General features: G+C 58.2%; 58 protein-coding genes, 6 tRNA genes and 1 pseudogene (2 of these 65 running past the window's edge). 7 read left to right on the top strand and 58 right to left on the bottom strand.

Annotated elements, in window-relative coordinates:
• A protein-coding gene (locus tag LNV06_RS15135; RefSeq protein ID WP_263539105.1) for an Ig-like domain-containing protein crosses the window boundary here: on the bottom strand, positions 1–3,247 show its 5' portion. Its footprint begins 17,033 nt before the window's first position; the window shows 3,247 of its 20,280 coding nt (coding positions 1–3,247); the start codon lies at positions 3,245–3,247; its stop codon lies off the left edge, out of view.
• A gap of 816 nt (positions 3,248–4,063) precedes the next feature.
• On the opposite strand from LNV06_RS15135, the gene LNV06_RS15130 reads away from it, so the two are divergent.
• The gene (locus tag LNV06_RS15130) at positions 4,064–4,285 is read left to right on the top strand and encodes a hypothetical protein (protein ID WP_263539104.1); all 222 of its coding nucleotides are present in this window, start codon (positions 4,064–4,066) and stop codon (positions 4,283–4,285) included.
• A 780-nt stretch (positions 4,286–5,065) separates the two neighbouring features.
• On the opposite strand, the pseudogene LNV06_RS22670 reads toward LNV06_RS15130, so the two are convergent.
• The 6 genes and pseudogenes from LNV06_RS22670 to LNV06_RS15105 form a co-directional block, all read right to left on the bottom strand.
• Positions 5,066–5,134: pseudogene (locus tag LNV06_RS22670) on the bottom strand (LEPR-XLL domain-containing protein); the annotation flags it as partial.
• Between the two features lie 968 nt (positions 5,135–6,102).
• On the bottom strand, positions 6,103–6,549 hold the full coding sequence (locus tag LNV06_RS15125; RefSeq protein WP_263539103.1) for a hypothetical protein: 447 nt from the start codon (positions 6,547–6,549) through the stop codon (positions 6,103–6,105).
• Entirely contained in the window at positions 6,542–7,042 is a 501-nt protein-coding gene (locus tag LNV06_RS15120; RefSeq protein ID WP_263539102.1) for a hypothetical protein, read from the bottom strand. Before LNV06_RS15120 ends, LNV06_RS15125 begins: the two co-directional genes overlap by 8 nt.
• 177 nt (positions 7,043–7,219) lie before the next feature.
• Entirely contained in the window at positions 7,220–7,648 is a 429-nt protein-coding gene (locus LNV06_RS15115) for a hypothetical protein (RefSeq protein WP_263539101.1), read from the bottom strand.
• Between the two features lie 153 nt (positions 7,649–7,801).
• On the bottom strand, positions 7,802–9,241 hold the full coding sequence (locus LNV06_RS15110; protein WP_505190986.1) for an Arm DNA-binding domain-containing protein: 1,440 nt from the start codon (positions 9,239–9,241) through the stop codon (positions 7,802–7,804).
• Positions 9,234–9,470 carry a hypothetical protein gene (locus LNV06_RS15105; protein ID WP_263539099.1) on the bottom strand — a complete coding sequence of 79 codons (237 nt, stop codon included), beginning with the start codon at positions 9,468–9,470 and terminating at the stop codon, positions 9,234–9,236. Before LNV06_RS15105 ends, LNV06_RS15110 begins: the two co-directional genes overlap by 8 nt.
• Before the next feature lie 110 nt (positions 9,471–9,580).
• Here LNV06_RS15105 and LNV06_RS15100 point away from each other — a divergent pair, with 110 nt between their 5' ends.
• Complete coding sequence (locus tag LNV06_RS15100; protein ID WP_263539098.1) at positions 9,581–9,832, top strand: helix-turn-helix domain-containing protein; 252 nt, start codon at positions 9,581–9,583, stop codon at positions 9,830–9,832.
• A gap of 148 nt (positions 9,833–9,980) precedes the next feature.
• Here the strand turns inward: LNV06_RS15100 and LNV06_RS15095 are convergent, their stop codons facing one another.
• Positions 9,981–13,073 (bottom strand): TrlF family AAA-like ATPase, encoded by a 3,093-nt coding sequence (locus LNV06_RS15095; protein WP_263539097.1) that lies wholly within the window; start codon positions 13,071–13,073, stop codon positions 9,981–9,983.
• Positions 13,074–13,541: 468 nt separating this feature from the next.
• On the opposite strand from LNV06_RS15095, the gene LNV06_RS15090 reads away from it, so the two are divergent.
• From LNV06_RS15090 to LNV06_RS15080, 3 genes are all read left to right on the top strand, one after another.
• Complete coding sequence (locus LNV06_RS15090; RefSeq protein ID WP_263539096.1) at positions 13,542–13,841, top strand: hypothetical protein; 300 nt, start codon at positions 13,542–13,544, stop codon at positions 13,839–13,841.
• 91 nt (positions 13,842–13,932) lie between these two features.
• Positions 13,933–15,372 (top strand): ribonuclease HepT family protein, encoded by a 1,440-nt coding sequence (locus tag LNV06_RS15085; protein ID WP_263539095.1) that lies wholly within the window; start codon positions 13,933–13,935, stop codon positions 15,370–15,372.
• 715 nt (positions 15,373–16,087) lie between these two features.
• Entirely contained in the window at positions 16,088–16,282 is a 195-nt protein-coding gene (locus tag LNV06_RS15080) for a hypothetical protein (RefSeq protein WP_263539094.1), read from the top strand.
• Between the two features lie 476 nt (positions 16,283–16,758).
• Here LNV06_RS15080 and LNV06_RS15075 read toward each other — a convergent pair.
• The 37 genes from LNV06_RS15075 to rpsL all read right to left on the bottom strand — a co-directional run bounded on the left by LNV06_RS15075 (position 16,759) and on the right by rpsL (position 39,335).
• Positions 16,759–16,835: transfer RNA gene (locus tag LNV06_RS15075), tRNA-Met, on the bottom strand.
• Between the two features lie 89 nt (positions 16,836–16,924).
• Positions 16,925–17,001: transfer RNA gene (locus tag LNV06_RS15070), tRNA-Met, on the bottom strand.
• Positions 17,002–17,039: 38 nt separating this feature from the next.
• Complete coding sequence (dsbD, locus tag LNV06_RS15065; protein WP_263539093.1) at positions 17,040–18,923, bottom strand: protein-disulfide reductase DsbD; 1,884 nt, start codon at positions 18,921–18,923, stop codon at positions 17,040–17,042.
• Between the two features lie 218 nt (positions 18,924–19,141).
• Entirely contained in the window at positions 19,142–19,531 is a 390-nt protein-coding gene (gene rplQ / locus LNV06_RS15060; RefSeq protein ID WP_263539092.1) for a 50S ribosomal protein L17, read from the bottom strand.
• Between the two features lie 102 nt (positions 19,532–19,633).
• The gene (locus tag LNV06_RS15055) at positions 19,634–20,626 is read right to left on the bottom strand and encodes a DNA-directed RNA polymerase subunit alpha (RefSeq protein ID WP_263539091.1); all 993 of its coding nucleotides are present in this window, start codon (positions 20,624–20,626) and stop codon (positions 19,634–19,636) included.
• Positions 20,627–20,764: 138 nt separating this feature from the next.
• Positions 20,765–21,388 (bottom strand): 30S ribosomal protein S4, encoded by a 624-nt coding sequence (gene rpsD / locus LNV06_RS15050; protein ID WP_263539090.1) that lies wholly within the window; start codon positions 21,386–21,388, stop codon positions 20,765–20,767.
• Positions 21,389–21,600: 212 nt separating this feature from the next.
• The gene (gene rpsK, locus LNV06_RS15045; RefSeq protein WP_263539089.1) at positions 21,601–22,005 is read right to left on the bottom strand and encodes a 30S ribosomal protein S11; all 405 of its coding nucleotides are present in this window, start codon (positions 22,003–22,005) and stop codon (positions 21,601–21,603) included.
• Positions 22,006–22,034: 29 nt separating this feature from the next.
• Positions 22,035–22,400: a 30S ribosomal protein S13 gene (gene rpsM / locus LNV06_RS15040; protein WP_263539088.1), complete on the bottom strand. Its 366-nt coding sequence runs from the start codon at positions 22,398–22,400 to the stop codon at positions 22,035–22,037.
• Between the two features lie 34 nt (positions 22,401–22,434).
• Positions 22,435–22,548, bottom strand: a complete 114-nt coding sequence (rpmJ, locus tag LNV06_RS15035) for a 50S ribosomal protein L36 (protein WP_263539087.1) — start codon at positions 22,546–22,548, stop codon at positions 22,435–22,437.
• 60 nt (positions 22,549–22,608) lie between these two features.
• Positions 22,609–22,827 carry a translation initiation factor IF-1 gene (gene infA / locus LNV06_RS15030; RefSeq protein WP_009855680.1) on the bottom strand — a complete coding sequence of 73 codons (219 nt, stop codon included), beginning with the start codon at positions 22,825–22,827 and terminating at the stop codon, positions 22,609–22,611.
• A 50-nt stretch (positions 22,828–22,877) separates the two neighbouring features.
• Entirely contained in the window at positions 22,878–24,188 is a 1,311-nt protein-coding gene (gene secY, locus LNV06_RS15025; protein ID WP_263539086.1) for a preprotein translocase subunit SecY, read from the bottom strand.
• Between the two features lie 20 nt (positions 24,189–24,208).
• A complete protein-coding gene (rplO, locus tag LNV06_RS15020) occupies positions 24,209–24,640 on the bottom strand; it encodes a 50S ribosomal protein L15 (RefSeq protein ID WP_263539085.1) in 432 nt (143 codons plus the stop codon).
• 27 nt (positions 24,641–24,667) lie between these two features.
• Positions 24,668–24,850 carry a 50S ribosomal protein L30 gene (rpmD, locus tag LNV06_RS15015; protein ID WP_263539084.1) on the bottom strand — a complete coding sequence of 61 codons (183 nt, stop codon included), beginning with the start codon at positions 24,848–24,850 and terminating at the stop codon, positions 24,668–24,670.
• Between the two features lie 22 nt (positions 24,851–24,872).
• Positions 24,873–25,391 carry a 30S ribosomal protein S5 gene (gene rpsE / locus LNV06_RS15010; RefSeq protein ID WP_263539083.1) on the bottom strand — a complete coding sequence of 173 codons (519 nt, stop codon included), beginning with the start codon at positions 25,389–25,391 and terminating at the stop codon, positions 24,873–24,875.
• 18 nt (positions 25,392–25,409) lie between these two features.
• Positions 25,410–25,775 (bottom strand): 50S ribosomal protein L18, encoded by a 366-nt coding sequence (gene rplR, locus LNV06_RS15005; RefSeq protein ID WP_263539082.1) that lies wholly within the window; start codon positions 25,773–25,775, stop codon positions 25,410–25,412.
• Positions 25,776–25,786: 11 nt separating this feature from the next.
• Positions 25,787–26,320, bottom strand: coding sequence for a 50S ribosomal protein L6 (rplF, locus tag LNV06_RS15000; protein WP_263539081.1), 534 nt, complete (start codon positions 26,318–26,320; stop codon positions 25,787–25,789).
• Positions 26,321–26,339: 19 nt separating this feature from the next.
• Entirely contained in the window at positions 26,340–26,735 is a 396-nt protein-coding gene (rpsH, locus tag LNV06_RS14995) for a 30S ribosomal protein S8 (RefSeq protein ID WP_263539080.1), read from the bottom strand.
• Positions 26,736–26,760: 25 nt separating this feature from the next.
• On the bottom strand, positions 26,761–27,066 hold the full coding sequence (rpsN, locus tag LNV06_RS14990; RefSeq protein ID WP_263539079.1) for a 30S ribosomal protein S14: 306 nt from the start codon (positions 27,064–27,066) through the stop codon (positions 26,761–26,763).
• Between the two features lie 8 nt (positions 27,067–27,074).
• Positions 27,075–27,614: a 50S ribosomal protein L5 gene (gene rplE, locus LNV06_RS14985; RefSeq protein WP_263539078.1), complete on the bottom strand. Its 540-nt coding sequence runs from the start codon at positions 27,612–27,614 to the stop codon at positions 27,075–27,077.
• Positions 27,615–27,624: 10 nt separating this feature from the next.
• Positions 27,625–27,942 carry a 50S ribosomal protein L24 gene (gene rplX / locus LNV06_RS14980; RefSeq protein ID WP_263539077.1) on the bottom strand — a complete coding sequence of 106 codons (318 nt, stop codon included), beginning with the start codon at positions 27,940–27,942 and terminating at the stop codon, positions 27,625–27,627.
• A 26-nt stretch (positions 27,943–27,968) separates the two neighbouring features.
• Entirely contained in the window at positions 27,969–28,337 is a 369-nt protein-coding gene (rplN, locus tag LNV06_RS14975) for a 50S ribosomal protein L14 (protein WP_058721914.1), read from the bottom strand.
• Positions 28,338–28,625: 288 nt separating this feature from the next.
• Entirely contained in the window at positions 28,626–29,135 is a 510-nt protein-coding gene (locus LNV06_RS14970) for a peroxiredoxin (RefSeq protein ID WP_263539076.1), read from the bottom strand.
• Positions 29,136–29,268: 133 nt separating this feature from the next.
• Complete coding sequence (gene rpsQ, locus LNV06_RS14965; protein WP_263539075.1) at positions 29,269–29,538, bottom strand: 30S ribosomal protein S17; 270 nt, start codon at positions 29,536–29,538, stop codon at positions 29,269–29,271.
• Complete coding sequence (gene rpmC, locus LNV06_RS14960) at positions 29,535–29,735, bottom strand: 50S ribosomal protein L29 (protein ID WP_102766023.1); 201 nt, start codon at positions 29,733–29,735, stop codon at positions 29,535–29,537. Before rpmC ends, rpsQ begins: the two co-directional genes overlap by 4 nt.
• A gap of 13 nt (positions 29,736–29,748) precedes the next feature.
• Positions 29,749–30,165, bottom strand: a complete 417-nt coding sequence (rplP, locus tag LNV06_RS14955; RefSeq protein WP_058721910.1) for a 50S ribosomal protein L16 — start codon at positions 30,163–30,165, stop codon at positions 29,749–29,751.
• 2 nt (positions 30,166–30,167) lie between these two features.
• A complete protein-coding gene (gene rpsC, locus LNV06_RS14950; RefSeq protein ID WP_263539074.1) occupies positions 30,168–31,022 on the bottom strand; it encodes a 30S ribosomal protein S3 in 855 nt (284 codons plus the stop codon).
• Between the two features lie 16 nt (positions 31,023–31,038).
• Positions 31,039–31,368 carry a 50S ribosomal protein L22 gene (gene rplV, locus LNV06_RS14945; RefSeq protein ID WP_058721908.1) on the bottom strand — a complete coding sequence of 110 codons (330 nt, stop codon included), beginning with the start codon at positions 31,366–31,368 and terminating at the stop codon, positions 31,039–31,041.
• An 11-nt stretch (positions 31,369–31,379) separates the two neighbouring features.
• Positions 31,380–31,658, bottom strand: a complete 279-nt coding sequence (rpsS, locus tag LNV06_RS14940; protein ID WP_058721907.1) for a 30S ribosomal protein S19 — start codon at positions 31,656–31,658, stop codon at positions 31,380–31,382.
• Positions 31,659–31,668: 10 nt separating this feature from the next.
• Entirely contained in the window at positions 31,669–32,493 is an 825-nt protein-coding gene (gene rplB, locus LNV06_RS14935; protein ID WP_263539073.1) for a 50S ribosomal protein L2, read from the bottom strand.
• A complete protein-coding gene (rplW, locus tag LNV06_RS14930) occupies positions 32,493–32,807 on the bottom strand; it encodes a 50S ribosomal protein L23 (protein ID WP_263539072.1) in 315 nt (104 codons plus the stop codon). Before rplW ends, rplB begins: the two co-directional genes overlap by 1 nt.
• Positions 32,804–33,424 (bottom strand): 50S ribosomal protein L4, encoded by a 621-nt coding sequence (rplD, locus tag LNV06_RS14925; protein ID WP_263539071.1) that lies wholly within the window; start codon positions 33,422–33,424, stop codon positions 32,804–32,806. The genes rplW and rplD overlap by 4 nt, the downstream gene beginning before the upstream one ends.
• Positions 33,424–34,095 (bottom strand): 50S ribosomal protein L3, encoded by a 672-nt coding sequence (rplC, locus tag LNV06_RS14920; RefSeq protein ID WP_263539150.1) that lies wholly within the window; start codon positions 34,093–34,095, stop codon positions 33,424–33,426. Before rplC ends, rplD begins: the two co-directional genes overlap by 1 nt.
• A 294-nt stretch (positions 34,096–34,389) precedes the next feature.
• Positions 34,390–34,701, bottom strand: a complete 312-nt coding sequence (gene rpsJ / locus LNV06_RS14915; RefSeq protein WP_263539070.1) for a 30S ribosomal protein S10 — start codon at positions 34,699–34,701, stop codon at positions 34,390–34,392.
• 96 nt (positions 34,702–34,797) lie between these two features.
• Positions 34,798–35,988, bottom strand: coding sequence for an elongation factor Tu (tuf, locus tag LNV06_RS14910; protein ID WP_263539058.1), 1,191 nt, complete (start codon positions 35,986–35,988; stop codon positions 34,798–34,800).
• Positions 35,989–36,146: 158 nt separating this feature from the next.
• Positions 36,147–38,249, bottom strand: a complete 2,103-nt coding sequence (gene fusA / locus LNV06_RS14905; RefSeq protein WP_263539069.1) for an elongation factor G — start codon at positions 38,247–38,249, stop codon at positions 36,147–36,149.
• Between the two features lie 70 nt (positions 38,250–38,319).
• Positions 38,320–38,790, bottom strand: a complete 471-nt coding sequence (rpsG, locus tag LNV06_RS14900; protein ID WP_263539068.1) for a 30S ribosomal protein S7 — start codon at positions 38,788–38,790, stop codon at positions 38,320–38,322.
• A 170-nt stretch (positions 38,791–38,960) separates the two neighbouring features.
• Entirely contained in the window at positions 38,961–39,335 is a 375-nt protein-coding gene (rpsL, locus tag LNV06_RS14895) for a 30S ribosomal protein S12 (protein WP_102766011.1), read from the bottom strand.
• Positions 39,336–39,656: 321 nt separating this feature from the next.
• Between rpsL and LNV06_RS14890 the strand changes: the two genes are divergently transcribed.
• Positions 39,657–40,139: a PIN domain-containing protein gene (locus LNV06_RS14890; protein ID WP_263539067.1), complete on the top strand. Its 483-nt coding sequence runs from the start codon at positions 39,657–39,659 to the stop codon at positions 40,137–40,139.
• Between the two features lie 76 nt (positions 40,140–40,215).
• Here the strand turns inward: LNV06_RS14890 and rpoC are convergent, their stop codons facing one another.
• The 13 genes from rpoC to LNV06_RS14825 all read right to left on the bottom strand — a co-directional run bounded on the left by rpoC (position 40,216) and on the right by LNV06_RS14825 (position 54,585).
• Positions 40,216–44,436, bottom strand: a complete 4,221-nt coding sequence (gene rpoC, locus LNV06_RS14885; RefSeq protein WP_263539066.1) for a DNA-directed RNA polymerase subunit beta' — start codon at positions 44,434–44,436, stop codon at positions 40,216–40,218.
• Between the two features lie 90 nt (positions 44,437–44,526).
• Entirely contained in the window at positions 44,527–48,648 is a 4,122-nt protein-coding gene (gene rpoB, locus LNV06_RS14880) for a DNA-directed RNA polymerase subunit beta (protein WP_263539065.1), read from the bottom strand.
• Positions 48,649–49,065: 417 nt separating this feature from the next.
• The gene (gene rplL / locus LNV06_RS14875; RefSeq protein WP_263539064.1) at positions 49,066–49,443 is read right to left on the bottom strand and encodes a 50S ribosomal protein L7/L12; all 378 of its coding nucleotides are present in this window, start codon (positions 49,441–49,443) and stop codon (positions 49,066–49,068) included.
• Between the two features lie 46 nt (positions 49,444–49,489).
• Complete coding sequence (gene rplJ / locus LNV06_RS14870) at positions 49,490–50,017, bottom strand: 50S ribosomal protein L10 (RefSeq protein WP_263539063.1); 528 nt, start codon at positions 50,015–50,017, stop codon at positions 49,490–49,492.
• A gap of 298 nt (positions 50,018–50,315) precedes the next feature.
• Complete coding sequence (gene rplA / locus LNV06_RS14865; protein WP_263539062.1) at positions 50,316–51,023, bottom strand: 50S ribosomal protein L1; 708 nt, start codon at positions 51,021–51,023, stop codon at positions 50,316–50,318.
• Position 51,024: 1 nt separating this feature from the next.
• Entirely contained in the window at positions 51,025–51,456 is a 432-nt protein-coding gene (rplK, locus tag LNV06_RS14860) for a 50S ribosomal protein L11 (protein WP_263539061.1), read from the bottom strand.
• 239 nt (positions 51,457–51,695) lie between these two features.
• A complete protein-coding gene (gene nusG / locus LNV06_RS14855; RefSeq protein WP_263539060.1) occupies positions 51,696–52,286 on the bottom strand; it encodes a transcription termination/antitermination protein NusG in 591 nt (196 codons plus the stop codon).
• A 43-nt stretch (positions 52,287–52,329) separates the two neighbouring features.
• On the bottom strand, positions 52,330–52,713 hold the full coding sequence (gene secE / locus LNV06_RS14850; protein ID WP_263539059.1) for a preprotein translocase subunit SecE: 384 nt from the start codon (positions 52,711–52,713) through the stop codon (positions 52,330–52,332).
• Between the two features lie 151 nt (positions 52,714–52,864).
• A tRNA-Trp gene (locus tag LNV06_RS14845) sits at positions 52,865–52,940 on the bottom strand.
• 14 nt (positions 52,941–52,954) lie between these two features.
• Positions 52,955–54,145 (bottom strand): elongation factor Tu, encoded by a 1,191-nt coding sequence (gene tuf / locus LNV06_RS14840; RefSeq protein ID WP_263539058.1) that lies wholly within the window; start codon positions 54,143–54,145, stop codon positions 52,955–52,957.
• A gap of 58 nt (positions 54,146–54,203) precedes the next feature.
• A tRNA-Thr gene (locus tag LNV06_RS14835) sits at positions 54,204–54,278 on the bottom strand.
• A 66-nt stretch (positions 54,279–54,344) separates the two neighbouring features.
• Positions 54,345–54,418: transfer RNA gene (locus LNV06_RS14830), tRNA-Gly, on the bottom strand.
• Between the two features lie 81 nt (positions 54,419–54,499).
• Positions 54,500–54,585, bottom strand: a tRNA-Tyr gene (locus tag LNV06_RS14825).
• A gap of 548 nt (positions 54,586–55,133) precedes the next feature.
• Here LNV06_RS14825 and LNV06_RS14820 point away from each other — a divergent pair.
• On the top strand, positions 55,134–56,230 hold the 5' end (the start) of the coding sequence (locus tag LNV06_RS14820) for a TonB-dependent receptor (protein ID WP_263539057.1). It continues 1,555 nt past the right edge of the window; 1,097 of the gene's 2,652 nt are visible here — the first part of the coding sequence; the start codon lies at positions 55,134–55,136; its stop codon lies beyond the right edge, outside the window.

The raw sequence follows: 56,230 nt of genomic DNA, 5'->3' as shown, positions 1-56,230 counted from the left end.
TGCCCACCGGCACGTTGTCGAAGCTAAAGTTGCCGTTGGCGTCGGTGTAGGTGACCAGGTCGGGCCGGCCCACGATGAAGACCTTGGCGTGGACGATGGGGTTCAAGAAAACGTCGTCGGCCGTGTGGATGACGCCGTCGGGCCCGCGACGGATGTCGTCGAAGGTCATGGGCAGCAGGTCGGCGCCGGGGTCCACGACCTTGCCACTGAGCTTGGCGCCGAGCACGCTGGTGGTGCTGACGGTGGTGAAGCTCCAGGCGAAGTCTCCGCCTGCGCTGCCATTGCTGTCGCCATCCAAGAAGGCGCCGTCACCCGCAGCTCGGATGGACGAGCCCTTGAGGTGCAAGGTGACGTTGGAGCCACCGGGCATGGGGTTGGTGAAAAACAGCCAGGCGAAGCTGCCGTCCAGGGCCGGCACGATGGTGGCGGGCACCTTTGCGCCATCGGGGCCGGTGGCGTAGAAGCTGTCAGCGGTGAGCGTGGCGGGGTTGACCGCGCGGCTGAAGAAGACTTGCGGGCGGAAGGTCACGCCCACATCGCCGCTTCCGGCGGCTGGGGTGAGCTTGGTGATGGTGAAGGGGGCGAGTTGGTCGAGCTTGACGGTGCGGCTGAGCGTGGTGACATTGCCCGCGGCGTCTTTCGCCGTGAGGGTGAGGGTGTGGTCACCGACGCTGAGGTCGCGCAGCACGAGGGCCTCATCGAATTTGCCAGTGCTGGCGTCAAAGTTGAGCGTGCGGGCGGTGCCGCCGTCGATTTGGTAGCTCAGGCTGGCCAGGGTGGAGCCATTCGGGGCGGCAGTGCCGGTCAGGCGGGAACTTGCGGAGAGCTTGTCGCCATCGGCCAGGCTGCTCAGGTTGACCGTGGGGGCCTTGGTGTCGAGTGTGAAACTGCGGCTCAGCTCCTTGCTGACGTTGCCTGCCGCGTCTTTGGCGATGATGCTGATGGCGTGAACGCCATCGGCCGTGCCATCGAGCTTGAAGCTGGGGCTGAAGCTGAAGCGGCCGGTGGCATCCAGGGTCAGGTCTTGCCAGGCGCCTTGGTCCACACTCACCTGAGCACTGGCCACGCCAGAAAGGTTGTCCAGCACTTGGCCGGTGAGTTTGGGGTTGGTGTTGCTGGCAGCAGGGCTGTCAGCCAGGGCAATGGTGGGTGCCTGCTTGTCTTCGGTCAGTGCAAAGCGGTCGAGCACGGCCTTGCCCACCTTGGCGCCGAGTTGCTTGCCTGCTTCGTTGTCGAAGGTGGTGTGGATGCCCCCATAGATACGGCTCATGCCCGCTTCATCAGCAGCCTGGCTGAAGCTGGTGAAGTTGCGAGTGACACCCGGCAGGGTGGCGCTGGTGGTGGCAAAAGCGGTGTTGTCACCAAAGGTGGCGGCCAACACGGAGGCCGCGGCTGCGCTGAAGCTGCTGTGACCCGACACATAGCTGGGGTGTGGCGGCGTGATGAGCAACGGCGCCCAGTTGGCGTCTTGCGTGGTGGCGGCATTGCCGTCTTGATCGGCATTCTGGATGGCGGTGACTGGGCGCCAGAGGTCGAAGTTGTATTTGGTGTCCCAGCAGGCGATGGCCGCATCGGCCAGGGCCACATTGAGCTGCGCCATCAAGCGCGCATTTGCACTGAGGGAGTTGCCCTTGGCCAAAGCCACCTGCTCGGCGATTTGGTTCCAATGGCCAGGCGGCGTGTAACTGCCAGCGCCATCGGCCCAAAAGTGGGCTTGTTGGGTTTGGTCGGCAGTGCGGGTACTGCCCGTGGCGCTGCCCAGGCTCTTGACTTGGTTGAGCGCGGCGGCGTACTCGGCCGAATCCAGGCTCGGCGGCGGCGGCGCGCGGAACTCACTGGGCGAGGTCAAGGCAAACGGTGTGACCTGTGCCCACTGAGGATCTTGTGCTACCAGGAACATGGGGCCTGTGGGGCGCCACTTGCCGATGGCGGTGCTACCGTCATCGGCCACAAAGTTCAGATAGCCGTCATTGGCGCGGATCTCGATGATGGCTCGCGCAATGCTTTCGCCCAAGGCAATGCCAGCAGCTTTGGCCGAGCTTTCGGGGATAGCGCCCAGACTGGTCGCAAGCGCAGCATCGAAGCTGGCACGTTGGCCGGGATATAGGGCGTAAAGCACACGGTAAGCCGCTTGAGCGGCAGCCGCTTGGGCGCTCACATCCCCTGTTGCCGAGCGCTGGACCAGGAATGCGGGTGTGCCTTCTATCGCCGCCAAAGCGTCGTACTGAGCCAAGCTCATGGCGGCCAGCACACGTGTCGCGACCGGCGGGTCCGTGACATCAAGCTGGATAGCACGCAGAGCCACCTGGTTCCACGCCAGCACCGCGTCGGGCTGGGTATTGGCATTGCGAGTGATGGTTCGAGAGAGGCTGCTGCTGTTGCCAGCCGCGTCGGTCACGGTCAATTCAATCAGATTGGCGCCGGTCTTGAGGGCAACGCCTGGCAATACAAACGCACCGCCCAAGCCCGCCACTCCTGAAAGGCCCTGAGCGGCCAATTGCACGGTGGCACCAGCTTCGGCCAGGCCCTTGAGCTGCACCGTTGCAGCCGAAGTTTCGTCACCTGCGGCATTGCTTGCGTCAGCAACGCTCAAACCAAAGCTGGTCAGCTGCGGATTATGGGTATCAAGAGTGAACCGAGTCCTGGCGACTGAGGAGGTGTTCCCTGCCGCATCGGAGACTTGCATGCGCAAGTCGTGGGCGCCGTCAGCGAGTTTTCCGCCAGCGAGAGTATCCAGCACAGCTCGGCTGACAGTGAAGCTCCCGTCTGGGCCCAGCAGGCTAGACAAATCAGTCCAGCTCAAGACATCACTGACGGGGTCCAATGCAGCAAAGAGCTTGGCAACCCCAACGTCATCGGTGGCCGCACCCTTCACAGTCGGGTCAGCGGTAATTGCATCTTGCTTGGATACACCCGTGTCATTCGCCAATGACAGACTCAGCTTTGGAGGCTCTGCATCACCCGGCGCACTCCGGGTGATCACAAGTCGGAGCGTGCGTGTGTTGCCCGCTAGATCGGTGGCGCGGAAGTCAAAGGCGTTTTCGCCTAGATCGAGACTGATGGATGCAAAGCTGAAAGTACCGGCTGCGGTCGCAGCAATACTGGCCAAATCAGCCGATGCACCGGCCTTGCGCAGCGAGATAAAGGCCTTTGCTTCAGATGTACCTTCCAAGGTAACGATGGACTTGGAAGTGTTGGTGTCCCCCTGGGTGCCCGTGTCACTGTCTGCCGCAAGCCTTGCCGTCAATTCAGGCGATTGGGAGTCAAAGGTAAAAACTCGCTCGCGCACCACGGACTTGTTGCCGGCGGCGTCAAATGCCTGAACCCGCAAAGTATGAATGCCCTCTGTGAGCGAGCCACCAGCGAGGCCATCCAGAATTGCCCGATTGAATTTGAAACTACCGTCAGCGGCGACCAGATTGGTCAGCTCCGTCCATGTTGACGCATCGCTTACCGGATCCAGTATGGCGAGCAAACGAGTAACACCGACGTTATCCGACGCTTTGCCAACAAAACTGGCATCAGAAGTGATACCGTCACTTACCGATGAACCTGTGTCATTGAGCAATTCCAAAGTCAATAAAGGAGCCTCGGCATCGGGAGCAGGAACCCTGGTAAGGACCAAGCTGCGCTTGGTGAGATTGCCCGAAGCGTCGCTCACGGCGATTTCAAAGGCGTTGTCGCCAAGGACCAGTGGAACACCTGTAAAGGCGAAGGTCCCAGTGGGCTCCACCGTTGTGCGCGTAATCTCTACATTGCCCCCTGCGCGGCGCAGTACGACGGTCGCTCCCGCCTCACTGAGGCCCACAAGCTTGACACTAGGTATAGAAGTTATGCCATCTCCAACAGTACCCGAATCGTCAACAGGGTCGAGCTTGAACTCAGTGACTCTCGGGGGAACAATGTCGGCCGGGGCTGTCCGCAACTGCGGAACGGTTTGCGGATTGAGGACGACACCTCCAATTCGAACCGTAGCCGGGTATTGGGGCGCAGCAATACTTGTCAGCCCCAACAAACCTCCACCAACAAGCAGCTCTTGCAGGCGTTGGGCAGAAGTTCCAATTTGGCGGTCATCGCCATCGCTGAATGTTCCGTTGACTGGATCAACACTCACAAACACGGTGCTGTCAATCATGTCACCGACGACACGCAGGCGCGCCAAAGTGCCTGCCTTGAAGCTATCAGCGTTCGCTCCTGTGCCGCCCAGAACGGCATCGTCACCCAAATTGGCGCCAACAAGAAGATGCAGGTTCCTTGCAGAACCGCCGATTTGCAAGACTTGTAGACCTGCAACGGCCAGATCACCGGAGGCATCGCCCTTGGTGACAAATTGAGTCAGTGTTCCGTCGACATTGACGCGCCAAGCAGCAGCAGTGCTACCTGCATTGATGCTGTTGGCTCGTCCGTGAACGCTCCAAACTCCCCCACCAACAAGACCGCCCACGGAGACGTTGCCGAGCGTATTTCCTGAAGTCGTGCCCGACAGAAAGATGTCCACGTCAAGATTGCCCGTGGCATTCAAGGCAAGCAAGCTCGCAGCGTTAATGCTGTTATTGCCATTGCCCCGTGCCCAATCGGCCACATTCACAGTCAGTGCAGAATTCCGAGCTGAAAGCTGAGTTCCTGAAACTTTCGCTGCCGTCAGACTGAAACTCGCACCACTGGCAACGTCAATGAAAGATGACTGAATGCTCCCAAGAGTAAGGCTCTTAACACCGGCCTGAAACATGCCGATGCCAAAGAAATCAGCTTGCGATAGATTGATCGCACCGATGTCCGAAACAACTTGGATGGACGAGATGTCCACCCGTTGACCGCTGACGGCATTGAGACTCAAGGTACTCTGAGAGGTCGTACCCGACAGTTTGAGTGAGTAGCTCCCTGACTGCAGCTTGACCCAATCCACCGTCCCTGGCCCGGTCAAGGTCACCGATGGCTCAGCGGCAACAGACTGCGTTCTAAGGTCACCCGGTGCGACCGCAATTTTCGCGCGGGGTTGATCCAGAAAGCTCGGTGACTCGAAAGCTCGACGGGTCACCGCATCTTCTTGTGGCACCAGAAAATGACTACCAGGCACCAAATCGGCCGACAACAGGAGGCGGCTCTCGAGGCTTTCGAACTTGAACTGCGGCATCTCCGCTGCATGGCCTCTACCTCGCGCTGCTGCAAGCCGATCAAGCTGCCCCGAGTACCAACGCTGCACTCGCTTCAACCGAGACTGCAACCAACCCAACCACAACGCACTGGCCCGACTGACCAGCGCCAACAAAAGACGACTGGGGCGCACTTTTCCAAGCGTACGGCTTGCAAACTGACGAGATACATTGACACGGCGACTCGAGACCATTCGATTGCTCCTGCGTGGCGCCTTGGTTTCTTTGCCCAAGACCAATTCAACAGTTGTCAACCGCGAGCCCGAGGTCACTTGCGTTTCGCGTCCACCGGAAAAATGAGTTATCACCTAACTCACATGCTCCCCATGAATGCACTACGCCATCGTTTGAGAATCCGACGCGTTCGCTGGTTATGTTCCGGAAATGTAAAGGGGCATGAAACTGCAAGTCATCCCCCTAATTGACGGGGCAGCCACGCTCATTCTTCACATAGTGTTCATAAAAATGACGCACCAAAGTCGGTTGAGGCAGACATGATGGACTCGCACCACTGGGCACTTCCGCATCGTTCTACCCTCTGAAAATGATCCCCCCGGCATGTGCATGTACGCCATGTCAAATGACAGTCGACGGCTTACATTGATGTCGATGAACTAAGCGGACCGATGGTGCGTTGCCATAAACTTTGCTGGTGAACTATTACCAATCAAGGGCTAGCCGACCAGCTAGTGGGGCGCAAACAGAGACCACCCTGACCAAACTTCTCTATTTGAATTGGATGGCCCGAATGCCTCATTGAATGGCTTAGGAGCTCAAGTCCTCGCGACTGCTGACCCACATCTCAGCGCCCTGACTGATGGCGAACTCAATCTAGGATCGCTTGTCGAATCCAAAGAGCCCGCGCACTATCCGCGGCAAGTTCTAGGCTGGGTGCCTTAAGCCCACGCCTGGATCCACTCCGCTGTGCGCAGGCTCTCGTGGCTAGGTCTCAAATGGGCACTTGAGTCACCCGGTTGCTCTCCAGGATTCGCAACACTGCACTCGCATCCAAATGCCCCCACCGGTACAGCCAATGCGTCGCGGCCACCGTCAGGTCCATTCGGTTCACTTTGACCCAGGCGATTTCTGCACCAAGCTCTGTCGCGACGCAATGTGTCAGTGGACTCAGGCAGACCGACGCGCAAAGCTCGTCTTCAAGCACCCAGGCCAACAGCTCGATTTGATCGACCACGGTCAGGTCCCGCTTGTTTGATCGAATGATGGCCACCCACGGCGTGCCTGTGAAATACAGGTTTCGCTGCAGCAAGTACTCATCCAGCCGTTGACCAAAACGCCGGATGACTTTGGCGTCTGCTCCGCGCATTGGTGTGACCCGAATCGCGAAGCGCTGGAGCTCTAGGGCGTGGGTTTGATGTGGGGTTTGGCGATCAAGCATGATCCACCTCCTTCAGATCCGACACCAAGTACTGGAACCAGCTGAGAGCGTTCAGCAGGAGACCCTCCGTCACGCGGCGCACACGTTCAGCGCTCTCTTCATTGGGCAGCTTATTTTCGCTGGCGCCGGATGAGAGGCTTTCTTGCACATGCGCAGGAAATGGGTCGTTAGGCTCATGGGGGTGCAAGTAGTTCTTGGTGGTGAGCAGAGTTCTGAAGTCCACCGGAAAGTAGGTCTCGGCCGTGAGGTCGAAGTCATGGTCGAGCAACCAATTGCAGACGTCGTGTCGACTCCTTTGAAGAGTCTGTCCAAACAGCGGTGCGATGACACACCAGCCCTGGGAGTAGCTCATCACGTGGCCTGTTCGCGCCAGATGTCGGCGCATGTCCTTGAAGAAATGTTGTCGCGTGCTTTGCGACGGAGCGCCATGCAAATGGACGAACAAGAGCAAGGCATGAGCAAGTGTTTTCTGTTGCTTGAAATAGTCAGTCATAGGAATTCCTTGTGAGCTGGCAAGATCAGGGCGTAGCTCCGCCCTGCCCTTGCCTGCGGGACATTGACGATGAAATCAGTGGATGCGGATGGACCGCGAAAGCCTTGGCGTCAGACGCGACGCGGGCCGGCTCGAGCGGGTGGCCTCAAGCCACGCGGAGTGGTTAGCGGGCCCATATCAACGCAAGGCCTTCAGCGCCAGCGCCGCGCGCCTCAAGAGCAATGCCGCGGCCAAGGCCTTGAGGATGGCGCATCGGCAACTGGCCGCTTCCGCTGGGGTGAAGGAAGCCCCTGACTCGCTAACCACTTCAAAGTCTTCAGCGAACGCCAGCAGTGAGCGAGGGCAATGAACGTAGATGACTTGGACTTCCACCTGATCGATCAACCAGGCCAAGGCAATGTGGCGGGTCTGCACACACTCATGTGGCTCGCACACGATCATGCAAAGGTCCAAGTAAGAACCGCACCACCGGTCTTGCAGCATGAGCACACGACGCAGCTCGTTGTAGAACCGCCGCCGAATTCTTCGATTCAGCCCAGGGCGTAGTTCCAATGCAATCAAGAAGGCCTGGAGGTCTTGCGGCGCACTGACGTAAAAGTCTTTCATTTCGTTCTCCTTTGCTGGATGCGGACGTAGCTCCGCCCTGCCCTGCTGTTTGGGCATTTCGAAATCACTGTTGGGTTTGAAGGGGCTGCGGCCTTTTGCTGCTGATGGAAATTTCTGGAGTCAGCAGAGATGGCGCGCTAGCAGGCTCAGCCGCTAGGCAGCGAGTTGCCCTGGCGATTCGCCGGGCAGGCTGGCGCGAAATGCAGAGAATGCGGCATCCGTCGCGGAGTCAGCGTTGGCCGCCGTGGCTGACTTGTGCCGAGTGGACAGGGGCGCCATGCGTAGGGGTACAGGTTTCTCAGGCACGGCCTCATTGGCCCCCACTTGGGAATGAGCCTGCTGTGGTGCTCCGTCTTGCGCCCCCGGGCTCTCGCCCTGCCCGCTTGAGAACCTTGTGGCCAGCAAGCGGTCGATGGCCGAGCCGTCGCGGCGCGTGAGGTTGGGCACAAAGCGGCTGTAGACCCGAAAGAGCATTTCGGTGCTGGCATGTCCCAGTTGGCGTGCGATCCACTCTGGCGCCTCGCCAGAGGCCAGCCACAAGGTCGCTGCGGTGTGGCGCATCTGATAAGGCCTTCGCTTGGGCAGGTCCAAGTGCCGCAGGATGGGATACCAGACCCGGTCGGAGAAGTTCTTGTTGTCCAAGGGCATGCACTCGCTGTTGCAGAACACATAGGGACTCAGCCTGGAGGTGGCGGCATGTTGGCGTTTGAGCGCTTCATAGACCACTTGCGTCATTTGGATGTCGCGCTGGCTGGAGTCGGTCTTGGTGTACTCGTCCTCCCCGAGCACAAAGGTCTCTCGGATCAAGATGAGTCGGTTTTCAAAGTCGACGTACTTCCACTTCAGTCCATGGCATTCACCAGTTCGCAAGCCGGTGAAGAAGCGTACGGTGAAATAGTCGCGGTAGTCAGGTCGCACGGTGGCCAGTAGTCGCTGCACCTCATCCAATGCAAAGGGCTGAACGTCAGCCTTGCGGATCTTTAGAGGCTTGAGGTTGGCGATGGGGGAGACAAAGCCAAAGGCTTCGCTTGCGTCATCCAAGATCTGCCGCAAGGGGGCCAAGATGCCATTGATCCGCTTGTTGCTCATGGTGGCTTTGGCGCGACCGGGCAATGCGGCCAAGTCAGCGCGGAAGGCCATCACCTCCGCTTTGGTGATGCAACCGACCTTGGTCTCGCCGAACCGGGGCACCAAGTGGCCCTTGAGCGTGGAGTTCAAGATCTTGATGTGAGAGCGGCGCCACTCCACTTGATGCTCGGCCATCCACTGCTTGGTGTACTCAGCGAAGGTTGGCGTGCGGGCAGCCAAAGGTGGAGGTGACTCAGTGGGCGCCGAGGCTGGTAAGCCGGCGCCGGCAACCACAGCCTCAGGAGGAGCAGTCGTTCGGCCTTTGAACTTGCTGCCCGGGAAGGTCTTGGCGTAATCGAAGGTGCCTGCTGCGATTTGCGCTTCAATGCTCTCCAGGGCCTTTTGCAGGCGCTTGCGATTGGCTGGAGTGTCGGTGAGCGCGGTGTACTCTCGGCAGCGTTGCCCTTGGAAGCGAAAGTCCATGAAGAGCGTTCCGCGGCTACTTAGGAGTCGGATGCTACCCATGGAAGACTGCTCCATTGGCCATGGGGATAGCGGCGAAGTCCTTGCCCGCCCCCAGGTGCATGTCCCGCTCAATGTTCTCCCAAAGATAGAGAATCTTGCGTCCGCCAAAGGGTCGGACATAGTGCAGGCCCTCCAGCAGGACACTGTCCTTGAGGCGCTCGCGGATGGTGCGAACGTCGTACTTGATCTTGGCCGATAGTTCGTCGGTCGTCAGATAGGTCTGACCCATGCTAATCTCCTTCACAGATGATTACTTTGATGATCAAACGCTGCGATTACTCAGCGCTTGAATGCAATATTAATCATCCAATGAAGTTTTTCAAGAGCATTTGATTATTTTTGTTATCAATCGTTGTCAGTGAGCATCAAGTGATCCGCTTTAAGTTAGCCGAACAAATGGAAAAAAAGCAGTTCCGCGAGTCACGGCGACTCACGGTGCAGGAAGTTGCCGAAGGCTCCGGCGTGAATCGGATGACTCTCTCCAAGATACTGAACCATCGCGGCTACAGCACTGGCACCGATATCGTGGACCGCCTGTGCACGTACTTTGGGTGCACGGTTGAAGAGCTACTTGAGCACGTGCCCGAGTGAGTTGGGATTTGTGTTTAGGGATGGCGGCAATGCAGCGGTAGCCGTCAGTCGCGGCTACTTCTGCTGCGACCGAACACCGACACAAAGCCTTCGTTCCGCATGACCAACGGCGGCAACTTCAAAACCTTAGTGTGCCAACGTATCGCCATCAAAGGCCGTACTTGCGCTTCCGATTCTTGAAGGCAGGCTCAGTGCCTTCAAGAATCTCAACGACTGTGCTCTTGATCAGGGGCGACTCGATGCCGCCTGAGACGTAATTGAACGTGTTGGTCGCCTTGTCGCAACTCGCGCAAATTATTTGCTCGGCGTCGCAGACCACGGCCAAGTTCGGGTTGTGCGTCACCATGATGACTTGGCGCCGGTGCTTGGCCGCCTTGATGCATTTGACCAGCACCTTGAAGATGGTTTGGTTGTCCAAGTTCTCCTCAGGCTGGTCGATGATGATCGGGATGTCGTCCTTGTCCACGAGCAGGTAGAAGACGAGCAAGAGCAGGCCACGCTCGCCGGGCGAGAGCTGGCTGATTTCTTGTTGGTCGAACGTCAGCGAATACCTTGGCGCCAGATAGCTCATTCCGTAAAGGTAGTCGAGGATGTCTTGAGGCTCACCGCCCTTGCGGAGTTGATCAACGATCCGGGTCTCGCGGCCAGCACCGGATTCACGTCTATCAAAGTGCAGCATGTCGTCGATGGACTCGAGGAATTTCAGCGTCGAGTCCACATCTCCGAAGGTGACCTCCTTAAGCAGCCCACGCATGAGCTGATTGCTCTCGTCCACTCCTGAGAAGCTGCCCCTCGACTGCCGATTAATGCGGGCGAAGAATTGCTCCATGAAGTTCGACTCTTCGATGCGCACGTCGAAATCCAGCGGCAGGTGCATCTCCATCTGGGCAGCAGATTTGACGAACTGCTGCACCGGCTCATACAACCGCCGGTATTCCTCAACGGTCATGACAATCTGCTTGTGGACCCCCAGGGCCAGTTTCACCCGATTCGCGCGTAGAGCCGCGAGCTTGCCGGGCAGCGCGCCCAAGGACTCGATCTCGGCCTTAAACCACTCAATCGACTGCGGCTTTTCCTTGTTTCCGACGAGCTCATCCTTGGCTCGCTCCCACTTGGCAACCTGATCCTTGAAGAGGATGAACAAGCGCTGCTTCTCGCCGAGCTTGCTCTTCACTTCACCCATCGCCGCCTCGGCCGTCTCGCGACGCTTAAGGAGACCAGTGGGCTCTTGATTGGCCAGCGAGGCGTCCACTCCAGCAATTGACTCTTTGGCGGCCTTGACCAGCGCATCGAGCCTCGTGGTGTCGATCTTTAGTTCGACCACCTCGGAGGCCTTCAAGTCCGCGCTGGCCTCCGCCAACATGGGGGCCAGCTCAGCCAAGAATTGATCATGGGCCTTTTTGTGGTTGGCGATGGCCTGGGCGACCCGGCTCAGAACGGCTTGGCGCTTGGCGTCGGCGGCCTTCTTGTCGCGAAGCAACTTATCTTCTTCGCGAAGCTTTTCGAGTTCATCCTTCAGCGCCTGAATCTTCTCGGTGGCAGCCTTCGATTCTTCCTGTGCTGCTTCCGAGACCGTCGGGTCTTCCACCGGGGTGGGTTTCGAGGCCACGAGGGAGTTGAACTCGGCGACCTTGGCGTCGAGCTGCTCTTGCAGCGCTTGCTTGAACTCCGGCGTGAGTCGGCGCTCGGTCTGCAAAATCTCTGCGTTGGCCTTCGATATTTCCTTGATGACCTGCTCACGCGCGCTGTCAATCTCGGCGACCTTGAAATCGAGCAGTTCGTCCATGGATGTGTAGCCCAGGCGGGCTTCCTCCGGGACGTGCGTGTAGATGATCTTGCGCAACTCGGTGTCGAACGTCGCCGAGCCGCCGTCGCCGAGCTCGTTGCACAGCGTCTCGAGATAGCTCTGCGGTAAATACTTCACCCGCTCCACACTAGTCTCAGACGGGTCTTGGTCGAGTGGGCGCTCCGATTCGGTGCCGTCGTGCCATCCCAACGCACCGAGGAAGTGCTGAGCGAGCTTGTTCCTCGGATTCCGAAAGCGCGTGTCTTTGAGGAACGAGAAGCTCTTGAAGTTCTTGGTGTCGCCGGCCAAACCGGCGATGTCGGCCATCGCGCTCTTTCCGCTGCCCTTGTTGCCGATGATGGCGACCAAGTCGTGGCTCAGCGGCATGTCTACGTTGAACCAAGTGTCTGTCAGCGTGGAGTCGGATTTTCGGCGAATGCGGATACGAGAGGCGTATTTGGTGCGGTTGGCCTCGACCAGCAGGCGCTCAGGCGGCGTGTCGCCGATGAACACGCGATCCTCGAACTCCGTGATGGCTTGGACGAGGCCGTCGAAGGTGGCGTCGGCCTTGATCCAGGTGAAGCAGTTGCCGACGCGGTCCTTGTTCTCCGAACTGCTCGGCGCATGGGCGTCGGAGCAGTCAAGCAGCGTGGCCTTCACGTTGGACCCGACAAGTTTCTTGCGAGCTGCGTCGTATGCAGCCGGATTTTCGGAGGCAGTGAAGACCAAGTCAGCCTGATTGATGATGTTGCGCTTCTCGGCGATGGACTGGTCATCCCATTTGAGGTTGTCCCATTCCGTCTTGCCAACCGCGATCAGGTATTTTCCGGAAAAGTAGGGCTTATCAAGCGCCTCGAGCACCTTCTCCAGACTCACGCACAAGTTGTTGAAGCCCTCCTGCAAGTGCGGGGCGTAGTCCGCTTGTTTCTCAGCCGGCGCCGACTCTACGATCATTTTTCCGAGTTCGGACAGGCTGTCGCGGGTAATGACGCCTTTCCATTTGCCTGTCCAGCCGCTGGAGTCGGGAATCAGTTGGTAGCTCGGGGTCAGCGAATTGAGGAATTGCTGCTGGATGACCTCAGGGTCCATCGCGTCGAAGATGACATGCAGGTTAATTCGGTTCCAGCCAGACTGCGAGTACGTGCCGTCCTTCTCTTTCTTGACCACCCCGGCGAACTTGTCCAGGCGCAGCTCAATGACAGGCAGTAGCAGATCGATATTTTTGAGTCGGCCTTGCTCGAGCTTGGCTCTGCGCGCGCGCTCATAGCCATCAATGAAGATGTAGTCATTGATGCCAATGGCCTTGAATTCGGGCGGCAAGGCCTCGAGGTCTTGAAGATAGGCTTCCCAAGCGTCGGCCTGACTGGAGCCGGGATAGTTGTGGACGACCGACGAGGGTGTGTGGACGTGTAAGTCCCACTTTTTCCAAGCCGAGCCGGCAGGATCATTCTTCATTCAATTGCCCCCTGAATTGTTGGCCGATGCAGGCCGAAGTTACTTCCCGCTGCTCGTGCTTCTTTTACTTCTGACCAGCAGCTGGGATTTGTAGCATCTTCGCCGATAGATCAACGACCTGCCTCGATGTAGAGTGCCTGCTGACATTGGCCTGGCCCAATTAGCACAACAACCGACCGCTCAGGGCACGGAGCAGCACTTCACGGGCACGTTCTCCGGATACGCCAGCGGCGCCCTAATGCCATTTCGCAGCTTGAGAAAGCTGTCTTGGACCGGTCAGCGTCTCGCGCGCAGGTGGTCTTGCATCCCGACTTCGCTGAGCGACAGCTTGACGAGGTGCTGCAGACATTCGCCCGCCGAAGCGCTCAATGGCCGGTGTCGGCAGCAGCGGTCGCTGGCTTACCAAGACTGAACGGCAGCAGCCAGCCTTGAACCGACATCATTTTTGGGCTGGCGGCACTGCAGCGGTTGTCGTCATCGACGATCAGCCGTCAACTCCACGCTCTCTGGCATGAAGCAGACGCCGACGCTCTTGGCCGGGTGACGGGATCAACGACCGGTGTCGAAGGTGCTGCCGACGTCCAGCCTAGCCGTCTGGCAGTCGGCGTCGAACGTCTCCCAGTAATGCAGGTTGCCGAGACCGTCGCAGCGATGTCCGAGGAGAAAATCAAGACCTATGTGCCGCTGTGGGTCTTCATAGTGGCCAACGTCGCTCTTGCTTATTTCACGGGGCACTTTCTTCTGAAGCAGCTGGCGCTCGGTCACTAGTTCCGAAACGTTGTAAGGCTACGGCATGTGAAACTCGAGCCCAGTGGCATGGAGGCTACTGATCCAGAACGTCATCAAGGAATGCAGGGACATGGCGAAGACCAGATTTCAGGGCGCAGCTGACATTGAGGACGAGGACTTCAGGCGCGCGTTTGTCGAGGACGCCCTCGTCATCGACTGTCATGAGATTCGCCTGGTCCAGAAGCGACTTGACTCCCCCATCACCTACGTTGGGCCTGGTTCCATCGAGGTTGGCGCAAGAAAGGGCGTCGTGGTGCGCATGGTGTGCCCGCGCTCGGAGACAGATCCATATGAACCCCTCAGTTTCTTGACGAGCTTGAATGGCCCTCAGGCTGGAGTCATCCTGGCCGACGAACACTACTATCGGCTTGAAGCCAGAGACGTCGCCGGCGACACCTGGCTGTGCGAGTCAGGAAGCCTGGAAAGGAGTGACCGGGAGTCCACGGTCGTGCTGAGCTTTACTTCCTCTCGCATCACATGCGCCACACAGGCACCTGCCTCAAAGGACTACGCCTTCCTAGTGTTCCTCGACGAGCTCGGATTTCCAAGGAACACTGTTAGGACAACCACGGTTGAAAAAGGCGGGGCGCCTTGGGGTACGCAGTCAAAGTGGGACCTGTCAGAGGGTGTCGTTGCGGGCTTGAACATCTCGTACGAGGGAATCAATGTCGTGCCGGATAGGAAGTACTCGCTGTTCGTAGCGGTTGCTGGGAGCGAGATGGAAACACCGGCTGGATTCGAGGACCGGTTGCTTGAGGCAATCAGGTTCTGCACCGCAACCATCGCGACCCCTGTGATGACTCAGGTAGGAAAGGATGGGAAGAGAACAATCGAGCTTTCGCGGGCGCGTGACCTGAACAAAGGCCTGGTTGAGCCCCCAGTTCCTCACCAGAACCATGGGTCGGACTTCTTCCGGCTATTTGATTGCTACTACGCGTATGCCTGTGCGAATGCAGCAGGCAAGGACTACTCACCGTTGTCTGCAAAGGTTGGCGGGCTGTTCTCCCTGAAGGGTGTCTGGGTCGAGACTGTGGTCTTGCTTCTCTCTGTAGCAGTCGAGAAGATGCTCAACGAGAAGGAGTTCAAGCGTCTTGGGAAATCGGCAGCCGAAGTTAAAGGCGAGGTAGACAAGGTTCTGGCTGCTGTGCGAGAACTTGAACTCAGCGAATCGATGGCCAAGCGAGTCGGGGGCGCTTTGAATGGGTTCAAGTCCAACAGCCCTTCCGATCGGCTCCACGCGTTGATTGAGGCCGGTGTCCTAGTCGAAGACGACCGAACGTCATGGAAGGCGAGCCGAAACGCGGCCGCGCATGGTTCGTTCGAGATTGAACCCGAGGAGTTCCAGCAAGCCATCGATGCGGCCTTTCGGCTGATGACCATGATCTACAAGATGGCGTTCCTCTGCATCGGCTACTCTGGCTCGTACACGAACTTCGCCGTCAGAGGCTGGCCAGTGCATCAGTTCGACTTGGCAAGGTATCAAGCCGCGCTTGCCAAGCCGGCAAGCTGAAGAGGAGCCATGCGTTGAGCGCAAACATCAAGGCGACGGCAAGCCCGCTAGCTGGCTACGTCTATCAAACCCTGCAGGGAGTTGAGCGGCTTGACCGACCGAAAGGTGACAGGCCGAGCCGAGGGAAGGCCGGCCGCCGCTTAAGAGTGCAGTAGGCGAATGTTTCACGCCAATACGAGTGTTGCCAGCGCAGCAGGTTCTCGGCGGGACCGTGAATGGCAGCAACGGGTCGACCTGCGACGGTCGCGGGACGCGATGGCGGTCGCTCGACCAACCCGAATGCAAACTTCCGGCCCAAAGGCCGATTCCGGGTGTGAAGCAGCCGGCCAGGCCGTGCCGCATCGCTCGACCGCTTCTGGCAACAGCGGTCACTTGGAGCCGGTCGTTCAACGACCGAGATCAGCCTAGTGCTGCAGTTCGACGGCATGCAGCTCCGCGCAGGTAGCAGACGATGTAGCCTGCAAAACTTGCACCGCAACAATCCGCGTTGACTGGCCTTTTCGATAAAAGTGGTCGGGGAGTTCTTGCCGGACTAGAGACTACTTTCAATCGAAATAGGTGGCTTATTTGGATCGGTGCAGGCGACTCTTTTGGCTCCGGCTACGCTCTTTCCCCGGCTGGCTCATCCTGCAAGCCAACGCCGCCACAGCGCGCCAGCATGCGAGCGGAAATAGTTGAGTTAACCATGCTGGGCCGCAGGATCCCTATAGATGAGTTGGAAGGTCCGGCTACCAGCTGCCGTGTGATTGAAAACTGGACGCTGACCACGGGCGTGGACGGCGAACGAGTCGTACGCGAGGCTTCTCTTCGCCGCACTTATTCGAAGGGCGAGCCGCCATTGCCGGACTCATTGCAGGAGGCGCAAGTCACCCGGGCCGACGAGCGTGGGCTGCTGATCGTCGGCCTGTAGCGCAAGGGCAATGCCCAATATCGGCAGGCCTGGTGGGTGAGGCCCGATTGATGCATCACTCGGCAATCAACCCGGGCCCAATAACCACGCCATGTAGACTGCTTCTACGCCAATCTTGTCCACAGAATTTGTGGACAACTATTCCGGCCCATGTGTGATCCGAGCCTTCAGCCCCCCCCACGACTAGTCCGCACAATTGATCCAAAACTGTGGGCCACACAAGGGCCAATTGGCCCGAAGTGACCCAATGGTCATATCGAGCCGAAGTAGCCCAAATGGGCCACGAATCCCAATGGTCACTCAGAAATTGGCTGGGGACGCCTGGGCCACTAGCCCAAGGGTCAAATCGGGTATTTCGGGAACTGGTGTGGGCCACGGATGGGCCATTTTTGGGCCACAAATGGGCCACAAAGCAAAACGCCAACCTCTCGGTTGGCGTTCTACTCACGTAAGTATTTGATTTACTTACGTTTTTTTGGTTGCGGGGGCAGGATTTGAACCTACGACCTTTGGGTTATGAGCCCAACGAGCTACCAGACTGCTCCACCCCGCGACTGACCGGAGAAACAAAAGGCCACCAAGTTCAGGCGGCCTTTTGTTTTTTGCGAAACCACTCAACAGAGCGCCTACGCCAAATTTATTTGGTTGCGGGGGCAGGATTTGAACCTACGACCTTTGGGTTATGAGCCCAACGAGCTACCAGACTGCTCCACCCCGCGACTGAAGCTAGCAGTATACCGCATTTTTGTGAGAAGCGTTACAGGCCCGCCGCATTTAATGAAGAGAGAAAGCGCTCGGTGTTTTGGAAGCCAATCACACGAGCACCTTTTAGCTCTTGGCCCGAGGCATCAAAGAAGATGGTGCCCGGGGGGCCAAAGAGATTGAATCGCTTCAGGAGTTCTCGATCCGCCGGGCTATTGGCCGTGACGTCAGCCTTCAACAGCAATGCACCCGCCAGATGCTGGCGGACGACGGGGTCGCTGAAAGTAAAACGCTCCATCTCTTTACAAGACACGCACCAGTCGGCATAGAAGTCGAGCATGACTGGACGTCCTGCACTGGCCAAGGTGGCATCGAGTTCCGCCAAGCTCAAAACCCGCTTGAAGGGAAGGCCCTCCTCCGACGATGCCGAGGTTTGCGAAGCACCTGCTTCAGCCCGCATTAAGCCGGCCAATGGCTTGAAGGGGTCGGTCCCTCCGCTTGCGGCCCCGAGGATTTGCAAAACGCCACAAATCACGCTGACGATCGCCGCAGTCTTGCGCAGCCATGTGCGCGGCCGATGCACTGCGTGAGGCGCCTGAAACAAGCCCAGCATCGCGGCCACACCAATCAGCAAGGCACCCCACAGCAACTGAGCCGCAGCAGCGGGCAAAACAGGCTGCAAGGTCCACAGCGCCACAGCAAGCAAGAGCATGCCGAAGAGGTGCTTGACGCCGTCCATCCAAGCACCGGCACGCGGCAACAAGCTACCCGCAGAAAGGCCGAGCAAGAGCAAAGGAACACTCATACCACTGGCGAGTGCGAACAAAGCGGAACCGCCCAGCACCACATCGCGCGTCTGGCTCAGATACACCAAAGCTCCCGCGAGAGGCGCAGCCACGCAAGGGCTGACGATCAAAGCAGACACACCACCCATGACAAACACGCCCAACATATGACCAGCAGGCAAGCGCTGAGAGGCTTGCGAGAGCCCACCGCTCATGCTGTGTGGGAGGCTGATATCAAAGGCGCCAAACATGGACATCGCAAAAACAACGAGGGCGAGCGCAAAAAGGGACAAGACCCAAGGCTTCTGCAACGCAGCAGCCAAACCTTCACCTGCCAGCCCTGCGGCGACACCCAGGGCGGTGTAGACCAAGGCCATGCCGAGCGAATAGCTCAATGCCAACAAAAAGCCACGACTGCGACTGGTTTTCGCACCCGCTGATTCGCCCACAATGATGGAGGACAAGATGGGCAGCATGGGCAGCACGCAAGGCGTTAGCGACAAGAGCAGCCCTGCAACAAAAAACACACCGATCACGGTCCAGAAACGGCCTGATTGAAGCGCAGCATCCAGCCGATTGGACTCAGTCAATGCACCGGCTGAGTTTGACGTTGCCGCATTCGATACGGCGGGGGTTTGCTTGTCGGCCTCGGTGCTTTGACCTCCAGCCATCAGCGACGTAGCGCTTGAATCGGCGTCGATTCGCTCTATCTTTGCGCTCGCGCCATTCGCTGGCAGCTGAATACGATAGCTCGCCACCATAGGCGGATAGCAAAGCCCCTTGTCGGCGCATCCCTGCCCGGTGATGGTCAGAGTAAAGGGAGCGCTAGGCTTTTCAACGGCGACACGCGCCGACAGCGACTCGCGATAGATTTCAACCTCTTTTTGAAAGGTCTCATCGAATTTCACCTTGCCTTTGGGCAATTCGATCCGTCCCAGCACGCCCACCTCTTGCGCCTCTGCCTTGAACTGCTCACGGTACATGTAGTAACCGGGAGCAATTTCAAACGTTACATCGAGCGTGCGCTCATCCTGCGACTTGACCTGTAGCTTGAAGGCCTGTTCTGGCTCTAGAAAATCTTCAGCATGGGCATGGCTGACGGCAAGCAAGACGCCAAAGGTCCAGGCAAAAACGAGTTTGATAAGGCGGGACATATGCTGTTGGAGATATGAAATGGGAGCGAGCGCTTCTGTTGAAAGCTGCCGCGCACCAAGCAGCCCGTGAAGGCGCGAGACAAAATCATCGACGGATGAGCAGGATATAAGCACAAGGTCGAGCAAACCCTGCAGACGAAAAAAAAGGCCAGCACAAGGCCAGCCTTTTTTCTGGAACCAACGCCACACTGCAAGCAGTTGAGCGTCAGTCGCAGCGCTTACTCAGCGGCTTCGACAGCAGTCTCAGCTTCAGCGCGATCCACCAGCTCAACATAAGCCATAGGTGCATTGTCGCCAACGCGGAAGCCCATCTTCAAGATACGGGTGTAGCCGCCAGGACGAGTCTGGAAACGGGGGCCCAGTTCGTTGAACAACTTGCTGACGATGTCCCGATCGCGCAGACGGTCAAAAGCCAAACGACGATTGGCCACGGTAGGCACCTTGGCCAAGGTGATCAAAGGCTCAACCACGCGACGCAGTTCTTTGGCCTTAGGCACAGTGGTTTTGATGGCTTCGTGTTGCAGCAACGAAACGCACATATTGCGCAGCATTGCTTTGCGGTGTTCGCTGGTACGGTTCAGCTTACGGAGGCCGTTACGGTGACGCATGGTGCTTTCCTTTCAAACTATGTAATGCCGGCAGCCGTATCAGGTACTGCCGGGTGCACCGGATGGAGTTGGTCAGCGCTCCATCCTTTCTTCAAAAACGAATTAACGCTTGTCCAAGCCTTGTGGCGGCCAGTTTTCCAGGCGGGCGCCCAGAGTCAGACCACGCGAAGCCAGCACTTCCTTGATTTCGTTCAAGGACTTGCGGCCCAGATTCGGCGTCTTCAACAGTTCAGTTTCGGTACGCTGGATCAAGTCGCCGATGTAATAGATGTTCTCGGCCTTCAGGCAGTTGGCCGAACGAACGGTCAACTCGAGCTCATCCACAGGGCGCAGCAGGATAGGATCAAACGACGAGCTACGGGGCGAAGGCTGGGTGTCGAACATGTCGCCCACATCAGTGCCTTGCAACTGTGCAAACACAGCCAGTTGTTCAACCAAAATCTTGGCCGAGGCACGGATCGCTTCCTCAGGCGAGATCGCGCCGTTGGTTTCGATTTCCATGACCAGCTTGTCGAGGTCAGTACGCTGCTCAACGCGAGCGTTTTCAACGGCGTAGCTGACGCGACGAACCGGAGCGAACGAAGCGTCCAACACAATGCGGCCGATCGACTTGGTGGCTTCATCGCCATAGCGGCGCATAGAACCGGGCACATAACCACGGCCCTTCTCAACCTTGATCTGCATGTCCAGCTTGCCGCCTTGCGACAGATGGGCAATCACGTGATCCGGATTGATGATTTCGACGTCATGAGGCGTCTGAATATCAGCAGCGGTCACAGGGCCTTCGCCTTCTTTGCGCAGCACCAACGTGACTTCTTCACGGTTATGCAAGCGGAAGACCACGCCCTTGAGGTTCAACATGATGTGAACCACATCTTCTTGAACGCCATCAATCGCCGAGTACTCGTGCAGCACGCCAGCAATCGTGACTTCCGTCGGCGCATAACCCACCATCGAGGAAAGCAGCACACGACGCAGGGCGTTGCCCAGGGTGTGGCCATAGCCGCGTTCAAACGGCTCCAGTGTTACCTTGGCGCGATGACCGCCGAGAGGCTCCACATTGATGGATTTGGGCTTGAGCAGATTTGTTTGCATGAGGTCTTTCTTTCAATACCCTCGGTTCGTTACACCGATAAGGCTGAGGGACCAACCGGGCTTCGCCGCGATAGGACCCGCCCAGACGAGGGAAAGCCGACTGCACCCGAAGGAGCACAGCCGGCAGCTGCACAACGATTAACGCGAGTACAACTCAACGATCAGAGATTCGTTGATCTCAGCGCCAAACTCGTCGCGGTCAGGAGCCTTCTTGAAGACGCCTTCCAGCTTCGTGGCATCAACAGTCACCCATGCTGGCAAGCCGATCGACTCAGCCAACTTCAGTGCGTCGACAACGCGCAGTTGCTTCTTAGCCTTTTCACGCACAGCGACAGTGTCACCGGCCTTGACCAGGTAGGAAGCGATGTTCACGACTTCACCGTTCACGGTGATGCCCTTGTGGGAAACCAGCTGACGAGCTTCAGCGCGAGTGGAGCCGAAGCCCATGCGGTAAACCACATTGTCCAGACGCGACTCGAGCAAAGTCAGCAAATTGGTACCGGTCGAGCCCTTACGGCGCTCAGCTTCAGCGAAGTAACGGCGGAACTGACGCTCCAACACGCCGTACATGCGCTTGACCTTTTGCTTTTCACGCAGTTGCAGACCGAAGTCAGAGGTGCGCTGACCCGAAGTGCGGCCGTGCTGGCCTGGCTTGGAATCAAACTTAGCCTTGTCGCTGACAGCGCGGCGGGCGCTCTTCAGGAACAGGTCGGTGCCTTCACGGCGCGACAGTTTGCACTTAGGGCCTAGATAACGTGCCACTTTGTATTTCCTTTTTCATTCTGACGCACAGCCCGTCGGCACATGCGCGAGTCTGGCCAGTGTTTTTATAGGCTCAGACGGTGGTTTTCAAGAAGTCGCCATAACTTTAACAAGCTACAGCACCTCAACGAAACGGCCGGCGCGGCACTTTCGTGCCCGCCGGCGCGGGGAAGCTTGCGATTATCGCATCCTTCGCAGAAAAGGCAAACGCCTTAGATGCGACGACGCTTTTGAGGACGGCAGCCGTTGTGCGGCACAGGCGTCACATCAGAGATCGAGTTGATCCGAATGCCAAGGGCGCCCAAAGCACGAACCGACGACTCACGACCTGGGCCTGGGCCCTTGATCTTGACATCCAGGTTCTTGATACCTTGGTCTTGAGCTGCACGGCCGGCCACTTCAGCCGCGACCTGCGCAGCGAAAGGTGTCGACTTACGCGAACCCTTGAAACCCTGGCCGCCGCTCGAAGCCCAAGACAGGGCGCCGCCTTGACGGTCAGTGATCGTGATGATCGTGTTGTTGAACGAGGCGTGAACGTGAGCGATGCCGTCTGCAACGTTCTTGCGAACCTTCTTGCGGACGCGCTGTGCAGCCGAGTTATTGGGAGACTTTGCCATCTTGACCTTCTTTCAATACTAGCCGCAGATCACTTCTTGCCCGTAGCGGCCGACTTGCGCGGGCCCTTACGAGTGCGAGCGTTCGTGCGAGTGCGCTGACCGCGCATCGGCAGACCACGACGATGACGGAAACCACGGTAGCAACCGAGGTCCATCAAACGCTTGATGTTGATAGACATCTCGCGGCGCAGGTCGCCTTCGATGGTCATCTGACCCACAGTTTCCCGGATCTTTTCCAGATCGGAATCGGTGAGGTCCTTGACCTTCTTGTCGAACGGGATACCGCAAGTTGTGCAGATCTTCTGAGCCGTCGTACGGCCAACGCCGTAGATGGAAGTCAGGCCGATCTCAGTGTGCTTGTGCGGCGGAATATTAATACCAGCAATACGTGCCATGTGCGTCCTCTAATTCGCTCGTGTCGTGCAGCAATCAGCCCTGGCGCTGTTTGTGGCGCGGATCTGTACAGATCACACGCACCACGCCCTTGCGACGGATGACTTTGCAATTGCGGCACATCTGCTTGACGGATGCCGAAACTTTCATGGATTGCTCCTTGACCTATTCAAATGCGCTCGAGGCGCGTAACCCGGGGAATAGAAAAGCTCACTTCGCCCGGAACACGATGCGAGCACGACTCAAGTCGTACGGGGTTAATTCAACGGTGACTTTATCGCCAGGCAGGATGCGGATGTAGTGCATACGCATCTTGCCGGAGATGTGGCCGAGAACGACATGCCCGTTCTCCAGCTTCACACGAAACGTGGCATTTGGAAGATTCTCAAGAATCTCGCCCTGCATCTGAATGACGTCGTCTTTCGCCATGCCTTCGTTTCTGTTCTGATGGATCTTGGTTAAAACAATGGTTCAGCTTTTCAGCTGGCCTTGAAATTCGCTTTTTTCAGCAATGAATCGTACTGCTGACTCATCACGTAAGACTGCACCTGAGCCCAGAAGTCCATCGTCACAACAACGATGATCAACAGCGAGGTTCCGCCGAAGTAGAACGGGACGTTGTACTTCAAGGTCAAAAACTCGGGCAGCAAGCACACACCGGTGATGTAGATTGCGCCAGCCAGCGTCAGCCGAGACAGGATCTTGTCAATATGCTTCGCAGTCTGTTCACCCGGGCGAATGCCTGGGATGAACGCGCCACTCTTCTTCAAGTTGTCTGCTGTTTCACGGCTGTTGAACACCAAGGCCGTGTAGAAGAAACAGAAGAAAACAATCGCAGCAGCATACAGCAGCACATAGATGGGCTGGCCCGGGCTGACCATTCCAGCCAAGTCCTTCAACCAGCGCAAGCTGTCGCCAGTGGCAAACCAACTCACGATCGTCGTCGGCAGCAAGATGATCGACGAAGCGAAGATCGGCGGGATCACGCCCGACATATTCAACTTCAAGGGCAAGTGCGAGCTTTGACCACCGTAAACCTTGTTGCCCACTTGGCGCTTGGCGTAATTGACCAGGATCTTGCGCTGACCGCGCTCGACGAACACCACCAAGTAAGTCACCGCCACCACGATCGCAACGATGAACAGCGAAGACACGGGGCCCATCGAACCAGTACGAACCAGCTCAAGCAAACCGCCGATAGCACCAGGCAAGCCCGCTGCGATACCGCCGAAAATCAAGATCGAAATGCCGTTACCAAGTCCACGTTCGGTGATCTGCTCACCCAACCACATCAGGAACATCGTGCCAGCCACCAGACTCGACACCGCGGTCAAGCGGAAGCCAAAGCCAGGGTTAATCACCAAGCCAGCTGAACTCTCCAGAGCCAGCGCAATGCTGAGCGATTGGAAAATAGCCAGGCCCAAGGTGCCATAACGTGTGTACTGCGTAATCTTGCGGCGTCCCGACTCACCTTCCTTCTTCAGCGACTCCAAAGTCGGCACCACGTAAGTCATCAACTGAATGACAATCGAGGCCGAAATATAGGGCGTGATGCCCAGCGCGAAGACGGTAAAGCGCGACAGCGCACCGCCAGAGAACATATTGAACAGGCTCAGGATGCCACCTTCCTGACCCTTGAAGAACTGCTTCAGCTGCGCAGGGTCGATGCCCGGAACAGGGATATGCGCCCCAATCCGATACACGACCAATGCCAACAGCAGAAACACAAGGCGGCGACGCAAGTCGCCAAACTTGCCGCTCTTGGCCAGTTGGTTTGCGTTGGTAGCCACTGCGCCTCGTTCCTGTCTAATTAAGCGACCGAGCCGCCAGCGGCTTCGATAGCTGCCTTAGCACCAGCCGTCGCGCCCACGCCCTTCAGCGTGACCTTGCGGCTGATTTCGCCAGACAGAATCACCTTGGCGTTCTTGCTCAGCTCAGGGATCAAGCCCACGGCCTTCAGCGTAAGCAGGTCGATTTCATCGGCCACCAAAGCTTGCAGGTCGCTGAGGTTGATTTCAGCGTTGAACTTCAAGGAAGCCGACTTGAAACCGCGCTTGGGCAAGCGGCGCTGCAGAGGCATTTGACCGCCTTCGAAGCCCACCTTGTGGTAGCCGCCAGCACGCGACTTCTGACCCTTGTGACCACGGCCGGCTGTCTTGCCCAGACCGGAGCCGATGCCACGGCCCACGCGACGCTTGGAGTGCTTGGCGCCAGCTGCGGGTTGAATGGTATTGAGTTGCATCTTCTTGTCCTCAGTTCGTGTCGGCGCTTACAGCACCTGCACGAGGTAGGCGATCTTGTTGATCATGCCGCGAACTGCAGGCGTGTCTTCCAACACGCTGGTGCTGTTCATCTTGCGCAGGCCCAGACCGACCACGGTGGCGCGGTGCGATGCACGCGTACCGATCGGGCTGCGAACCAACTTGACCGTCAGAGTTTTCTTGTCAGACATGTGTCTCTCCAGTACAGCCGAATCAGCCGAGAATGTCTTCGACCGACTTGCCGCGCTTGGCAGCAATTTCAGCAGCCGTCGTGGAGCGCTTCAGCGCGTCCAGAGTGGCACGAACCAAGTTGTAGGGGTTGGTCGAACCGTGGCTCTTGGTCACGATGTCGGTCACGCCCATCACTTCGAACACAGCGCGCATTGGGCCGCCGGCAATCACGCCGGTACCAGCAGCAGCCGGCACCATCATGACGCGGGAAGCACCATGCTCACCCACCACGTTGTGGTGGATCGAACCATTGCGCAGGTTCACATTGATCATGTTGCGACGAGCCGATTCCATGGCCTTTTGCACGGCGACAGGAACTTCCTTCGCCTTGCCTTTGCCCATGCCGATACGGCCGTTACCATCACCAACCACGGTCAAAGCTGCGAAGCTGAGTGTGCGACCACCCTTCACAACCTTGGTCACGCGGTTGATCGCGATCATTTTTTCTTTCAGGCCGTCGTCGTTACCTTCGGTCTGGACGCGGGGTTGAAACTTTGCCATTTCGAAATCCTTTTAGCGTCAGAACTGCAGACCGGCTTCGCGAGCTGCTTCGGCAAGGGCCTTCACCCGACCGTGGTAGGCAAAGCCTGCGCGATCGAATGCAACCTTCTCAATGCCAGCAGCCTTCGCCTTTTCGGCGATACGCTTGCCAATCAAGGTAGCGGCGGCGACATTGCCACCCTTGCCCGAACCACCCAGCTGCTCGCGGACTGCCTTCTCGGCAGTCGATGCGCTGGCCAGCACACGGGTGCCATCGTCGGAAATGACGCTGGCGTAGATGTGCAGATTGGAACGGAACACCGTCAAACGCACGACGCGTTGAACGGCGATACGAGCACGAGTCTGACGCGAGCGACGGATGCGCTGTTCTTTTTTGGTCATCATGGCGCTGCTCCTTACTTCTTCTTGGTCTCTTTGAGAGAGACCTTCTCGTCGGAATAGCGGATCCCCTTGCCCTTGTAAGGCTCGGGCGGACGGAATGCACGCACTTCAGCGGCAACCTGACCCACCACTTGGCGGTCCGCACCCTTGATCAGGATTTCGGTTTGTGTCGGGCACTCGACCTTGACACCAGCCGGCATATCCTTCACCACGGGGTGAGAGAAACCAATTTGCAGATTGAGCTTCTGGCCCTGAGCCTGAGCGCGGAAACCCACGCCAACCAGGTTCAGCTTGCGCTCAAAGCCTTTGCTCACGCCGTTGACCATATTGGCCACCAGTGCGCGCACCGTGCCACTCATGGCACCGGCAGCTGCGGAATCATCGTTAGGAACGAAGCTCAGCTTGCCGCCTTCGTTCTTGACCGACACCAGGCTATGGATCGGACGCACCAGCGTACCGAGCGAGCCCTTGACGCTGATTTGCTCAGCAGTAACGGTAACGTCCACACCTTGCGGGATGGCGACCGGCATTTTTCCAACGCGGGACATTGTGTGTCTCTCCTTGCGCTTAGGCGACGTAGCAGAGCACTTCGCCGCCGATGCCGGCTTGACGTGCTTTGCGGTCGGTCATCACGCCCTGAGGCGTAGTGACAATCGCCACACCCAGGCCATTCATGACCTGAGGGATGTCGTGGCGGCCCTTGTAAATGCGCAGGCCAGGACGGCTCACGCGTTCGATGCGTTCAATCACTGGGCGACCAGCGTAATACTTCAACGCGATCTCCAGCTCTGGGCGAGCGGCTTCACCGCGCACCGCGAAGCCGTCGATATAGCCTTCGTCCTTCAGGACTTTAGCAATCGCCACCTTCAACTTAGAGGACGGCATCACGACAGTGACCTTCTCAACGCTCTGGGCGTTGCGAATGCGGGTCAACATGTCGGCGATAGGATCACTCATGCTCATTTGCGAAATCTCCTAATCGTGCCGATTACCAGCTAGCCTTGACGACACCGGGGATGTCGCCCTTGAAGGCCAGCTCACGAATCTTGTTACGGCCCAAGCCGAACTTGCGGAAAGTACCGCGGGGACGGCCAGTCAACGCGCAGCGGTTACGCTGACGAGTTGGGTAGGCATTGCGAGGCAGCTTTTGCAGCTCCAGGCGAGCGATGTAGCGCTCTTCGTCAGACTTCTTCGCGTCATTGATGATCGCCTTCAGGTCCGCATATTTCTTAGCGAACTTGGCAACCAGCGCATCACGCTTGAGCTCACGTTGGATGAGAGAAGTTTTAGCCACAAATCACCTCAGTTCTTGAACGGGAACTTGAATGCAGCCAACAGGGCCTTGCACTCGTCGTCCGTCTTGGCGGAAGTGGTGATGCTGATATTCAGCCCACGCAGAGCATCCACCTTGTCGTAGTCGATTTCGGGGAAAATGATCTGCTCTTTCACGCCGATGTTGTAGTTGCCACGACCATCGAACGAGCGACCCGAGATACCCCGGAAGTCACGAACGCGAGGCAGGGCAATGGTCACAAAGCGGTCCAGGAATTCATACATCTGAACGCCACGCAGAGTGACCATGCAACCGATAGGCACCGAGTCACGAATCTTGAAGCCGGCGATAGCCTTCTTCGACTTCGTCACCACAGGCTTCTGGCCAGCGATCTTGGTCAGGTCGCCCACGGCGTGATCCATAACCTTCTTGTCCGCAACGGCTTCACTGACACCCATGTTCAGGGTGATCTTGGTGATGCGCGGCACTTCCATGACCGACTTGTAGCCAAACTTAGCCGAGAGGTCGGGCACAACTTTTTCGCGATAAAACTCTTGCAAACGAGCCATGTCGAACCCCTTAAGCCTTGATCTCTTCGCCGGTCGACTTGAAAACGCGCACCTTCTTGCCATCGGCTGCGAGCTTGATGCCCACGCGATCGGCTTTGCCGGATGCAGCGTTAAAAATCGCCACGTTGGATTGATGAATAGGCATCGTCTTCTCAACAACACCGCCAGTCGTACCCTTCATGGGGTTCGGCTTGACGTGCTTCTTGACGATATTCACGCCTTCCACCACGAGGTGGTCGGCATCAACGCGAGACGCAACTGCGCCACGCTTGCCCTTGTCGCGACCGGTCAAAACAATGACCTGATCGCCTGTGCGAATCTTGTTCATGGCAATACCTTTTACTGTGGCCGCGCTCAGAGCACCTCAGGCGCCAGCGACACGATCTTCATGAAGCGCTCGGTACGCAGTTCACGCGTCACCGGGCCGAAGATGCGCGTGCCGATCGGCTCGAGCTTGGCATTCAGCAGCACAGCGGCATTGCCGTCGAACTTCACCAGCGAGCCGTCTTGACGACGAACACCCTTGGCGGTACGAACGACCACAGCGCTGTAAACCTCACCCTTTTTCACGCGGGCACGAGGAGCAGCTTCTTTGATGCTGACCTTGATGATGTCACCAATGCCGGCATAACGGCGCTTGGAACCACCCAGCACCTTGATGCACATGACGGATTTGGCGCCAGTGTTGTCCGCGACGTCGAGTCGCGATTGCATTTGAATCATGTCTATCCCCAACTTATCCCAAATCATCCGCCGCCCGCAGGCCAGCAAAATCATCGGTCAGTCTTGGGCCCGTTGACCAAACGCACTTACCACACACCCGTGTGGGTCATGCGCCCAGCAGTTGAGGGCGGATCCGAGGCCTTAACGCATCACTAGATGCGCCTTGCGTTCGGCGAAGCTTTAGATTGTGCATCAAAAGCCATCGGCTCGTCAAGCGACTTACCGAAAAAACTTTAGGAGTCGCCAGGCAGCACGCTGGCGACCCTCTTTCATCCACGCACGAAATGATTATTTGGCCTGAGCCTGCGCCAGCATGGTTGCTGCGTCGCTGACCTCGAACTTGCCGGGACCTTCGATGTTCAAAGTCTTGACCATGCCATCAACCACGAGCATGGAATAGCGCTGCGAGCGCAGACCCATGCCATGCGCAGCGAGGTCCAAGGTCAGGCCCACGGCCTGAGTGAAATCAGCATTGCCATCCGCCATCATGCGAACCGCGGAACCTGTCGCTTGATCGCGTGCCCATGCACCCATCACAAATGCATCGTTGACAGAGATGCACCAGATTTCATCGACGCCGGCGGCCTTCAAGGCTGCAGCATGCTCAACATAGCCCGGCACATGCTTTGCAGAACACGTAGGCGTGAAGGCACCGGGCAGCGCAAACACAGCGATCGTCTTGCCTGCGGTCGCCGAAGCCACGTCAACAGCATTGGGGCCCAAGGTGCAGCCATTGCCCTCGACTTCGATAAATTCCTTCAAGGTGCCTGCGGGCAAACGATCACCGATCTTCAACATGGACTAGCTCCTGATGCGTATTGAGAAACATTAATGGCGAAAAAAAACGGCCGGCCGCCAGTATTCCAGCGTTCCGACCGTTCCAGGTGACAGGAGACTCAAGCCCCCACGCCACCTAGGCTTTCAAGGCAAATCAAACGATTTGAGCCTTTTCGACCAAGCGAGTCACAACCCAGCTCTTGGTCTTCGACAGAGGACGACCCTCAGCGATTTCGACGACATCGCCCATCTTGTACTCGCCATTCTCATCATGAGCGTGGTACTTGCGGGACATGGCCACGATCTTGCCGTAGAGCTCGTGCTTGGCACGACGCTCGACCAGCACGGTCACGGTCTTGGAGCGCTTGTCGCTGACCACACGACCCACCAGGGTACGCGTGTTCTTCTCTTGAGCTTGCGTCATTTCGCGGCTCCCTTCTTCTTCTCGTTCAAGATGGTCTTGACACGAGCGATGTCGCGGCGCGTGTTGCCCAACACAGTGTGGTTGGTCAACTGTTGAGTCGCCTTTTGCATGCGCAGGCCGAAATGGGCCTTCAGCAGGTCAGTCACTTCCTTTTCCAAGGCAGCGACATCCTTGCCACGCAGTTCAGATGCTTTCATGGTGTTCTCCGCTTCAGGTGCCGACCTGGCGCGTCACGAAGGTGCAGCTCAAAGGCAGCTTTGCAGCAGCCAGAGTGAACGCTTCGCGAGCCAGAGCTTCCGGCACACCGTTGATCTCGTAGAGCACCTTGCCAGGCTGAATCTCAGCGACGTAGTACTCCGGGTTGCCCTTACCGTTACCCATACGGACTTCGGCAGGCTTCTGGGAGATCGGCTTGTCAGGGAAGATGCGGATGAAGATGCGACCACCGCGCTTGATATGGCGCGAGATTGCACGACGTGCAGCTTCGATTTGACGAGCCGTCAGGCGGCCGCGTTCGGTAGCCTTCAGGCCGAAGTCACCGAAAGAAACGGCAGCACCGCGGGTAGCAACACCAGTGTTACGACCCTTTTGCTCCTTGCGGTATTTGCGACGAGCTGGTTGCAGCATGTTTATTCTCCTTTGGCCTCGCCGCCAGCGGGTGCGGCCTTGCGGACGACACGCTTGGCAGCGGGCTGGGCTGCGTCACCGGCGGAGGCAGGCTTATCGCCACCTTCACCACGCGGACCACGGTCACCACCCGGGCGGCCACGGCCAGCCGGGGCGCCAGGACGGGCGTTGCGGCGTGGACGACGATCGTCTTCACCAGCTTCGCTCTTGATCACAGGCGCTTCGCCGTTAGCCAGGCGGTCGCCACGGTAGACCCACACCTTCACGCCGATGATGCCGTACGTCGTACTGGCTTCGGAGAAGCCGTAGTCGATGTCAGCCTTCAGGGTGTGAAGAGGCACGCGGCCTTCACGGTACCACTCGCAACGAGCGATTTCGATGCCGTTCAAACGGCCGGACGACATGATCTTGATACCCTGAGCGCCCAAACGCATGGCGTTCTGCATCGCACGCTTCATAGCGCGACGGAACATGATGCGCTTTTCCAGCTGCTGGGTGATCGAGTCAGCGATCAGCTGAGCATCGATTTCAGGCTTGCGCACTTCTTCGATGTTCACTGCCACTGGCACGCCCAGACGCTTGGTCAGTTCGGCCTTCAGGTTTTCAATGTCCTCGCCCTTCTTGCCGATCACCACGCCCGGACGTGCCGAGTAAATGGTGATACGTGCGTTCTTGGCCGGACGCTCAATCAGAATGCGCGAAACAGCAGCATTCTTGAGCTTGGTCTTCAGGTAGTCGCGAACTTGCAGATCTTCGGCCAGCATGGTGGCGAAGTTCTTGTTCGACGCGTACCAGCGCGACGCCCAGTTACGGGTGACAGGCAGGCGAAAACCGGTCGGATGTATTTTCTGTCCCATAGTCTTCCTTCAGCCTTCAGTTGCCGACCGACACGAAGATGTGGCAGGTAGGCTTGCTGATGCGGTTGCCACGGCCTTTAGCGCGGGCAGAGAAACGCTTCAACGTGGCACCTTGCTCCACATAGATCGTGGTGACTTTCAGTTCATCAATGTCAGCGCCGTCGTTGTGCTCGGCGTTGGCGATGGCGCTTTCCAGCGCCTTCTTGATGATGACAGCCGCCTTCTTCTGGGTGAATTCCAGGATGTTCAGCGCGTGGTCCACCTTCTTGCCGCGGATCAGGTCAGCCACCAGGCGGCCCTTATCACACGAAAGACGAACACCGCGAACGATTGCTTTGGTTTCCATCGTTGGCATCCTTATTTCTTCCCGGCCTTCTTGTCGGCCGGGTGGCCTTTGAAGGTGCGGGTCAGCGCGAATTCGCCCAGCTTATGGCCAACCATCTGGTCAGACACATAGACCGGCACGTGTTGCTTGCCGTTGTGGACGGCGATCGTCAGACCGATGAATTCGGGCAAGATCGTCGAACGACGCGACCAAGTCTTGATAGGCTTTTTGTCCTTGTTGGCCACTGCCTTCTCGACCTTAGCCAAGAGGTGATGGTCAATGAACGGGCCCTTCTTCAGTGAACGAGTCATGGCCTACCCTTTACTTCTTGCGACGCGAAACGATGAACGTCTGCGTACGCTTGTTGTTACGAGTGCGGAAGCCCTTCGTGAGGGTGTTCCACGGCGACACAGGCGCCTGGCCTTCACCGGTACGACCTTCACCACCACCGTGCGGGTGATCCACCGGGTTCATGGCGGTACCACGAACGGTCGGACGGATGCCCTTCCAACGGATCGCACCGGCCTTGCCGTACTGGCGCAGCTGATGCTCTTCGTTCGACACTTCACCAATGGTGGCGCGGCAATCGATGTGGATACGACGAACTTCACCGGAGCGCAAACGCAGCTGAGCGTAGATGCCTTCGCGAGCCATCAGCACCACAGACACGCCAGCCGAGCGAGCGATCTGAGCACCCTTGCCTGGCAGCATTTCGACGCAGTGAATGGTCGAGCCGACGGGGATGTTGCGGATAGGCAGCGTGTTGCCAGCCTTGATCGGGGCTTCTGCGCCGCTCAAGATGGTTGAACCGACTTCCAAGCCACGCGGAGCGATGATGTAGCGACGCTCGCCGTCGGCATAGCACACCAGAGCGATGTGGGCCGTACGGTTCGGGTCGTATTCAATGCGCTCAACCTTGGCGGGGATGCCGTCCTTGTTGCGCTTGAAGTCAACCACGCGGTAGTGGTGCTTATGACCACCGCCCTTGTGGCGAACTGTGATGTGACCGTTGTTGTTACGGCCAGAGTTTTGCTTTTGCGGCTCAAGCAGCGACGCCTCAGGCGCGCCCTTGTGCAGGTGCGAGTGCACCACCTTCACAACGGCACGGCGGCCTGGTGAAGTTGGCTTAACTTTTACGACGGCCATTACGCAGCCTCCCCGGAGAAGTTGAGCTCTTGGCCCGCCTTCAGCGACACGTACGCCTTCTTGACGTGGTCGCGGCGACCGATGGAACGGCCGAAACGCTTGACCTTGCCCTTGACCTGAACAACGTTCACAGCCTCAACCTCGACCTTGAACATCAGTTCAACAGCGGCCTTGATTTCGGGCTTGGTGGCGTCGCGCAGGACCTTGAACAACACTTGGTTGTGCTTCTCAGCAACTGCCGTGGCCTTTTCGGACACGATAGGAGCCAGCAGCACCGAGGCCAAACGGCCTTCAGAATATTTCACGGCGCTCATGCCAGCATCTCCTTGAGTTGCTCCATTGCGGCCTTAGTCACCAGAACCTTCTTATAGAAGACCAGCGACAGCGGATCCGCATAACGCGGCTCGCAGACCAGGACATTGGCGAGGTTGCGCGAAGCCAACAGCAGGTTGTCGTCCAGCTGATCAGCGATCAGCATGACCGATTCGAGGCCCATAGCCTTGAACTTAGCAGCCAGCAGCTTGGTCTTCGGGGCTTCCAGAGTGATCGAATCGACCACAGCCAGGCGACCTTCACGGGCCAGCTGCGACAAGATGGCGGCCATACCGGCGCGATACATCTTCTTGTTCAGCTTGTGCGTGAAGTTCTCATCAGGCATGTTCGGGAAAATCCGACCACCGCCACGCCACAGAGGCGAGGAAGTCATACCCGCACGAGCGCGGCCAGTTCCCTTTTGACGGAAAGGCTTCTTCGTGGAGTGCTTAACTTGTTCGCGGTCCTTCTGAGCGCGGGTACCTTGGCGGGCATTGGCCTGGAAGGCCACGACCACCTGGTGAACCAGGGCTTCGTTGTAATCGCGAGCAAACAGCGTGTCAGGAGCGTCCACCTTGGCAGTGGCCTGACCTTGCTCATTCAGGAGCTCGAGCTGCATCAGTTGGCTCCCTTCTTGACCTTGACCTTGACAGCCGGGCGCACGACAACGTGGCCGTTCTTGGCGCCAGGCACAGCACCGCGGACCAGCAGCAATTGACGAGCTTCGTCAACGCGCACGATGTCCAGGTTTTGTGTAGTCACGGTGACGTCACCCAGGTGACCCGACATCTTCTTGCCAGGGAACACACGGCCCGGATCCTGCGCCATCGAGATGGAGCCAGGAACATTGTGCGAACGGCTGTTACCGTGGGACGCACGCTGCGAGGCGAAGTTGTGACGCTTGATGGTGCCTTCGAAGCCTTTACCGATAGAAGTGCCTTGCACATCCACCAGTTGGCCCGCTGCGAACAGCGAGACAGGCACTTGCGCGCCGAGCTTGTATTCAGCGGCGACTTCAGCGGCAACGCGGAATTCGCTCATCACACGACCGGCTTCAACACCTGCCTTAGCAAGGTGGCCGGCTTCCGGCTTGGTCACGCGCGATGCTTTGCGCGAACCGAACACCACCTGAATGGCGGTGTAGCCGTCGTTTTCTACGGTCTTGATCTGGGACACGCGGTTGTCGGACACATCGAGCACTGTCACAGGCACGGCATCGCCGTCGTCTGTGAAGATGCGCATCATGCCCACCTTGCGGCCCAGCAATCCGAGACGATTGCTTAGACTCATGGTTTTTCTCCAGCCCCACAGGTTTTGACCCTGGAAGCCATTTGCAAACACCCGACATCGATTGGCCGGGCTGACCAGTGCACCAAGACTTTGCCCTCCTTGCGGGAGGGCATTGGCTTGATGCGCCAAATCCCGCGCAACAATGAAGTAGCGCGGAAAAGCTGGCGAGTATAGCGTGAACCCTAGAGGTCACGCAAGTCTTAGCGCCAGCATCCAATGAAAAAGGGCAAGTCTTTCGACTTGCCCTTCTCGCAATTCTGCCGGCCGCACCCGGAGGTTCGGCGCCGTCAGAAATTACTGCAGCTTGATTTCAACGTCGACGCCGGCAGGCAGGTCGAGCTTCATCAAAGCATCAACAGTCTTGTCGGTCGGATCAACGATGTCCATCAGACGCTGATGGGTGCGGATTTCAAACTGGTCGCGCGACGACTTGTTGACGTGCGGCGAACGCAGAATGTCGAAACGCTGCATGCGAGTCGGCAGCGGCACGGGGCCACGGACGATCGCGCCAGTGCGCTTGGCGGTTTCAACGATTTCAGCGGCCGACTGATCGATCAGCTTGTAATCAAACGCCTTCAGGCGAATGCGGATCTTTTGCTTTTGCATGACGATTCCTTCAAAGAGCGAGCAGCCGAAGCTGCGGAGTTGGTGAAGCCCGACTCATCACTCGAGATGACAAGCCGGACCGGTCACGCAAAAGTCTTAGGCAATGATGGTTGCAACCACGCCCGAACCGACGGTACGGCCACCTTCGCGGATCGCGAAGCGCAGACCGGTTTCCATGGCGATCGGAGCGATCAGCTTCACGGTGATGCCGACGTTGTCGCCAGGCATGACCATTTCCTTGTCGGCCGGCAGCTCAACAGCGCCAGTCACGTCCGTGGTACGGAAGTAGAACTGAGGACGGTAGTTGTTGAAGAACGGAGTGTGACGGCCGCCTTCTTCCTTCGACAGCACATACACCTCAGCCGTGAAGTGAGTGTGTGGCTTGATCGAACCGGGCTTGCTCAGCACTTGGCCGCGCTCGACGTCTTCACGCTTGGTGCCGCGCAGCAAGATGCCGACGTTGTCGCCTGCTTGACCTTGGTCCAGCAGCTTGCGGAACATTTCCACGCCAGTGACGGTGGTCTTCTGAACGTCGCGGATACCCACGATTTCGATTTCTTCACCGACCTTGATGATGCCGCGCTCGATACGACCGGTCACCACAGTGCCGCGACCCGAGATCGAGAACACGTCTTCCACCGGCAGCAAGAAAGCACCGTCCATGGCGCGCTCAGGCGTAGGGATGTAGCTGTCCAGCGCGTCGGCCAAACGGAAGATGGCTTGTTCGCCCAGATCGCCCGTGTCGCCTTCCAGAGCCAGCTTGGCCGAACCCTTGATGATGGGGGTATCGTCGCCAGGGAAGTCGTACTTGGACAGCAGCTCGCGCACTTCCATTTCGACCAGTTCCAGCAACTCAGCGTCATCCACCATGTCGCACTTGTTCAGGAAGACGATGATGTACTTCACGCCGACCTGACGAGCCAACAGGATGTGCTCGCGAGTCTGGGGCATTGGGCCGTCAGCGGCCGAGCACACCAGAATAGCGCCGTCCATCTGAGCGGCGCCGGTGATCATGTTCTTCACATAGTCAGCGTGGCCGGGGCAGTCCACGTGGGCGTAGTGACGGCCAGCGGTTTCGTACTCGACGTGAGCGGTGTTGATCGTGATGCCGCGAGCCTTTTCTTCAGGCGCAGCGTCGATCTGGTCATAGGCCTTGGCCTCGCCGCCGAACTTCTTCGACAGCACGGTTGCGATCGCAGCCGTCAGAGTGGTCTTGCCATGGTCCACGTGACCGATGGTGCCGACGTTGACGTGCGGCTTGGTGCGTTCGAATTTACTCTTTGCCATGGTATTGCTCCAAAAAGAACAGTTTGCCAGTCTCAGGGTTTAGCGTTTCCATCAAGCCTTTTGATCCCAGCGACTGGCAACCGGGTAGACATTGACGAAGACGATCTCAAATGAGGAAAAGCGCCGGGCTTCGATTCGAGCCCAGCGCCTTAGAGGACTTACTTACCGCGAGCGGTAATGATGGCGTCAGCCACGTTCTTCGGAGCTTCGCTGTAGTGCTTGAACTCCATGGTGTAGGTCGCGCGGCCTTGCGTTGCGGAACGCAGGGTCGTCGAGTAGCCGAACATTTCCGACAGCGGGACTTCGGCCTTGATGACCTTGCCGCCGCCGACCATGTCGTCCATACCTTGAACCATACCGCGACGGCTGGACAGGTCGCCCATCACGTTACCGGCATAGTCTTCAGGCGTCTCAACTTCAACAGCCATCATCGGCTCCAGGATCACTGGCGAAGCCTTGCGGCAGCCTTCCTTGAAGCCCATCGAAGCAGCCATCTTGAAGGCGTTCTCGTTCGAGTCCACTTCGTGGTAGGAACCGAAAGTCAGCGTGACCTTCACGTCCACAACCGGGAAACCGGCCAGCACGCCGTTCGGCAGGCTGTCGATAACGCCCTTTTCAACCGCAGGGATGAATTCGCGAGGAACCACACCGCCCTTGATCGCGTCGACGAACTCGAAGCCCTTGCCGGCTTCTTGCGGCTCAACGGTCAGCACAACGTGACCGTATTGACCCTTACCACCGGACTGGCGAACGAACTTGCCTTCGACATCGGTTGCGGTCTTGCGGATGGTTTCGCGGTAAGCCACTTGCGGCTTGCCGACGTTGGCTTCCACACCGAACTCACGCTTCATGCGGTCGACAATAATTTCCAGGTGCAACTCGCCCATGCCGGAAATGATGGTCTGGCCCGATTCTTCGTCGGTACGCAGGCGGAAAGAAGGATCTTCCTTGGCCAAACGGCCCAGGGCGATACCCATCTTTTCCTGGTCAGCCTTGGTCTTGGGTTCCACGGCCTGAGAAATCACAGGCTCAGGGAACACCATCTTTTCCAAGGTGATGATGGACTCGGGATCGCACAGGGTTTCGCCGGTGGTCACGTCCTTCAGACCCACGCAAGCAGCGATGTCGCCGGCCAGAATTTCCGAGATTTCTTCACGCTGGTTGGCGTGCATCTGCAGAATACGACCGATACGCTCCTTCTTGCCGCGAATCGGGTTGTAGACCGAGTCGCCCGACTTCAACACGCCGGAATACACGCGCACGAAAGTCAGCTGACCAACATAGGGGTCAGTCATCAGCTTGAAAGCCAGCGCCGAGAACTTGGCACTGTCCGACGCTTCACGGCTGTCAGGCGCATCGTTCTCGTCGGTGCCCGGAACTGGTGGCACGTCGATCGGCGAAGGCATGAAGTCCAGCACGCCGTCCAGCATGCGCTGCACGCCCTTGTTCTTGAACGCGGTACCGCAGAACATTGGCTGGATTTCAGCAGCCAAGGTACGGGCACGGATGCCTTCCAGGATCTCGGCTTCGCTCAGCTCGCCGGTTTCCAGGTACTTGTTCATCATGTCTTCGTTCGACTCGGCGGCGGCTTCAACCAGGTTGTCGCGCCACTTTTGAGCTTCAGCCTGCAACTCAGCAGGGATCTCACGATAGTCAAACTTCATGCCCTGGGAAGCTTCATCCCAGTAGATGGCCTTCATGACCATCAAGTCGATCACGCCCTTGAAGTTTTCTTCGGCGCCGATCGGCAACACGACGGGAACCGGGTTCGCCTTCAGGCGAGCCTTCATTTGGTCCACGACCTTGTAGAAGTTGGCACCGGTACGGTCCATCTTGTTCACAAAGGCCAGACGCGGCACTTTGTACTTGTTGGCCTGACGCCAAACAGTTTCCGACTGGGGCTGCACGCCGCCCACTGCACAGTAAACCATGCAGGCGCCGTCCAACACGCGCATCGAACGCTCAACTTCAATGGTGAAGTCAACGTGTCCGGGGGTGTCGATGATGTTGATGCGGTGCTCGGGGCGCGAAGCGTCCATGCCCTTCCAGAAGCAGGTCGTGGCAGCCGAGGTAATCGTGATGCCGCGCTCTTGCTCTTGCTCCATCCAGTCCATGGTGGCGGCGCCATCATGCACTTCACCGATCTTGTGGTTCACACCGGTGTAATAGAGGATACGCTCGGTCGTCGTGGTCTTGCCAGCGTCGATGTGCGCCGAGATACCGATATTGCGGTAGCGCTCGATGGGGGTCTTGCGTGCCATGATGTCACTCCAGAAAGGCAGGAGCCGCCAACGGGTCAGTAGAAACCCGAGGCGGCTGAGTCGAAGTAGTTTAGAAGCGGAAGTGCGAGAACGCCTTGTTGGCTTCGGCCATGCGGTGAACTTCGTCACGCTTCTTCATGGCGCCGCCACGGCCTTCGGCCGCTTCCAGCAGTTCATTGGCCAGACGCTGAGACATGGACTTCTCACCACGCTTGCGAGCCGATTCTTTCAACCATCGCATGGCCAGAGCCATCCGGCGGACAGGGCGAACTTCCACGGGAACTTGGTAGTTCGCACCGCCAACGCGGCGTGACTTCACTTCGACCATTGGTTTGACGTTGTTCAACGCGACCAAGAACACTTCCATTGGGTCCTTGCCGACCTTCTTTTCGACTTGTTCCAGGGCGCCGTAAATGATGCGCTCTGCAACAGCCTTCTTGCCCGATTCCATGATGACGTTCATGAACTTGGACAGATCAACATTGCCGAATTTTGGATCAGGCAGGATCTCGCGCTTGGGTACTTCGCGACGACGTGGCATGGGATTCTTCCTTATGCTTCAGTTGGTACGGGCTTATGCCCTGCACCGTTGGACGATCACCGACATCTGGGACCATCCACTTACTCGGTTTGCTGCATCCTTAATGGATGACATCGAAACCGCAAAAACGCCTGGCGCCCGCATGATGCAGGAACCGGGTGACTCTTTGATTACTTCTTCGGACGCTTGGCACCGTACTTGGAACGCGACTGCTTGCGGTCTTTCACGCCTTGCAAGTCCAGCGAACCGCGCACGATGTGGTAACGCACACCTGGCAAGTCCTTGACACGACCGCCGCGCACGAGCACAACGCTGTGCTCTTGCAGATTGTGGCCTTCACCGCCAATGTACGAGATGACCTCGAAACCATTGGTCAAACGAACCTTAGCAACCTTACGCAAAGCGGAGTTAGGCTTCTTAGGAGTCGTGGTGTAGACGCGGGTGCAAACGCCGCGGCGCTGCGGGCAATTCTGCATTGCCGGCGACTTGGATTTCGTGACCTCGGCCTGACGGCCGTGGCGCACGAGCTGATTGATGGTTGGCATAGGTAACTTGTTCCCGTTTGAAGTCACACGCTTCGGCAGAGTCGCTCAGAATGAGCGCAAACCTTGAAATAACGGTGTCGCGCCGGCCTCAAAATCCTTGAAGTCACTCGCAACAAGGTGATTTGGCCACGCGAAATGCGCAGCAAGGCCTGCCGAAGAGCCTGCGATTGTAGACCAAATCACTATTAAGATACAAGCCCAGTACTTTCCGCGGCCCCTGCCGGCCTTGTGCCCGGGGCTTTTGCGTCTAAAGACTGGAGGGAAAGCCATCTTTCCCTATCGCCCCGCCGCCTTATTCACCCCCTCTCCTTCTCCTGGTTCATGCTTGAACAATCCTCTACTCCAGTAAACCCGAGTTACGACGGCGGCATTAAGACGGTCATTGACACCCAAGTCGTCATGGATTGGTTGGTGTTCAAGAATCCGGCAGTGAGCCCGATTGTGGAACGGGTGGAATCAGGGGCGCTGCGATGGCTTGGGCTGATGAACATGCGGGAGGAAATGTTGCACGTCCTGGGTCGAGGCATCGCGAGCAGCTATGGGCCCGACCTGGAATACATCGTGCGCATGTTCGAGCAGCACTGCCACCTGATGGCCTCAGTCCCGCCGCCTGCGGTACGTTTGGTTTGCCGCGACAAGGACGATCAGATGTTCATTGATCTAGCCCTGGCCTCGGGCTCGCGATGGCTGATTTCGAGGGACCGAGCCGTGTTGGCTCTTGCCAAGCGAGCAGCCAAGGTGGGATTGGAAGTCCTGAGTCCTGAGAAGTGGATTCACCTCCACTCGAAATCCTTCCCGGAATAAAAAAGGCCGCCCGAGGGCGGCCTTTTGCCGAAAGAGTTCGGATAAAAGAGCAGTGCTGAGCACCGCTCTTTGGAGCTTACTCTGCCGATCCTTCGGCACCTGCATCCACATGCGCCATTTGCGCAGAAGCCAATTCCTCGGCTTCTTGCTGAGCAATGGCGCGACGCTCGGCGTCGTCCATCTTCTCCTTGGCGTAACGGGCACGGTGGAAAGCCATACCAGTACCAGCAGGAATCAAACGGCCGACGATGACGTTTTCCTTCAAGCCGCGCAGCTCGTCGCGCTTGCCCATGATGGCAGCCTCGGTCAGCACGCGGGTGGTTTCCTGGAAGGAAGCCGCAGAGATGAAGGAGTCGGTCGACAGCGAAGCCTTGGTGATACCCATCAGCACGTCCACATGGGTGGCAATCAGCTTGCCTTCCTTGCGCAGACGATCGTTGGTATCCAGCAGTTCCGAACGCTCGACCTGCTCGTTGATGATGTACTTGGAATCGCCCGGGTTGACGATCTGAACTCGACGCAGCATCTGGCGAACGATCACCTCGATGTGCTTGTCGTTGATCTTCACACCTTGCAAGCGATACACGTCCTGCACTTCGTCAACGATGTAGCGAGCCAGCTCTTCCATGCCCAGCAGGCGCAGGATGTCTTGTGGGTCGGCAGCGCCGTCCACAATCAATTCGCCGCGGTTGACCACCTGGCCTTCGTGCACCAAGATGTTCTTTTCCTTGGGCACCAGCTCTTCGTGCTTCTTGCCATCGGGGTCGGTGATTTCCAGGCGGTTCTTGCCCTTGGTCTCCTTACCGAAGGACACCGTACCGGTGATCTCGGCCAGCACGCCCACATCCTTCGGCGAACGGGCTTCGAACAACTCGGCCACACGCGGCAGACCGCCGGTAATGTCTCGAGTCTTCTGACCTTCCATCGGGATACGCGCCAGCACTTCGCCCGGAGCCAGATCCTGGCCGTCGCGCACTTGAATCAGCGAGCCCACCGGGAAGCCGATGGTCACCGAGTGGTCGGTGCCAGGGATCTTGACTTCGTTGCCATTGACGTCCAACAGCTTGACCTGCGGGCGCACGACCTTGGCGGCACCACGACGCTTGGCGTCGATCACCACCAGAGTCGACAAACCGGTCACTTCGTCGACCTGCTTGGCCACGGTGACGCCCTCTTCCACATTCTCGAACTTCGCCTGACCGGCGAATTCGGTAATGATCGGACGGGTCAGCGGATCCCAGTTGGCGAGGATGGTACCGGCCTTGACGGCCTGATCTGCACGGATGCTCAACACGGCACCGTAAGGCACCTTGTGACGCTCACGCTCACGGCCGTGCGGGTCAGCAATGATGATTTCGCCGGAACGGCTAATCACCACCAACTCGCCCTTGCCGTTGGTCACGTAACGCATGGTGGCGTTGAAACCAATCAAACCTTCAGACTTGGCGTCCACGCTCGAAGCCACTGCTGCACGCGAAGCCGCACCACCGATGTGGAAGGTACGCATGGTCAGCTGTGTACCTGGTTCACCGATCGACTGAGCGGCGATCACGCCGACAGCTTCACCGATGTTGACCAAGCCACCACGACCCAGGTCGCGGCCATAGCAATGAGCGCACAAGCCGTAGCGTGTCGCGCAAGTCAGCGGCGTGCGGACCTTGATTTCGTCCACGCCATGCGTTTCCAGCATGTCGAGGGTGTCTTCGTCCAGCATGCTCAGGGCAGGCAAGACGACGGCTTGGGTCTCGGGGTGCAGCACGTCGATGGCTGTGACACGACCCAACACGCGGTCGCGCAGCGATTCGATCACTTCACCACCTTCGACCAAGGCGCGCATCGCCATACCGTTGTCGGTACCGCAATCGTCTTCGATCACCACCAAGTCTTGCGTCACGTCCACCAGACGACGAGTCAGGTAACCCGAGTTCGCAGTCTTCAAAGCCGTATCCGCCAGACCCTTACGAGCACCGTGGGTGGAGATGAAGTACTGCAACACGTTCAGGCCTTCGCGGAAGTTCGCCGTAATTGGCGTCTCGATGATCGAGCCATCCGGCTTGGCCATCAGGCCCCGCATACCAGCCAACTGACGAATCTGAGCCGCAGAACCGCGAGCGCCCGAGTCGGCCATCATGTAGATCGAGTTGAAGGACTCTTGATCCACTTGTGCGCCATGACGGTCGGTGGTCTTTTGCTTGGACAGCTGGCTCATCATGACCTTGCCGACTTCGTCGCCGGTCTTGCCCCAGATGTCCACCACCTTGTTGTAGCGCTCGCCGGCTGTCACCAGACCGGAGATGTACTGCTGCTCGATTTCCTTGACTTCCTTCTCGGCGCGCTCGATCAGCTTTTGCTTCTCTGGCGGCACCAACATGTCGTCCACAGCGATCGAGATACCGGCGCGTGTGGCCAGACGGAAACCGCTTTGCAGCAGCTTGTCTGCCAAGACCACGGTCTCCTTCAGACCGCATTTGCGGAACGAAGTATTGATCAGGCGCGAAATTTCTTTCTTCTTCAGCGCCTTGTCAATGTTCGAGAACGGCAGACCCTTGGGCAAGATTTCGCTCAGCAGGGCGCGACCGACGGTCGTGCTCACCAGCTTGGTCTCAGGGATCCACTCGCCTTCAGCCGCACCCTTGGTGTACTGAACCATGCGTACGTTGATACGGGCGGTGATTTCAACCGCACCGTTTTCCAGGGCGCGAATCAGCTCGGAGATGTCCGAGAAGACCATGCCTTCGCCCTTGCCGTTGATGCGCTCGCGGGTCGCGTAGTACAGACCCAGCACCACGTCTTGCGAGGGCACGATCGACGGTTCGCCGGAGGCCGGGAACAGCACGTTGTTGGAAGCCAGCATCAGCGTGCGGGCTTCCATCTGCGCTTCGATCGACAGCGGCACGTGAACAGCCATCTGGTCACCGTCGAAGTCGGCGTTGAAGGCCGAGCAAACGAGTGGGTGCAGTTGGATGGCCTTGCCTTCGATCAGCACAGGCTCAAAAGCCTGAATGCCCAAGCGGTGCAGCGTAGGCGCACGGTTCAACAGAACCGGGTGCTCCTTGATGACCTCTTCCAGGATGTCCCAGACCACGGCGGAGCCGGATTCGACTTCCTTCTTGGCGGCCTTGATCGTCGTCGCGATGCCCATGGCTTCGAGGCGCGAGAAGATGAAAGGCTTGAACAGCTCCAGGGCCATCAGCTTGGGCAGACCGCACTGATGCAGCTTCAGGGTTGGGCCCACCACGATGACCGAACGGCCCGAGTAGTCGACGCGCTTACCCAGCAAGTTCTGACGGAAACGACCGCCCTTGCCCTTGATCATGTCGGCCAAGGACTTCAGTGCGCGCTTGTTGGCGCCGGTCATGGCCTTGCCGCGACGACCGTTGTCCAGCAGCGAGTCCACGGCTTCCTGCAACATGCGCTTTTCGTTGCGCACGATGATCTCAGGGGCCTTCAACTCCAGCAGGCGAGCCAGACGGTTGTTGCGGTTGATGACGCGACGATACAAGTCGTTCAGGTCGGAGGTCGCGAAACGGCCGCCGTCCAGCGGCACCAGCGGACGCAGGTCCGGCGGCAACACGGGCAGCACTTCCAGCACCATCCAGTTCGGCTTGATGCCCGAACGCTTGAAGGCCTCCATGACCTTGAGGCGCTTGGAGTTCTTCTTGACCTTCAGCTCGGAGCCGGTCATGTCGTTGCGCAGGCGATCGATCTCGATGTCGAGGTCCATCTCTTCCAGCAACTTCTTGATGCCTTCGGCGCCCATCAGCGCGATGAATTCGTCACCGAATTCCAGGCGCTTCGCGTCGTAGTCGTCTTCGGTCATGATCGCGAACTTCTTCAGCGGGGTCATGCCGGGGTCAACGATCACATACGCTTCAAAGTACAGCACGCGTTCGATGTCACGCAGCGTCATGTCCAGCACCAAGCCCAAGCGCGAAGGCAGGGACTTCAGGAACCAGATGTGAGCGCAAGGCGCGGCCAGGTCGATGTGACCCATGCGGTCGCGACGAACCTTGGTCTGAGTGACTTCAACGCCGCACTTCTCGCAGATCACGCCGCGGTGCTTCAGGCGCTTGTACTTGCCGCACAAGCACTCATAGTCCTTGATCGGGCCAAAGATCTTGGCGCAGAACAGGCCATCACGCTCGGGCTTGAAGGTGCGGTAGTTGATGGTCTCAGGCTTCTTCACTTCACCGAAAGACCACGAGCGAATCTTCTCGGGCGATGCAAGCCCGATCTTGATGGCGTCGAAGTGTTCATCCGGGGTGAACTGCTTGAACAGGTCCAGTAAGCCTTTCATGGCTTTCTCCTAATTTGTGGTTGGAAACGAATCTGAAAAACAAAGAGGAACAGAGCGGCCGCCGCAGCGGCGCTCTGTCACACAAAGCTCTTAGTTGCGTTCCAACTCAATATCGATACCGAGCGACCGGATTTCCTTGACCAACACATTGAACGACTCCGGCATGCCGGCTTCGATCGTGTGCTCACCCTTGACGATGGATTCGTACACCTTGGTACGGCCATTCACGTCGTCGGACTTGACCGTCAGCATTTCCTGCAGGATGTAAGAGGCGCCGTAAGCTTCCAGCGCCCACACTTCCATCTCACCGAAACGCTGGCCACCGAACTGAGCCTTACCACCCAGCGGCTGCTGCGTGACCAAGCTGTACGGGCCAGTCGAACGGGCGTGCATCTTGTCGTCCACCAAGTGGTGCAGCTTCAGCACGTGCATATAGCCCACCGTGGTCGGGCGCTCAAAGCGCTCGCCGGTGCGGCCATCAGACAGGTAAGCCTGAGTGCGCGTCTCGGTCAGACCCTTCTTCAGGGCGATGTCGTCCGGATAAGCCAGCTTCAGCATGGCGCGGATTTCATCTTCCTTGGCGCCGTCAAACACGGGCGTTGCGAAGGGCACGCCGTTGCTCAGGTTCTTGGCCATCTCGACGATTTCTTCGTCGTTCAGGTCCTCCAAGTGTTCCTTCTTGCCGCCGGACTGGTTGTACAGCTCGTCGAAGAACTTGCGCAGTTCGGCCACACGGGCTTCTTGCTGCAGCATGTCGCCGATGCGCTGGCCAATACCCTTACCGGCCCAGCCCAAGTGAACTTCCAGCACCTGACCCACGTTCATCCGCGAAGGCACGCCCAGCGGGTTCAGCACGATGTCAGCGGTAGTGCCGTCGGCCATATAAGGCATGTCTTCGATCGGAGTGATCTTGGACACAACACCCTTGTTGCCGTGACGGCCGGCCATCTTGTCACCCGGCTGCAAGCGACGCTTGACGGCCAGGTAAACCTTGACCATCTTCAGCACGCCAGCGGGCAGCTCGTCGCCTTGCGTCAACTTCTTGCGCTTCTCTTCGAAGGCCAAGTCGAAGCTGTGGCGAGTCTGCTCCAGCGAGTTCTTGATGCTTTCCAGCTGATTGGCGATGTCGTCTTCCGCAGGACGGATGTCGAACCAGTGGAACTTCTCAACGCCAGCCAGATAGGCCTTGTCGATCACGGTGCCCTTGGCGATCTTCTGCGGACCACCATTGGCAACGCGGCCCACCAGCAACTTCTCGATACGGTCGAAGGAGTCAGCCTCCACGATGCGCAACTGATCGTTCAGGTCCAGACGGAAGCGCTTCAGCTCATCATCAATAATTTGCTGAGCGCGCTTGTCACGCTGGATGCCTTCACGGGTGAAGACCTGAACGTCGATGACGGTGCCCGAGGTGCCTTGGTCGACACGCAGGGACGTGTCTTTCACGTCGGAAGCCTTCTCGCCGAAGATGGCGCGCAGCAGCTTCTCTTCCGGAGTCAGCGTGGTTTCGCCCTTAGGCGTGACCTTGCCGACCAGCACGTCGCCGGCGGTGACTTCAGCACCGACGTAAACAATGCCCGACTCGTCCAAACGGCCGAGTTGTTGCTCGGACAAGTTCGGGATGTCGCGGGTGATTTCTTCGCTGCCCAGCTTGGTGTCACGTGCATTGACCACCAACTCTTCGATGTGAATCGAGGTGTAGCGATCTTCAGCAACCACACGCTCCGAGATCAAGATCGAGTCTTCGAAGTTATAGCCGTTCCAAGGCATGAAGGCGACCAGCATGTTCTGGCCCAGCGCCAATTCACCGATGTCGGTCGAGGCGCCGTCAGCAATGATGTCTTCGGCAGCCACGCGATCACCACGCTTCACGATCGGACGCTGGTGAATATTGGTGTTCTGGTTGGAACGCTGATACTTGATCAGGTTGTAGATGTCGACGCCGACTTCACCCGCCACCGTTTCTTCGTCGCGAACGCGAATCACGATACGGTTGGTGTCGACATAGTCAACCACACCGCCGCGACGCGCGGCCACCACAGTGCCCGAGTCCTTGGCCGCCACACGTTCAACACCAGTACCGACCATGGCCTTTTCAGGACGCAGGATTGGCACCGCTTGACGCTGCATGTTGGCGCCCATCAATGCGCGGTTCGCATCGTCGTGCTCGAGGAATGGCACCAGCGAGGCCGCAACGGACACGATCTGAGTCGGCGCCACGTCCATGTACTGGATACGCTCGGGCGAGGTCAGCACCGATTCGCCGTTCTCACGAGCCGACACCAGTTCGTCGGTCAGCGAGCCTTCGGTGCTCAGTGTCGCGTTCGCCTGGGCGATCACGTACTTGCCTTCTTCGATGGCCGACAGATAGTCGATCTGGGTCGTCACCTTGCCATCAACGACGCGACGGTAAGGCGTTTCCAGGAAGCCGTACTCGTTCAGCTGTGCGTACAGAGCCAAGGAGTTGATCAGACCAATGTTCGGGCCTTCAGGCGTTTCGATTGGACAGACACGACCGTAGTGAGTCGGGTGCACGTCGCGGACTTCAAAGCCTGCGCGCTCACGCGTCAAACCGCCAGGGCCGAGGGCGGAAACACGACGCTTGTGCGTGATTTCCGACAGCGGGTTGGTTTGGTCCATGAACTGCGACAGCTGCGAGGCACCGAAGAATTCCTTCAGTGCCGCCGAGATCGGCTTGCTGTTGATCAGGTCATGCGGCATCAGGGCTTCGGTCTCGGCCTGGCCCAGACGTTCCTTGACGGCCTTTTCGATACGAGCCAGGCCCGAGCGGTACTGGTTCTCGGCCAGCTCACCCACGCAGCGCACGCGACGATTGCCCAAGTGGTCGATGTCATCGACTTCGCCGCGGCCATTGCGCAGCTCGACCAGGATCTTGACGACGTCCAGGATGTCCTCGTTGGACAGCGTCATCGCGCCTTCCGGCGTGTCGCGGCCGGCACGGGCGTTGAACTTCATCCGGCCCACGCGCGACAGATCGTAGGTGTCAGCGTTGTAGAACAGACGGTTGAACAGCGCTTCGACGGCGTCTTCCGTCGGCGGCTCGCCGGGGCGCATCATGCGGTAGATGGCGACGCGGGCAGCCAGCTGGTCGAAGGTTTCGTCGGTGGCCAGGGTTTGGCTGATGTAGGCGCCTTCGTCCAGTTCATTGGTGAACAGGCACTGGACGTCCTTGATGCCAGCGGCGCGCAGCTTCTTCAGCAGCGCATCGGTCAGCTCGTCATTGGCCTTGGCGATGATTTCGCCGGTGTCGCCGTCGACCATATTCTTGGCCAGCACGCGGCCGAGCAGGAAGTCTTCGGGCACGGTGACGTGCTGAGTGCCAGACTGCTCCAGCTGACGGGTGTGGCGCGCGGTGATGCGCTTGTCCTTCTCGACGATGACGGCACCGCTCTTGTCGGTGATGTCAAAGCGAGCGACTTCGCCCTTCAGGCGGTCGGCCACGAATTCCATCTGCGCACCCACGTCCATCAGACGGAAGTTGTCGAAGACGAAGAAGTGGGCCAGGATCTGCTCGGGGTTCAGGCCAATGGCCTTGAGCAGGATGGTGACCGGCATCTTGCGACGGCGGTCAACGCGGAAGAACAGGATGTCCTTGGCGTCGAATTCAAAGTCCAACCACGAACCGCGGTAAGGAATGATACGGGCCGAGAACAGCAGCTTGCCGGACGAGTGGGTCTTGCCCTTGTCGTGCTCGAAAAACACGCCGGGCGAACGGTGCAGCTGCGAGACGATGACACGCTCGGTGCCATTGACGATGAAGGAACCATAGTCGGTCATCAGGGGCACTTCGCCCATGTAGACCTCTTGTTCCTTGATTTCCTTGACGGTCTTCGCCTGGGGCGATTCACGGTCATAGATGATCATTTGCAGGCGCGCGCGCACGGCGGCTGCATAGGTCAAGCCACGCTGCTGGCACTCGCGAGTGTCAAACGGTGGCTTGGCGATATTGAATTCGAGGAATTTCATTTCCACGAAACCGTTGTGCGAAACAATCGGGAACGCGGAAAGGAAGGCTGCCTGCAAGCCTTCGGGCTTACGCTTGGCGGGAGGAACATCCTTTTGCAGGAAAGCGACGTAAGCCTCTTTCTGCATGGTGAGCAAATAGGGAACGTTGAGAACGCTCTCACGCTTGCCGAAGCTCTTGCGGATTCGCTTGCGCTCGGTAAAGCTATAGGGGGTTGCTTGCGCCATAAACACTCCGTGTCGAGAGCCCACCCCTGGCCGTGGGACGGGCTTCGTCGGCGACTGGCTACTCGAGCATTGCGCTCGCGCTTGGTGGTTGGCCACTACCAACCGCTGGCGGACAACCCCGGCCACATGCTCATGTGAAACCGAAGTCCGACCAAACCGGTTCTCTGCAGTCGGATCAGAGAACACTTGAAAGAACCGCGCATCATACCTCGCGCGAAGCTTTCAACTATCCTCAAGCGGATTAACCCTTGAAAACGCTAAAAGGGGAGGCCGTGAGGCCACCCCTTCAAACCCTTCAAACTGCTGTGCACTGAGTCGCCCTGGGCCCTCGTCAGGAGGGGCGACTGTCGCAGCATAGCCGCTTGCGAGTCAAAACTAAACAAGTGGGCATGACGAGCATGCCCGCTTGCAAGATCATTACTTGACGTCGACCTTGGCGCCAGCTTCTTCCAACTTCTTCTTAGCGGCTTCAGCGTCAGCCTTGGCAACACCTTCCTTGACAGCCTTAGGAGCGGCGTCAACCAGGTCCTTAGCTTCCTTCAGGCCCAGACCGGTGATTTCGCGAACAGCCTTAATGACCGACACCTTGTTGGCGCCGACGTCAGCCAGGATCACGTTGAACTCGGTCTGCTCTTCAGCAGCAGCTGCGCCACCAGCAGCGCCGCCAGCGGCGGGAGCGGCCATAGCAGCGGCGGACACGCCGAACTTCTCTTCAATGGCCTTGACCAGGTCATTGAGTTCCAGAACGGTCATAGCGTCCAGGGCGGTGATGAATGCGTCTTTATCGAATGCCATTTTTGGCTCCTAGATTCAGTTAATGGTTGCTTTAACAGCAGATCGTTCAGGCAGCAGGCGCGGCTTCGGCTTCTGCCGGAGCAGCTGCACCACCACGTTGCTCGGCCACAGCGGCCACGACGCGCGCGAAGCGCGACACGGGCGACTGCATGAGACCCAACAGTTGCGACAGCAAGACTTCCTTGCTGGGCACCGAAGCCAAGGCTTTCACGCCATTGACATCCAGAGCCTTGCCACCGTAGGCGCCGCCTTTGATGATCAGTTTGTCGTTGGTCTTGGCAAAGTCAGCAATGACTTTGGCCGCGGCCACAGCGTCTTCAGAAAAGCCATAGATCAGCGGGCCGACCATGCTCTCCGAGGCGCACTCGAACGGTGTACCGGCGACAGCACGACGCGCCAGGGTGTTCTTCAGCACGTGAAGATACACACCCTTGGCACGCGCTTCGACGCGCAGCTTGTTCAGGTGATCAACGGTGAGGCCACGGTATTCGGCCAACGCCAGGGTCTGCGACTTTGCCGCTTGGGCTGCCACATCCGTAACGACGGCTGCTTTCTCGTTGCGATTGAGACTCAAGGTCTACTCCTCACAAAAAACGTGTCCTTTGTCTTGCGACTCCAGACACACCCGGGTTCAGCGACCTTCTGTCCAGGCAACCTGTGCCCACCTTGTAGGGGGACACAAATCAATCCTTTTCAGCGGGACCGCCATCTGCGCTGGCTTCAAGTCGAACCGGAATTCAACCTTCCATTAAGCGAATGCCCGAAAGCATTCACGCCAGCGGTCTTGGATGACGCGAACGGGACCTAAGCCCCATTCGCCCCACCAATCTTTAAGCACAGCGCCAGACTCGCGCTGCGCAAACTTTTCGCAATTAAGCGGAAGCTTGAGCGTTGATGCTGGCCACTTCAACACGGGCGCCAACGCCCATGGTGGAGGACACAGCCACCTTGCGCAGGTAAACACCCTTGCTGCTGGCTGGCTTGGCCTTGTTCAAGGCTTCGATCAGTGCGCGCAGGTTGCCTTCCAGCTTGTCGGTGTCGAACGAGCGACGGCCGAGGGTGCCGTGAATGATGCCGCCCTTGTCAACGCGGAACTGGACTTGACCAGCCTTGGCGTTCTTGACAGCGGTTGCGACGTCAGGCGTCACAGTGCCGACCTTGGGGTTAGGCATCAGGCCGCGAGGACCCAGCACTTGACCCAGGGTACCGACGATACGCATGGTGTCAGGCGAGGCGATGACCACATCGAAAGGCATGTCGCCAGCCTTGATGCGCTCAGCCAAGTCTTCCATTCCGACGATGTCAGCACCAGCGGCCTTGGCTTCTTCAGCCTTGGCGCCTTGGGCGAACACAGCCACGCGCTTGGTCTTGCCAATGCCGTGAGGCATGACAACCGCGCCGCGAACGACTTGGTCAGACTTCTTGGAATCCACACCCAGTTGCACAGCAACGTCGATGGACTCGTCGAACTTGGCGGTGGCCAGGCTCTTCACCAGGTTCAGCGCTTCGGTCAGCGAGTACAGCTTGGTGGTCTCGACCTTGCCTTGCAAGGCCTTTTGGCGTTTAGTCAGCTTTGCCATCTCAGACACCCTCCACCAGCACGCCCATCGAGCGAGCGGAACCAGCAATCGTACGAACCGCTGCGTCCATATCGGCAGCAGTCAGGTCCTTGGTCTTGATCTTGGCGATTTCTTCCAACTGGGCGCGGGTCAGCTTGCCGACCTTTTCCAGATGAGCCTTGGAAGAACCCTTGTCGATCTTGGCCAACTTCTTGATCAGGGCGGTCGCGGGGGCCGACTTGATGACGAAGGTGAAACTCTTGTCTGCGTAGGCGGTAATCACCACCGGCAGCTTCATGCCTGGCTCATGACCCTGCGTTTGCGCATTGAACGCCTTGCAGAATTCCATGATGTTCAGGCCGCGCTGACCCAGCGCAGGACCCACTGGAGGCGAGGGATTAGCCTTACCTGCCGCTACTTGCAGCTTGATAAAGCCGACAATTTTCTTGGCCATAATTTCTCCTTACAGAACAACGGCGGCCTCGCCATCGTCCTTGAGTGCTAGCGCAAGGGGCTAGAGGTTTACACCTCGTACCCTTGCTCCTCTTGTTCACATCTCGTCGTGAACTGACTACGGACAGGAGGCCAAAGTCTTGCAACTGTGGCGAGCCCTGTCAGGCTCTTGATTCTTGATGACCTTTTGACTTCGAGGCCTCTCGGCCTCTTGTCGGAAAGTCAAACGAACATTGTTCGTCAGACTTTTTCAACCTGCGCGAAGTCCAACTCCACGGGCGTGGCACGACCGAAAATTGTGACGGAAACGCTGACCTTGGACTTGTCGTAGTTGACAACTTCGATGGCGCCGTTGAAATCCGTGAACGGACCTTCCTTGACACGCACGATCTCACCAACCATCCACTCGACCTTGGGCCGCGGCTTCTCGATGCCTTCCTGCATCTGGTTGACGATCTTCATCACTTCGGCTTCCGAAATCGGAGCCGGGCGATTCTTCGCGCCACCCACAAATCCCGTCACCTTGGAGGTGTGCTTGACCAAGTGCCAGGTGTCATCTTCCATGACCATTTCAACCAGCACATAGCCCGGGAAGAAACGGCGCTCGGTCACGGCCTTCTTGCCGTTCTTCAACTCAACCACTTCTTCGGTCGGCACCAAGATGCGGCCGAATTTGTCTTGCATGCCAGCGCGATCAATGCGCTCACGCAGATTGCGCTCAACCGCCTTTTCCATGCCCGAGTAGGCATGCACAACGTACCAGCGCTTCGGAAGTCCCACCGGTGCTGCCGCAGCAGCTTCGGTCACGACGTTTGCCAATTCTTCAGTCATTGCAATCCTTCAACGCTTCTAAAACGCGAACAGCACAAAGCGATCAGCGCTTCCAGCCCAAGACCAGGTCGTACAAGACCCATTCCAGCGTCTTATCGGTCAACCACAGAAACAGCGCCATGACCACCACGAAGGCAAACACATAGCCGGTCATTTGGCGCGCCTCTTTGTGCGTCGGCCACACGACCTTGCGCACTTCACGGACCGAATCTCGACCGTAAGCGATCAAGGACTTGCCCGCTTCAGAGGTGAAAAACGCAGCCACGGCCGCCGCCAACAAGACCAACAAAGCCGCCCACTGAGCGATTGGACCCTGCTTGGCCAGCGCGTAATACGCCACCAGGCCCGCAGCCAACAGCACGACCGCGCCAGCCAACTTCGCCTTGTCTGCGCTGGTTGTTACCGTTTCAACTTGAGAATTGGACATTGATTCTTTTCCATGCCCGGCCATCAGCGCGGGCATTCAGTATTTTCGGCGGATATTTGACCGCACCCATCAGCAGCAAAGCCCGCCGGGATGAACTCCCGCGGGCCGATTGCTTTCTTGCCTTGTCCCAGCAACCGTGATCAGCGGCTACTGGCAGGGGCGGAGGGTCTCGAACCCCCGACCTTCGGTTTTGGAGACCGACGCTCTGCCAATTGAGCTACGCCCCTGTGGCGTCAAATATTTAGGCAATGATAGTTGCAACCACGCCCGAACCGACGGTACGGCCACCTTCGCGGATCGCGAAGCGCAGACCGGTTTCCATGGCGATCGGAGCGATCAGCTTCACGGTGATGCCGACGTTGTCGCCAGGCATGACCATTTCCTTGTCGGCCGGCAGCTCAACAGCGCCAGTCACGTCCGTGGTACGGAAGTAGAACTGAGGACGGTAGTTGTTGAAGAACGGAGTGTGACGGCCGCCTTCTTCCTTCGACAGCACATACACCTCAGCCGTGAAGTGAGTGTGTGGCTTGATCGAACCGGGCTTGCTCAGCACTTGGCCGCGCTCGACGTCTTCACGCTTGGTGCCGCGCAGCAAGATGCCTACGTTGTCGCCTGCTTGACCTTGGTCCAGCAGCTTGCGGAACATTTCCACGCCAGTGACGGTGGTCTTCTGAACGTCGCGGATACCCACGATTTCGATTTCTTCACCGACCTTGATGATGCCGCGCTCGATACGACCGGTCACCACAGTGCCGCGACCCGAGATCGAGAACACGTCTTCCACCGGCAGCAAGAAAGCACCGTCCATGGCGCGCTCAGGCGTAGGGATGTAGCTGTCCAGCGCGTCGGCCAAACGGAAGATGGCTTGTTCGCCCAGATCGCCCGTGTCGCCTTCCAGAGCCAGCTTGGCCGAACCCTTGATGATGGGGGTATCGTCGCCAGGGAAGTCGTACTTGGACAGCAGCTCGCGCACTTCCATTTCGACCAGTTCCAGCAACTCAGCGTCATCCACCATGTCGCACTTGTTCAGGAAGACGATGATGTACTTCACGCCGACCTGACGAGCCAACAGGATGTGCTCGCGAGTCTGGGGCATTGGGCCGTCAGCGGCCGAGCACACCAGAATAGCGCCGTCCATCTGAGCGGCGCCGGTGATCATGTTCTTCACATAGTCAGCGTGGCCGGGGCAGTCCACGTGGGCGTAGTGACGGCCAGCGGTTTCGTACTCGACGTGAGCGGTGTTGATCGTGATGCCGCGAGCCTTTTCTTCAGGCGCCGCGTCGATCTGGTCATAGGCCTTGGCCTCGCCGCCGAACTTCTTCGACAGCACGGTTGCGATCGCAGCCGTCAGGGTGGTCTTGCCATGGTCCACGTGACCGATGGTGCCGACATTGACGTGCGGCTTGGTGCGTTCAAACTTGCTCTTTGCCATTTCTGCGCTCCTGCGAGGACCTGATCAGATCAGAAGAAAAACACTCAGAGAAAATAGGTGGTGCCCATGACGCGGATCGAACGCGTGACCTCTCCCTTACCAAGGGAGTGCTCTACCACTGAGCCACATGGGCATCGACACGGGTTTGCAGACTCAAACAAAACAACAAACCGGTATCGACGACTAAATACCAACCAACTGGAGCGGGAGACGGGAATCGAACCCGCGTGATCAGCTTGGAAGGCTGGAGTTCTACCATTGAACTACTCCCGCCCGGGAGCCTTACCTCTCCACTTCCGAGGGATCGAGTCGCCGGCTTTTACCGACGACTCGAATCACGAAAAGTGTTTGCCTTGGTGGAGGAGGCTGGATTCGAACCAGCGTACGCGTTAGCGGGCAGATTTACAGTCTGCTGCCTTTAACCACTCGGCCACCCCTCCGAGGCAAGCCCGCAACTATAGCACAGCATTTTTGCGAGCCCAAGCAATTTTTTGAAATTCTTCTGCAGAGGCCGATTTTCAAGCCCCGCACCCGAGCTCACCCGGCCACCCGCAACCCAATATGCCCGCACTCCAACGGCAGACCCCACCCGCTTGGCAACCTCACCACGCAACAGGCAGGCAAGCTGAAGCACCCCGTAACTCGGTCAACCCAAAAGCACAAGGTCAAGCCCACAAGTCGCGCCACACCCCACAAAACAGGGGCAAATTCAACACCCCTCCCCGGATAAACCCGTAACCAAGCTGAAACATTTCGTCAAGACAAGCCCAAAAGTCATGGTGGCGGCGCCACGACAACAAGGGAAAACACGCAAAGAAAAGTGGTAGCAAAGTGGCACTAGTGAATCGTATAGTGGCATGGCATTGGTTGCATTGATACGTCATTGGCGGCACCGAGCACCTACCAAATGGTCCATCAATTGGTATGGTTTAGGTTCCACGTGCTAACAGGCCGAGTCCGAAAATCTTGGCCAAATCGAGGAAGAGAAATGAAGGTCAAACAGAGCCCTATCGCAGCTGCCGTCGCCCTGACGCTGCTGAGCGTCTCGCTGGCGGCCCAGGCCCAGCAGGCCGAGACCAAGCAAGACACTGCTCAGCTGGAGCAAGTGGTCGTGACTGGTATTCGTGCGTCGCTGCAATCGGCAGTGAACATCAAGAAGAATGCCAACGCCGTCGTTGACGCCGTTTCGGCCGAAGACGTGGGCAAGCTGCCTGACGCCGACGTGGGCCAAGCCCTCGGCCGTATCCCTGGCGTGTCGGTGGGCCGTGACTTCGGCGTCGGCGCTTCGGTGTCCATCCGCGGCACAGACCCGCAAATGACCTACACCACGCTGAATGGCCAATCGATGGCCTCGACCGGCTGGTATGACCAAAAAGCGATTGACCGCTCGTTCAACTACTCTTTGCTGCCCTCCGAACTGATTGGCGGCATGGAGGTCTACAAGACTTCGCAAGCCGACATCACTGAAGGCGGCATCGGCGGTACCGTGATCGTCAAGACACGCAAGCCTCTCGATCTGGCGCCCAACACGGCTTTTGTCGGCCTCAAGCTGGGCAAGGGCACCGTCAGCACCGACCTGAACAAGGAAGGCTCGGCGCTGTACAGCTGGCGCGATTCGCAGAAGAAGTTCGGTGTTTTGGTTGCCGGCGCAATCGAAAAGGGTGATTACATTCGTCGCGGTATCGAGGCCGACGGCCGTTGGTCTGGCGACGTGGTGCCGGGCACCTTCTTCCAAGAAAAGCAGCGCTCTGCTGTCAATGTGACCCTGCAAGCTCGCCCCACCGCGGGCCTGGAACTGGGCTTGAACTACACCCGCCTGGAATACAAGGCACCTGCCGGCAACACCACGCACTACGCTTTCACGCTGGAAGATCCGGGCAAGGCCTATGCCCCGACTGGCGCTTGCACTTTGCCTAACCCGACAAAGGGCCTCTTGTGCCTGAAGACCAAGCTGGACGCCTCGAACGAATCCAGCACCTTCATGCAGACCTGGGCGCGTGACGCGACCATGAGCTCGGACAGCCTGGTGCTGAACGGTTCCTTCAAGGGCGACAACTTCAAGCTGGACGCCGTGGCCGGCACCAC

This window comes from Paucibacter sp. Y2R2-4, assembly GCF_025717535.1.
Classification (GTDB): Bacteria; Pseudomonadota; Gammaproteobacteria; order Burkholderiales; family Burkholderiaceae_C; genus Paucibacter_A.
The sequence above is the reverse complement of the archived record's forward strand: the minus strand, read 5'-3'. Positions and strand labels throughout refer to the sequence as shown.

Coding starts and splice junctions, on each gene's coding strand:
- infA (WP_009855680.1), bottom strand. CDS start 22,827: ATGGCGAAAGACGACGTCATTCAGATGCAGGGCGAGATTCTTGAGAAT.
- rpoB (WP_263539065.1), bottom strand. CDS start 48,648: ATGGCGCAAGCAACCCCCTATAGCTTTACCGAGCGCAAGCGAATCCGC.
- rplW (WP_263539072.1), bottom strand. CDS start 32,807: ATGAGCGCCGTGAAATATTCTGAAGGCCGTTTGGCCTCGGTGCTGCTG.
- rplQ (WP_263539092.1), bottom strand. CDS start 19,531: ATGCGTCACCGTAACGGCCTCCGTAAGCTGAACCGTACCAGCGAACAC.
- rplF (WP_263539081.1), bottom strand. CDS start 26,320: ATGTCCCGCGTTGGAAAAATGCCGGTCGCCATCCCGCAAGGTGTGGAC.
- rpsE (WP_263539083.1), bottom strand. CDS start 25,391: ATGGCAAAGTTTCAACCCCGCGTCCAGACCGAAGGTAACGACGACGGC.
- LNV06_RS15105 (WP_263539099.1), bottom strand. CDS start 9,470: ATGGGTCAGACCTATCTGACGACCGACGAACTATCGGCCAAGATCAAG.
- nusG (WP_263539060.1), bottom strand. CDS start 52,286: ATGACTGAAGAATTGGCAAACGTCGTGACCGAAGCTGCTGCGGCAGCA.
- rpoC (WP_263539066.1), bottom strand. CDS start 44,436: ATGAAAGGCTTACTGGACCTGTTCAAGCAGTTCACCCCGGATGAACAC.
- rplV (WP_058721908.1), bottom strand. CDS start 31,368: ATGGAAACCAAAGCAATCGTTCGCGGTGTTCGTCTTTCGTGTGATAAG.
- rplC (WP_263539150.1), bottom strand. CDS start 34,095: ATGAGTCTAAGCAATCGTCTCGGATTGCTGGGCCGCAAGGTGGGCATG.
- rpmC (WP_102766023.1), bottom strand. CDS start 29,735: ATGAAAGCATCTGAACTGCGTGGCAAGGATGTCGCTGCCTTGGAAAAG.
- rpsC (WP_263539074.1), bottom strand. CDS start 31,022: ATGGGACAGAAAATACATCCGACCGGTTTTCGCCTGCCTGTCACCCGT.
- rplA (WP_263539062.1), bottom strand. CDS start 51,023: ATGGCAAAGCTGACTAAACGCCAAAAGGCCTTGCAAGGCAAGGTCGAG.
- rplL (WP_263539064.1), bottom strand. CDS start 49,443: ATGGCATTCGATAAAGACGCATTCATCACCGCCCTGGACGCTATGACC.
- fusA (WP_263539069.1), bottom strand. CDS start 38,249: ATGGCACGCAAGACCCCCATCGAGCGCTACCGCAATATCGGTATCTCG.
- rpsQ (WP_263539075.1), bottom strand. CDS start 29,538: ATGACGCAAGCTCAAGAGAAGAACACGCGTACCCTGGTGGGTCGTGTG.
- LNV06_RS14890 (WP_263539067.1), top strand. CDS start 39,657: ATGCTTGAACAATCCTCTACTCCAGTAAACCCGAGTTACGACGGCGGC.
- rplO (WP_263539085.1), bottom strand. CDS start 24,640: ATGCAACTCAATACCATTCAACCCGCAGCTGGCGCCAAGCACTCCAAG.
- rplB (WP_263539073.1), bottom strand. CDS start 32,493: ATGGCCGTCGTAAAAGTTAAGCCAACTTCACCAGGCCGCCGTGCCGTT.
- rpmJ (WP_263539087.1), bottom strand. CDS start 22,548: ATGAAAGTTTCGGCATCCGTCAAGCAGATGTGCCGCAATTGCAAAGTC.
- LNV06_RS15095 (WP_263539097.1), bottom strand. CDS start 13,073: ATGAAGAATGATCCTGCCGGCTCGGCTTGGAAAAAGTGGGACTTACAC.
- rpsL (WP_102766011.1), bottom strand. CDS start 39,335: ATGCCAACCATCAATCAGCTCGTGCGCCACGGCCGTCAGGCCGAGGTC.
- rpsK (WP_263539089.1), bottom strand. CDS start 22,005: ATGGCAAAGTCTCCCAATAACTCGGCTGCACAGCGCGTCCGCAAGAAG.
- rplR (WP_263539082.1), bottom strand. CDS start 25,775: ATGATGACCAAAAAAGAACAGCGCATCCGTCGCTCGCGTCAGACTCGT.
- dsbD (WP_263539093.1), bottom strand. CDS start 18,923: ATGTCCCGCCTTATCAAACTCGTTTTTGCCTGGACCTTTGGCGTCTTG.
- rpsG (WP_263539068.1), bottom strand. CDS start 38,790: ATGCCACGTCGTCGCGAAGTACCCAAGCGCGAGATCCTGCCTGATCCA.
- LNV06_RS15110 (WP_505190986.1), bottom strand. CDS start 9,241: ATGGGTAGCATCCGACTCCTAAGTAGCCGCGGAACGCTCTTCATGGAC.
- LNV06_RS15125 (WP_263539103.1), bottom strand. CDS start 6,549: ATGCTTGATCGCCAAACCCCACATCAAACCCACGCCCTAGAGCTCCAG.
- LNV06_RS15085 (WP_263539095.1), top strand. CDS start 13,933: ATGGCGAAGACCAGATTTCAGGGCGCAGCTGACATTGAGGACGAGGAC.
- rpsM (WP_263539088.1), bottom strand. CDS start 22,400: ATGGCACGTATTGCTGGTATTAATATTCCGCCGCACAAGCACACTGAG.
- LNV06_RS15115 (WP_263539101.1), bottom strand. CDS start 7,648: ATGAAAGACTTTTACGTCAGTGCGCCGCAAGACCTCCAGGCCTTCTTG.
- rplK (WP_263539061.1), bottom strand. CDS start 51,456: ATGGCCAAGAAAATTGTCGGCTTTATCAAGCTGCAAGTAGCGGCAGGT.
- rpmD (WP_263539084.1), bottom strand. CDS start 24,850: ATGTCTGACAAGAAAACTCTGACGGTCAAGTTGGTTCGCAGCCCGATC.
- rpsS (WP_058721907.1), bottom strand. CDS start 31,658: ATGACTCGTTCACTGAAGAAGGGCCCGTTCATTGACCATCACCTCTTG.
- rpsJ (WP_263539070.1), bottom strand. CDS start 34,701: ATGCAAAAGCAAAAGATCCGCATTCGCCTGAAGGCGTTTGATTACAAG.
- rplE (WP_263539078.1), bottom strand. CDS start 27,614: ATGGCTCGTTTGCAAGAGTTTTATCGCGAAAAAGTTGTGCCCGACCTC.
- rplP (WP_058721910.1), bottom strand. CDS start 30,165: ATGCTGCAACCAGCTCGTCGCAAATACCGCAAGGAGCAAAAGGGTCGT.
- LNV06_RS14970 (WP_263539076.1), bottom strand. CDS start 29,135: ATGTTGAAGATCGGTGATCGTTTGCCCGCAGGCACCTTGAAGGAATTT.
- rpsH (WP_263539080.1), bottom strand. CDS start 26,735: ATGAGCATGAGTGATCCTATCGCCGACATGTTGACCCGCATTCGCAAC.
- tuf (WP_263539058.1), bottom strand. CDS start 54,145: ATGGCAAAGAGCAAGTTTGAACGCACCAAGCCGCACGTCAATGTCGGC.
- LNV06_RS15120 (WP_263539102.1), bottom strand. CDS start 7,042: ATGACTGACTATTTCAAGCAACAGAAAACACTTGCTCATGCCTTGCTC.
- rplX (WP_263539077.1), bottom strand. CDS start 27,942: ATGAACAAGATTCGCACAGGCGATCAGGTCATTGTTTTGACCGGTCGC.
- rplD (WP_263539071.1), bottom strand. CDS start 33,424: ATGCAGCTCGAGCTCCTGAATGAGCAAGGTCAGGCCACTGCCAAGGTG.
- secE (WP_263539059.1), bottom strand. CDS start 52,713: ATGTCCAATTCTCAAGTTGAAACGGTAACAACCAGCGCAGACAAGGCG.
- LNV06_RS15055 (WP_263539091.1), bottom strand. CDS start 20,626: ATGCAAACAAATCTGCTCAAGCCCAAATCCATCAATGTGGAGCCTCTC.
- rplN (WP_058721914.1), bottom strand. CDS start 28,337: ATGATTCAAATGCAATCGCGACTCGACGTCGCGGACAACACTGGCGCC.
- tuf (WP_263539058.1), bottom strand. CDS start 35,988: ATGGCAAAGAGTAAATTCGAACGCACCAAGCCGCACGTCAACGTCGGC.